The 57,671-nt window shown below is 69.0% G+C and carries 47 protein-coding genes (1 of these 47 running past the window's edge); 11 read left to right on the top strand and 36 right to left on the bottom strand.

What is annotated here, in order from left to right; all coding sequences use genetic code 11:
* The 4 genes from queD to D7X99_RS15730 form a co-directional block, all read right to left on the bottom strand.
* Positions 1-57, bottom strand: partial view of a 6-carboxytetrahydropterin synthase QueD gene (gene queD, locus D7X99_RS15745; protein WP_121778531.1) — the 5' portion only. 342 nt of this gene lie to the left of the window's left edge; only the first 57 of its 399 coding nucleotides appear in the window; it begins with the start codon at positions 55-57; its stop codon lies off the left edge, out of view.
* A 143-nt stretch (positions 58-200) separates the two neighbouring features.
* A complete protein-coding gene (locus D7X99_RS15740) occupies positions 201-743 on the bottom strand; it encodes a hypothetical protein (protein WP_147476162.1) in 543 nt (180 codons plus the stop codon).
* A 165-nt stretch (positions 744-908) separates the two neighbouring features.
* On the bottom strand, positions 909-1,910 hold the full coding sequence (locus D7X99_RS15735; RefSeq protein ID WP_121778529.1) for a PHB depolymerase family esterase: 1,002 nt from the start codon (positions 1,908-1,910) through the stop codon (positions 909-911).
* Positions 1,911-1,926: 16 nt separating this feature from the next.
* Complete coding sequence (locus D7X99_RS15730) at positions 1,927-2,742, bottom strand: alpha/beta fold hydrolase (protein ID WP_121778528.1); 816 nt, start codon at positions 2,740-2,742, stop codon at positions 1,927-1,929.
* 96 nt (positions 2,743-2,838) lie between these two features.
* Here D7X99_RS15730 and D7X99_RS15725 point away from each other — a divergent pair, with 96 nt between their 5' ends.
* From D7X99_RS15725 to D7X99_RS15715, 3 genes are all read left to right on the top strand, one after another.
* Positions 2,839-3,483 (top strand): TetR/AcrR family transcriptional regulator, encoded by a 645-nt coding sequence (locus D7X99_RS15725; protein WP_121778527.1) that lies wholly within the window; start codon positions 2,839-2,841, stop codon positions 3,481-3,483.
* 162 nt (positions 3,484-3,645) lie between these two features.
* Positions 3,646-4,434 (top strand): hypothetical protein, encoded by a 789-nt coding sequence (locus tag D7X99_RS15720; protein WP_121778558.1) that lies wholly within the window; start codon positions 3,646-3,648, stop codon positions 4,432-4,434.
* The gene (locus D7X99_RS15715; RefSeq protein WP_121778526.1) at positions 4,431-6,677 is read left to right on the top strand and encodes a hypothetical protein; all 2,247 of its coding nucleotides are present in this window, start codon (positions 4,431-4,433) and stop codon (positions 6,675-6,677) included. The genes D7X99_RS15720 and D7X99_RS15715 overlap by 4 nt, the downstream gene beginning before the upstream one ends.
* A 12-nt stretch (positions 6,678-6,689) precedes the next feature.
* Here the strand turns inward: D7X99_RS15715 and D7X99_RS15710 are convergent, their stop codons facing one another.
* From D7X99_RS15710 to D7X99_RS15695, 4 genes are all read right to left on the bottom strand, one after another.
* The gene (locus D7X99_RS15710; RefSeq protein WP_121778525.1) at positions 6,690-7,937 is read right to left on the bottom strand and encodes a hypothetical protein; all 1,248 of its coding nucleotides are present in this window, start codon (positions 7,935-7,937) and stop codon (positions 6,690-6,692) included.
* Between the two features lie 25 nt (positions 7,938-7,962).
* Positions 7,963-8,346: a hypothetical protein gene (locus tag D7X99_RS15705; RefSeq protein WP_121778524.1), complete on the bottom strand. Its 384-nt coding sequence runs from the start codon at positions 8,344-8,346 to the stop codon at positions 7,963-7,965.
* Positions 8,347-8,544: 198 nt separating this feature from the next.
* Entirely contained in the window at positions 8,545-9,033 is a 489-nt protein-coding gene (locus tag D7X99_RS15700) for a (2Fe-2S)-binding protein (protein ID WP_121778523.1), read from the bottom strand.
* Between the two features lie 2 nt (positions 9,034-9,035).
* Positions 9,036-11,198: a xanthine dehydrogenase family protein molybdopterin-binding subunit gene (locus D7X99_RS15695; RefSeq protein WP_121778522.1), complete on the bottom strand. Its 2,163-nt coding sequence runs from the start codon at positions 11,196-11,198 to the stop codon at positions 9,036-9,038.
* A gap of 190 nt (positions 11,199-11,388) precedes the next feature.
* On the opposite strand from D7X99_RS15695, the gene D7X99_RS15685 reads away from it, so the two are divergent.
* Entirely contained in the window at positions 11,389-14,004 is a 2,616-nt protein-coding gene (locus D7X99_RS15685) for a carboxypeptidase regulatory-like domain-containing protein (protein ID WP_158627018.1), read from the top strand.
* A 6-nt stretch (positions 14,005-14,010) separates the two neighbouring features.
* Here the strand turns inward: D7X99_RS15685 and D7X99_RS15680 are convergent, their stop codons facing one another.
* From D7X99_RS15680 to D7X99_RS15610, 15 genes are all read right to left on the bottom strand, one after another.
* Positions 14,011-14,709, bottom strand: a complete 699-nt coding sequence (locus D7X99_RS15680) for a S8/S53 family peptidase (protein ID WP_121778519.1) — start codon at positions 14,707-14,709, stop codon at positions 14,011-14,013.
* Complete coding sequence (locus tag D7X99_RS15675) at positions 14,706-14,996, bottom strand: hypothetical protein (RefSeq protein ID WP_120576775.1); 291 nt, start codon at positions 14,994-14,996, stop codon at positions 14,706-14,708. Before D7X99_RS15675 ends, D7X99_RS15680 begins: the two co-directional genes overlap by 4 nt.
* Positions 14,997-15,022: 26 nt before the next feature.
* A complete protein-coding gene (locus D7X99_RS15670) occupies positions 15,023-16,807 on the bottom strand; it encodes a peptidase domain-containing ABC transporter (protein WP_158624400.1) in 1,785 nt (594 codons plus the stop codon).
* Between the two features lie 17 nt (positions 16,808-16,824).
* The gene (locus D7X99_RS15665; RefSeq protein WP_121778518.1) at positions 16,825-19,809 is read right to left on the bottom strand and encodes a DUF1611 domain-containing protein; all 2,985 of its coding nucleotides are present in this window, start codon (positions 19,807-19,809) and stop codon (positions 16,825-16,827) included.
* Between the two features lie 51 nt (positions 19,810-19,860).
* Positions 19,861-20,079, bottom strand: a complete 219-nt coding sequence (locus D7X99_RS15660) for a hypothetical protein (protein ID WP_014394285.1) — start codon at positions 20,077-20,079, stop codon at positions 19,861-19,863.
* A gap of 55 nt (positions 20,080-20,134) precedes the next feature.
* Positions 20,135-20,356, bottom strand: a complete 222-nt coding sequence (locus D7X99_RS15655) for a hypothetical protein (RefSeq protein ID WP_121778517.1) — start codon at positions 20,354-20,356, stop codon at positions 20,135-20,137.
* Positions 20,357-20,457: 101 nt separating this feature from the next.
* Positions 20,458-21,015, bottom strand: a complete 558-nt coding sequence (locus tag D7X99_RS15650; protein WP_121778516.1) for a hypothetical protein — start codon at positions 21,013-21,015, stop codon at positions 20,458-20,460.
* Entirely contained in the window at positions 21,012-21,926 is a 915-nt protein-coding gene (locus D7X99_RS15645) for a class I SAM-dependent methyltransferase (protein WP_121778515.1), read from the bottom strand. The genes D7X99_RS15650 and D7X99_RS15645 overlap by 4 nt, the downstream gene beginning before the upstream one ends.
* Positions 21,927-21,993: 67 nt before the next feature.
* The gene (locus D7X99_RS15640) at positions 21,994-23,379 is read right to left on the bottom strand and encodes a hypothetical protein (RefSeq protein WP_233613423.1); all 1,386 of its coding nucleotides are present in this window, start codon (positions 23,377-23,379) and stop codon (positions 21,994-21,996) included.
* A gap of 332 nt (positions 23,380-23,711) precedes the next feature.
* Positions 23,712-25,139 carry a hypothetical protein gene (locus tag D7X99_RS15635; RefSeq protein ID WP_171805211.1) on the bottom strand — a complete coding sequence of 476 codons (1,428 nt, stop codon included), beginning with the start codon at positions 25,137-25,139 and terminating at the stop codon, positions 23,712-23,714.
* Positions 25,140-25,338: 199 nt separating this feature from the next.
* Positions 25,339-26,109: a hypothetical protein gene (locus tag D7X99_RS15630; protein ID WP_121778512.1), complete on the bottom strand. Its 771-nt coding sequence runs from the start codon at positions 26,107-26,109 to the stop codon at positions 25,339-25,341.
* Positions 26,110-26,142: 33 nt separating this feature from the next.
* Entirely contained in the window at positions 26,143-27,267 is a 1,125-nt protein-coding gene (locus D7X99_RS15625; protein ID WP_121778511.1) for an ABC transporter permease, read from the bottom strand.
* A gap of 2 nt (positions 27,268-27,269) precedes the next feature.
* A complete protein-coding gene (rbbA, locus tag D7X99_RS15620; protein WP_121778510.1) occupies positions 27,270-30,035 on the bottom strand; it encodes a ribosome-associated ATPase/putative transporter RbbA in 2,766 nt (921 codons plus the stop codon).
* 24 nt (positions 30,036-30,059) lie between these two features.
* Complete coding sequence (locus D7X99_RS15615) at positions 30,060-31,070, bottom strand: HlyD family secretion protein (RefSeq protein ID WP_121778509.1); 1,011 nt, start codon at positions 31,068-31,070, stop codon at positions 30,060-30,062.
* A 10-nt stretch (positions 31,071-31,080) separates the two neighbouring features.
* Positions 31,081-32,655, bottom strand: coding sequence for an efflux transporter outer membrane subunit (locus tag D7X99_RS15610; RefSeq protein ID WP_233613421.1), 1,575 nt, complete (start codon positions 32,653-32,655; stop codon positions 31,081-31,083).
* Positions 32,656-32,878: 223 nt separating this feature from the next.
* Between D7X99_RS15610 and ppk2 the strand changes: the two genes are divergently transcribed.
* Positions 32,879-33,679 (top strand): polyphosphate kinase 2, encoded by an 801-nt coding sequence (ppk2, locus tag D7X99_RS15605; RefSeq protein ID WP_121778557.1) that lies wholly within the window; start codon positions 32,879-32,881, stop codon positions 33,677-33,679.
* Positions 33,680-33,728: 49 nt separating this feature from the next.
* On the opposite strand, the gene D7X99_RS15600 is transcribed toward ppk2, so the two are convergent.
* The 8 genes from D7X99_RS15600 to D7X99_RS15565 form a co-directional block, all read right to left on the bottom strand.
* On the bottom strand, positions 33,729-35,798 hold the full coding sequence (locus tag D7X99_RS15600) for a PQQ-dependent sugar dehydrogenase (protein WP_121778507.1): 2,070 nt from the start codon (positions 35,796-35,798) through the stop codon (positions 33,729-33,731).
* A gap of 110 nt (positions 35,799-35,908) precedes the next feature.
* A complete protein-coding gene (locus D7X99_RS15595; protein WP_121778506.1) occupies positions 35,909-37,576 on the bottom strand; it encodes a serine hydrolase in 1,668 nt (555 codons plus the stop codon).
* Between the two features lie 178 nt (positions 37,577-37,754).
* A complete protein-coding gene (locus D7X99_RS15590) occupies positions 37,755-41,054 on the bottom strand; it encodes an Ig-like domain-containing protein (protein WP_147476161.1) in 3,300 nt (1,099 codons plus the stop codon).
* A gap of 99 nt (positions 41,055-41,153) precedes the next feature.
* Positions 41,154-42,095, bottom strand: a complete 942-nt coding sequence (locus D7X99_RS15585; RefSeq protein ID WP_121778504.1) for a DUF808 domain-containing protein — start codon at positions 42,093-42,095, stop codon at positions 41,154-41,156.
* Between the two features lie 88 nt (positions 42,096-42,183).
* On the bottom strand, positions 42,184-45,246 hold the full coding sequence (locus tag D7X99_RS15580; protein ID WP_121778503.1) for an ATP-binding protein: 3,063 nt from the start codon (positions 45,244-45,246) through the stop codon (positions 42,184-42,186).
* Positions 45,247-45,356: 110 nt separating this feature from the next.
* Entirely contained in the window at positions 45,357-45,761 is a 405-nt protein-coding gene (locus D7X99_RS15575; protein WP_121778502.1) for a DoxX family protein, read from the bottom strand.
* A 100-nt stretch (positions 45,762-45,861) separates the two neighbouring features.
* Complete coding sequence (locus D7X99_RS15570) at positions 45,862-46,698, bottom strand: hypothetical protein (RefSeq protein WP_147476160.1); 837 nt, start codon at positions 46,696-46,698, stop codon at positions 45,862-45,864.
* Positions 46,699-46,850: 152 nt separating this feature from the next.
* Positions 46,851-47,906 (bottom strand): Gfo/Idh/MocA family protein, encoded by a 1,056-nt coding sequence (locus D7X99_RS15565; protein ID WP_233613419.1) that lies wholly within the window; start codon positions 47,904-47,906, stop codon positions 46,851-46,853.
* A 55-nt stretch (positions 47,907-47,961) separates the two neighbouring features.
* Between D7X99_RS15565 and rnhA the strand changes: the two genes are divergently transcribed.
* The gene (gene rnhA, locus D7X99_RS15560) at positions 47,962-48,429 is read left to right on the top strand and encodes a ribonuclease HI (protein WP_121753537.1); all 468 of its coding nucleotides are present in this window, start codon (positions 47,962-47,964) and stop codon (positions 48,427-48,429) included.
* Positions 48,430-48,486: 57 nt separating this feature from the next.
* Here rnhA and D7X99_RS15555 read toward each other — a convergent pair whose 3' ends face one another.
* Entirely contained in the window at positions 48,487-49,386 is a 900-nt protein-coding gene (locus tag D7X99_RS15555; protein WP_121753536.1) for an aspartyl/asparaginyl beta-hydroxylase domain-containing protein, read from the bottom strand.
* A 525-nt stretch (positions 49,387-49,911) separates the two neighbouring features.
* Here D7X99_RS15555 and D7X99_RS15545 point away from each other — a divergent pair.
* Positions 49,912-50,118, top strand: coding sequence for a hypothetical protein (locus D7X99_RS15545; RefSeq protein ID WP_121753534.1), 207 nt, complete (start codon positions 49,912-49,914; stop codon positions 50,116-50,118).
* A gap of 179 nt (positions 50,119-50,297) precedes the next feature.
* On the opposite strand, the gene D7X99_RS15540 is transcribed toward D7X99_RS15545, so the two are convergent.
* The gene (locus D7X99_RS15540; RefSeq protein WP_121778500.1) at positions 50,298-51,761 is read right to left on the bottom strand and encodes a PLP-dependent aminotransferase family protein; all 1,464 of its coding nucleotides are present in this window, start codon (positions 51,759-51,761) and stop codon (positions 50,298-50,300) included.
* Positions 51,762-51,826: 65 nt separating this feature from the next.
* On the opposite strand from D7X99_RS15540, the gene D7X99_RS15535 reads away from it, so the two are divergent.
* Entirely contained in the window at positions 51,827-52,324 is a 498-nt protein-coding gene (locus D7X99_RS15535; protein ID WP_121778499.1) for a cupin domain-containing protein, read from the top strand.
* Positions 52,321-53,205 (top strand): dihydrodipicolinate synthase family protein, encoded by an 885-nt coding sequence (locus tag D7X99_RS15530; RefSeq protein WP_121753531.1) that lies wholly within the window; start codon positions 52,321-52,323, stop codon positions 53,203-53,205. The genes D7X99_RS15535 and D7X99_RS15530 overlap by 4 nt, the downstream gene beginning before the upstream one ends.
* A 66-nt stretch (positions 53,206-53,271) precedes the next feature.
* On the opposite strand, the gene D7X99_RS15525 is transcribed toward D7X99_RS15530, so the two are convergent.
* From D7X99_RS15525 to D7X99_RS15515, 3 genes are all read right to left on the bottom strand, one after another.
* Positions 53,272-53,835: a redoxin domain-containing protein gene (locus tag D7X99_RS15525; protein ID WP_121778498.1), complete on the bottom strand. Its 564-nt coding sequence runs from the start codon at positions 53,833-53,835 to the stop codon at positions 53,272-53,274.
* Positions 53,835-54,422 (bottom strand): protoglobin domain-containing protein, encoded by a 588-nt coding sequence (locus D7X99_RS15520; RefSeq protein ID WP_121778497.1) that lies wholly within the window; start codon positions 54,420-54,422, stop codon positions 53,835-53,837. The genes D7X99_RS15525 and D7X99_RS15520 overlap by 1 nt, the downstream gene beginning before the upstream one ends.
* Positions 54,423-54,517: 95 nt before the next feature.
* Positions 54,518-55,177, bottom strand: coding sequence for a MarR family winged helix-turn-helix transcriptional regulator (locus D7X99_RS15515; RefSeq protein WP_120596494.1), 660 nt, complete (start codon positions 55,175-55,177; stop codon positions 54,518-54,520).
* Positions 55,178-55,270: 93 nt separating this feature from the next.
* On the opposite strand from D7X99_RS15515, the gene D7X99_RS15510 reads away from it, so the two are divergent.
* Positions 55,271-56,755: a hypothetical protein gene (locus tag D7X99_RS15510; RefSeq protein ID WP_121753528.1), complete on the top strand. Its 1,485-nt coding sequence runs from the start codon at positions 55,271-55,273 to the stop codon at positions 56,753-56,755.
* Positions 56,756-56,882: 127 nt separating this feature from the next.
* On the top strand, positions 56,883-57,284 hold the full coding sequence (locus tag D7X99_RS15505; RefSeq protein ID WP_121753545.1) for a hypothetical protein: 402 nt from the start codon (positions 56,883-56,885) through the stop codon (positions 57,282-57,284).
* The last annotated feature ends 387 nt before the right edge of the window (positions 57,285-57,671 follow it).

Raw genomic sequence — 57,671 nt, 5'->3', positions numbered from 1 at the left:
GAACTCCTTCGAGATTTCAGTGACGAGGGTGGGCTTGTTCACGGATACGGCCTCCATTCCGGCGGCCTTGTATCCGCGTTCCCCCCTTGCGTCCACGGCTCGTCTCAGGGGGCGGGCAGTCAGACGCCGAGTGCGGCTCCCAGCCGTGCGAGCACATTGCATGGCTGCTGGCCCCAGGGGCCCATGTCGAGTGGGAGCGGTTACCTGCGGGCGGCGCGCGGCTGCGCGAGGGGCGCGCGCTGTTCCCGGCGGATGGGGAGCCGGAGGAGCTGGGCGTAGCGTGCGAGCCGGTCCTCGAAGCGCCGGGCATCGCGGCCCCAGTGCACGACAACATTGCGCTCCGGGTTCTTCCGGTGCGTCAGCGCGATGCCGTACTCGTCCTGCGCGCCAATCCAGTCCGGGTGGTGGCGCCGCTCGCAGTCGAGGCCGGCGTATTGGGCCAGGGGCTCGCTCCAGGTGAAGGCGCTCAGGGCCCCGCCACCGTGCAGCGACACCTCCGAGGCCGTCACCACCACCTCCAGGCGGGTCGTCAGGCACCGCACGATGAGCGTCCCGGTCACGAACAGGCCCAGGACGCCCACCAGCGGCAGCATCCATTGCTCGCGCAGCAGGGCCAGGGACAGGCCCTGGTCCAGTGCGTAGGCGACGGGGAGCACGACCAGCAGCACCAGCCCGAGCAGCGGCCACACGACCTGGCCGAGCAGCGGACGCGTGCGGAAGCGCAGGGGAAGGTCACCCCCCATGTCCATCTTCTGTGGAACCGGTGAAAGCACTTCGAAGAAGGACATGGGGCCGGCGTCTCGGGCGTACGGGCGATGGATGCCTTTGACCCAAGCTCAACATGTCGGCGGATGGGCTGTCCACGTCTTCCCGGGTAGTCCGGGAGCCGCCGGACGGACCGCGCCCCTTCAGCGGGAGTGCTGTTTGAAGAAGTCCCACATGATGGTGGTTCCGTCGGGACCCGCAGGGTCCGCGAACGGGAAGGCGCCGTCACCGCCAGGCCATGCGTGACCCATGCCCTGGATTTCGATGTGCTGCACCAGGAGCACGCCGTTGGAGACGTAGTCCCTCACGGTGTACTTGCGGCCTCCCGGTGAAACAGCGGACGTCACCCGGGCGGGGGTGTTGGACACGCTGTTGTTGTTGGAGCCGTCGTCACCGTAGTCATTCGTCTGGACGAACTGGCGTGCGGTCTGCTGGCCGTTGACGGGATTGACGACGTTGTCGGACGTGCCGTGCACCACGAGCACCGGCACCGTCCGGCGCGGCTTGCCCGAGCACGCCCACGCGTCATAGCCCCGGTCATCCGGCGAATAGATGCTGCCGAACGTCATGGCATAGAGGCTGCCGGACGCCGTGGTGGCCGCCTTGTACATGGCGCCCGCGCCCACCATGCCCGCGGTGAACACATCCGAGTAGCAGGCCATCAGGACGCTGGTCATCACCGCGCCCGCGGAGACGCCGCCCAGGTAGACGCGGCGCGAGTCCACCGCGTAGTGGCTCTTCACCCAATCCACCATGCCGACGATGATCGACGGCTCGCCAATGCCTCGCTCCTGGTTGGAGGAGAACATGAAGTTCCAGCATTGGGTGCCGTTCGCGAACATCGCCTGGTTGGGATAGAGCACCAGGAACTTCTCCGCGTCCGCCTTCGCGTTCAGCCTCGACAGGCCCGCGAACTGGTCCGGGTTCTGAAGACAGCCATGCAGCCCCACGACGAGCGGGAGCGGCTCGCCGGGCTGGTAGCCGGTGGGGACCCAGAGCTGGTAGCTCCGGGTGCCCCAGACGTTCGAATAGACGCCGTGGACCCACTCGCCCGCGCGGGCCTGCGTGGTTCCCAACACGGCGAACAGCGCGCACACCGCCACCGCCATGCGAGACATGGCCTGGACCTTCCGAGTCACCGACATGTGTCTGCCTCCTGCTTCAGCCAGGACGCGTCATGCGTCCGGGTGACTCGACTTCCCGGAGGAACCGCTCCACCGCGTCGGCGACCTGTCCGGGTTGATCCACGGGCGCGGCATGCCCGGAATCCGTCAGCACTTGGAGCCACGCGTCCTTGAGCTGGCCCACGTAGGCCTGCTTCGTGGACAGCGGCGTGTAGTCCCGTTCGGAGTGCAGCACGAGCACGGGACAGGCGATGTCCTTCAGCCGGTCCTGGACGCTCCAGCCGACGAGCCCCTTTGTCGCGCGCAGGTACACGTCCGGCGCGTTGGCGCCCAGCGACTCGATGGCCCGTTGGCGCAGGGCCTCCTGCTCCGGCTTGGGAAACAGCCTGGGGGCCACGCGCTTCGCCAGCCCGCGGGGACCCAGCAGGCGCAGCACCAGCAGTCGCGCCGCGAACTCCATCTTCCGGCGGAACGTGCGCGCGACCATGTCCGGCCCGCTGTTGACCACGGTCAGGCTGCGCACCAGGTCCGGCCGGTCCACCGCCAGCTGGAAGCCCATCATCCCGCCCATGGACAGGCCGACGACGTGCACCTGCTTCAGCCCCAGTCCGTCACACAGCGCGGCGATGTCCCGTGCGAAGAGGGCCACGCCATACGTGCCCGCCGGCTTGTCGCTCTGGCCGTGGCCCCGCGCGTCCGGCACCAGCACGCGGTGATGCCCGGACAGCCGGGGCGCCACCGCTGCCCAGTCGCTGCCGGACGAACCCAGCCCGTGGAGGAGCAGGATGGGCGCTCCCTCGCCGGACTCCTGGAGGTGCAGGGTGACGCCGTCGGGAAGGGAGAACGTGGGCATCGTCGGGTGAACGACCGTTCAGAGAGGGGTTGGACTACGCTTTCAGGGTCGGTGGAACCGTAGCTGAACGACCGTTCGTTTTTCAAGGTGGCTCCCATGGCGTCTTCCTCCCCGTCCCGTCTTCGTGCGCGCAAGGCGGTGCTTCCGGCCTCGGCGCTGGCTGACGGCACGCGTCGCCGCATCCTGGAGACGGCGCTCCAGCTCTTCGCGAGCCGGGGCTTCCATGACGCGTCCATCCGGGACCTGGCCAAGGAGCTGGAGCTGCGGCCCAGCGCGCTCTACGCGCACTTCCCCTCCAAGGAGCACGTGCTCGCGGAGCTGGTGCGGCTGGGGCACGAGGCGCACCACGAGGGCTTGCGCACGGCGCTGCTCGGCGCGGGGGCGAAGCCGGTGGAGCAGCTCCGGGCCCTGGTCCGGGCGCACACGCAGCTGCACGCGACCCATCCGCAGCTGGCCGTGGTGGTGAACGACGAAATCCATGCGCTGCCGCCGGAGCTGGCGGCGCCGTCCCTGGCGCTGCGGGAGCAGTCGTCGGCGCTGCTGATGGCGGTCATCGAACGGGGGCGCGCGCAGGGCGTGTTCTCCGTGCCGAACGCGGGCGTCGTCGCCGCGGCCATCTCCGCCATGGGGTTGCGGTTGCCCTACTGGTTCGAACCCACGCCCGCGCTGGACGTGGACGCGCTGGCGGACCTGCACGCGGAGCTGGCGCTGCGGATGCTGGGGGTCAAGGCGGGGAAGTGAGGCGGGCGGTGGGCGCGGCACCCGCTGCGTCGGAGTTCGCGCCACGACCGGGACGACCTGAGCCGTAGGCGCAAGCGCGCGTGGATGACCGGGTGGCGCGTGGGTTGCTATGTGTCGCAGTGTCGGCCGGGCAGGGTGCCCGGCCGTGGCTTCCTGGCCGCGATGCTCCCCGAACAGTCTCATTCGCACGCGGCACCCGGCCCACGGCGCGGCCTGCGGGCCACTGCTGTCCTCACGCTGCTGTGCCTGCCGCTGTCCGTGGCCATGCCGCCGGCGGTGTCTCCGCCGCCTCGGCTCGTCCTCTGGGCGTGGGAGCGGCCGGAGGACCTGCGCTTCCTGGAAGGCCGCGCGGTGGATGTCGCCTTCCTGCTCGCGACGCTCGACCTCTCCGACGAGGACGAGCACCTGGTGCCCCGCAGGCAGCCACTCCGGGCTCCGCCGGGCACCGCGCTGAAGGCCACCGTGCGGCTGCAGATGCTTCCGGAAAGCTCGCTCGCGCGCATCGGACCGGAGCGCCTGGAGTCGTTGGCCATGAGTCTGGATGCGCTCGTGCGCCGCCGCCCTGACGTGACGGCGCTGCAACTCGACTTCGATGCCCGTGCATCGGAATACGACGCCTACGTCGACCTGCTCCAGCGGCTGCGCGCGCGCCTGCCTCCGGGGATGCCGCTGTCCATCACGGGGCTCGCGTCGTGGTGTGTGCCCGGCAGCTGGATTGCCCGCGCGCCCGTGGACGAAGTGGTGCCGCAGCTCTTCCGCATGGGCCCGGACGGGCCGGTCTGGCGTGCACGGTTCGCGCGCGGCCTGCCCCTTCCGTGCTCGGGCAGCATGGGCCTGGCCATGGACGAGTGGCAGCCCGTGCCTCCCGGCGTTTCGACCCTCTATCTCTTCAACCCCCGGCCGTGGACGCCCGATGCATTCGCTCACGCCGTGGCGGAGACCCGACCATGAAGAACGCAAGAACAGTCCTGGGGCTCGTCGGCCTCGCGGTCCTGCTGCCTCCCGTCATCGCCGATGCCTGCGGGCCCGACTTCGGGGCCGAGCCCCGCTTCTCCGTCGTCGACAATCCCGACCGGCCCTTCAGCAACTACGCCGCCGGACGCCTGGGCATCCTCCGACGCACCTTCGACCCGCCATACCTCGCCTTCGCCTTTCGCTCGATGATGGGCATCCCCACCACGGCGGAGGAGCAGAAGCACCTGGTGGCGGGCTGGACGGACGCGGAGGGCCGCTATGGGCCCGACCCGAGCTGGGCCCGTGATCAATGGACCGCCGTCCGGCAGGAGGTCGTGCCCGCCAAGGACCTGCCGCAGGTGGACGCCAACCAGATGGTGTACGCCTCCAACGACGCCTACATCCACGGTGATGCCTTCCTGCATGCCGCGGTCACGGCCCGCGCGCTCGCGAAGGAATGGAAGCAGCGTCCGGCCCTGCTGAAGGAGTGGGTGGGCAACCAGGACAACGTCTTCAGCAAGGGCTGCACCCTGGCTGACCCGGGGCCGGGCATCGAGGAGTCACTGACGCCGCGCGAGAAGGCGCGCAGGCAGGCCGAGCGCGACTACCAGGCCGCGGCCATGCACCTGTACTGCGGGAAGTTCGACGCGGCGGCGGAGGCCTTCCAGAACATGGCCAGCACCGCGGACTCTCCCTACCGGGTCCTCGGCGCGTACCTCGTGGCGCGCACCCGCGTTCGCGAGGCGCTGTTCCTACAGCCGGACGACTACTACGAGGCGCGCAAGTTGGACGAGGCGTCACTCGCGCGCTTCGCCCGGGCGGAGGAGGCCATCCAGAAGGTGCTCGCGGATCCGAAGCTGCGCGAGGTGCACGGGCCCTCGCGGCGCCTGCTGGACCTGGTGCGTTGGCGACTGTCGCCGGACACCTGGCGGTGCGAGCTGTTCTCGCGGGTGCTGGAGAAGGGCACTGGCTCCGGGCTGGAGTCGGAGCTGGCCGGCCTCTCGCTGGGGTCTGATGCGGACGGCAACGCTGTCGCCTGTCCGGGGCTCAAGCCTCGCGCGGCGGAGCTCTCCGAGTGGCTCCGGCTCATGTCCACCCCCCTTCCCGAAGAGACCGGCGTTCCGGAGGCGCCGTGGCCTGCGAAGGCCTACGCAACCGCCGTGGCCCGCTGGAAGAAGTCCGGGAATCAGCCCTGGCTCGTGCTCGCGCTGCTATCGGCCCGCGCGGACTCGCCAGAGGTGCCCACGCTGCTCGCGGATGCGGAGAAGGTGCCGGTGGAGTCTCCCGCGGGCATGACGCTCGCGTGGCGCTCCGTGCAACTGCTGCGGGAGCGGGGACAGCTGGCGGAGGCCCGGGCGCGGCTGGACGCCATTCCCCTGGAGCAGGTGCGCGACCAGCTGTCCGCGGACAACGCCCTGCGCGAGGAACGGATGCACCTGGCGCATGACTGGGACGAGGCCCTGCGCAACGCGGCCCAGTTCCTGGTGGAGGAGTCCGTCCTGGCCCCCCAGCCGGACGGCAGTGCACCCATGGGACTCAGCGCCGCGCGGGCCACCTTCCTGGAGTCCCATGTCCCCACGCGTCGGCTGCGCGAGTGGGCCGCGCTTCCCACGCTGAGCCCCGAGCTGCGCCGGCAGCTGTCGTGGGCCGTGTTCGCCCGCGCCGCGGTGGTGGGGGATGACGCCATGCTCACGGCCCAGGCGACCACGCTCGCGGAGACGGAGCCCAAGGCCCGCGCGGAGCTGTTGGCCATCGTGGGGCGGCCCACTGCGGAGGAGCGTCAGTTCGACGCGCGGCTGCTGATCATGGGGCTGCCGGTCGTCTCCGCGAGGGTGGAGCCCGCCAGGGACCGTCTGGCCAACGTCTCCCCGAAGCTGGACCTCACCGAGGACCTGAGCTGGTACCGCAACGGCTGGTGCGTGCCGGGGCCGAAGAACCTGGAGGATCCGCTGAAGACGCCGCTCCCGTTCGCGAGCCCGGAGGAGCGGGCGGACGCCGCCGCGGAGTGGAAGGCCCTCAACGAGGCGGGCTCCTCCGTGGCCTTCTTCTCCCGCGTGGCGCTGGATTGGGCGAAGGCGCACCCGGAGGATCCGCGCTCGCCCATCGCGCTGTTCCGCGCGGTCCGCTCCAGCAAGCGGGGCTGTGGCCAGAACACGCCGGAGGCGAAGAAGGCCTTCGCGTACCTCCACAAGCACTACGGCAAGACGGAGTGGGCGCGCCGCGCGCCGTATGTCTACTGACGCGAGCGGGCCCTACTGCTTGGGCTTCACGACGCGGAGGATCTTCCGCCGGAAGATCTTGTCGCGCGCCTCGTCGGTCAGGCGCGTGGACTTCACCTGCAGGTAGATGGACGGATGGTCCGAGTAGTATTTGCCCTCGGACTTCAGGTGCCGGGAGCCGCTGGCGCCCATCAGGCCGAACATGCCGGGGCCGGACAGCTCCAGGAAATCCACGTCCGACTGGTAGTAGCCCATGTAGTGGGCGTTGCCGGCGGAGTTCGAATACTGCTGCTGGAAGAGCGGGATGGCCTCGCTGCTCTTGAGGGCCAGCATGTACGTGGGCTGCGTCTCCGGCTGGCCGTCGAAGTAGACGCCCCGGCTGCCCTGGGCCGTCTCCTGGAGGTCCATGTTGAAGTCGCCCACCATCACCTGGATGCCCTCGGACTTGCAGAAGGCCTGCAAGGCATTGCGCTCCACCATCCGCTCATGGGAACTGGAGCCGGTGAGCGACGCGCGCAGGTGCACCCCGGCCACCGTCACCGAATAGCCATACCGGTTCCCGAGCGTCACCTTGAGGATGTACTCGTCCTTGGCCTTCAGCTTCGTCTGGATGGACGACGTATTGCGCGTGAGCGTGGTGGCCTCCAGGTAGAAGCCGTCTTCCTTCACGTTGTCCAACTGCTCGTCGATGTCCTCTCGCAGGTAGAGGGCAATCTCGTTGACGTGCTTGATGCCCTTGATCGTCGCGTGGTCAATCAGGTGCTTGCGGACGTAGGCCATGCCCAGGCCCGGGACGTCGATGCGGTCCGGGAAGGGCGAGCCCGTGGGGTTCTCCGACAGGAAGATGAAGACGGGGTAGTGCTTGTAGCCGCGCAGGTTCCGCTCGATGCGCTTCTTGCGCCGGTCGCTCCACCGGGACGTGTCCGCCGCCTGGGGGCCGTTGCTCTCCAGCCAGGACTGGAGGTTGTCGTCATAGTCGGAGTCGCGGACGTGCATGTTGCGGATGAGGTCGCACTCCTGCTCCACGATGTCCGCGAGCTTCGCGGCGATGTCCGGCCCCTGCAGGAACTCGGTGGCGGCCATGCTGGGGACGAGCGGGTTCGCGAGGCTCTTTCCGTCCACCCGCGCCCCCGTGTCATCCAACGTCGCGCTCAGCCCCATCACACCCTTGGTGGTGTTGGCCTTGTAGAACTTCTTGGCCGCGTCGAAGGGGATGAACAGGATGGAGATGCGAGGAAGGGTCGCGGTGTCGATGCCCTCGTCGAATTCGCGCTTCGGCATGGAGTCCCCCTGCAGTGTGAGCGGGCTACTTCCAGGAGCAGCCCTTGATCTTCGTGCAGAACGCTTCGTTGGTGGCCTTCTCGCACGCGATGGCCACGCCGCCGCACATATTGGACCCAAACATGTAGGCACATCCAGGTTGGCTGCTGCAGTACATCTGGGAGAAGACGCCGCAGAAGTGCGCCTTGCCCGTACAGCGGCCGGCGCCCTGGGACTCGCCGCCGTCCTTCTCCGGTGTGGCGGCCGTGCCCGCGTCCTTGCCTTCGACCCCGGCGTCCGCCTTCGCGGAGGTGGAGGTGGAGGGCTTGGGCTTCTTCGCCGTGCCCGCCGCGTGCGCGGGAGCGCCCAGCAGGGTCGCCGCCATCGTGAGCGCCATGAAGAGACCGACACGCTGTCCGTACCGCGCCATGTTCTTGTCCTTTCGGTGTGGGACCGGCCCGACTTCCGCAATAACAGTCCACGAGAAGGGGACTCAGCGACGCGCAGCATGCCCGCCTGCCCGAGTGGGAGTCGAGCGGCCAGGCCCGCTTCAGCGGCGGGGGAGCAGCTCCCGCGCCATTTCGATGAAGGCCCGGAGCGGACGCGAGGCCCGCGCCGCGGTAGATGTTCAGCCCTGCCGGGGGCCCGCGCCGTTTCGCAGCAGCAGCGCCGCGCGGTGGATGGCGGCGCGGATGCGGACGTAGGTTCCGCAGCGGCAGACGTTGTCGCTCATGGCCGCGTCGATGTCCGCGTCGGACGGCTGGGGGTTCCTGCGCAGCAGTGCGACCGCGGCCATGATCTGCCCCGGCTGGCAGAAGCCGCACTGGGCCACGTCCTCGGCGATCCATGCCTCCTGCACGGGGTGCAGTCCGGATGCGTCCGCGAGTCCTTCGATGGTCTTCACCTCGCGGCCCGCGATGTCACCTACGGGGTGGAGGCAGGGGCGGAAGGCCGCGCCGTCCAGGTGGCTGGTGCACGCGCCGCAGACGCCCACGCCGCAGCCGTACTTGGGGCCCGTGACGCCCAGCACGTCGCGGAGCACCCACAGCAGGGGCAGGTCCGCAGGCGAGTCCACCGACACCGGTTGACCGTTGAGGAGGAAGGAATGGGCCGGCATGGTCAGGCTCCCTCGTCGAGGATGGGAAAGCGCGTGGGCATGGTGCCCGTCGCCCGTGCAATGGCGTTGGCAAGGGCCGCCGCCGCGCTGGGGTAGCCCAGCTCCCCCACACCGCCCACGCGGTCGTCGGAGCGCACGAGGTGCACTTGGATGGAGGCGGGGGCGTGCTTCATCCGCAGCCACCGGTAGTCCGCGAAGCTGCCCTCGCGCACGGCGCCCGCGTCGATGTGGAGCCCGGCGCTCAGCGTGGTGGACATGGCGTCCATCGCCGCGCCCTGGAGCTGGGCCTCGATGCCCTTCGGGTTGATGGCCAGGCCCACGTCCGCGGCGATGACCACGCGCAGCACGCGCGGCGTCCCGCTGGTCACGTCCACCTCGACGAGGTGGGCGATGGCGCTGTCCCACTCCTCCAGCACGGCGACGCCTTGCGCGACGCCAGGTGGCAGCGCGCGGCCCCAGGCGCCTTCGAGCACCACCCGCTCCAGCACGGCCTTGAGCCTGCGGGACGTGAGGCGGGAGCGCCGCAACTCCACGGGGTCTTTCTGGAGCTCGCGAGCCAGCTGATCGACGAAGATTTCGTTGGCCACGCCCACCTGGCTGGTGAAGACGGAGCGGAAGGACGCGGTGGGAATCGGGAGCGGCACTTCGGCCAGCTCCTGCGCCACCCAGCCGAACTGGTAGGGGACGTGCTGTGTCAGCGCGAAGAACACCGCGCTCGTGACATCCGGCAGGACCTGACCGACCAGGGAGGTGAGCAGGTCCCCGAAGCCGTGAGGGAACTCCACGGTGGGGATGGCGGCGCGGTGTTGCCAGCCGAGGATGGAGCCGCCGGGCCCCAGCGAGGCGAGGATGCGGTGGTGGCTCGCGGGCCGGTAGTGCCCGTGGCGCATCTCGTCGTTGCGGCTCCACATCAGCTTCACCGGGTGCCCGAGCGAGCGCGAGATGAGCGCGGCCTCCACGGCGGCTTCGGTGAAGAAGCGCCGGCCAAAGCCACCGCCAGCGCGGATGGGATGCACGGTGACCCGCTGCGGAGTGAGCGCCCATCCCAGTGCCGCGGCGACCTGGCTCCGCGCGAACTTCGGATCCTGGACGCCGGACCAGACCTCCGCGGTGTCCGCCGTCACACGCGCCACGCAGCTCTGCGTCTCCATGGGCGCGTGCGCGAGATACGGGAAGTCGAAGCGTCCCTCCACGACCCGGGTCGTGAGCAGCGGAGGTAGCGGCCGGGGCCCGATGGCGTCACGCAGCCGGGTCCGGATGTCGGCGTCGGAGAGATGGCTGGCCGGGCCAGCGGTCCAGGTGATCTGCAATGCATCGCGAGCGGCGAAGGCCTGGGAGTACGTCCGCGCCGCCACCGCGATGCCTGAAGGAATCTGCACCACGCCCACCACGCCAGGCAGGGCCCGGGCCGTGGAGGCATTGAAGGACTGGACCTTGCCGAGCAGCGTGGGAGGCCGCGCCACCACCGTGGGCACCGCGTCCGGGATGTCCAGGTCCAGGGTGAAGCGCGCCGCGCCGGTGACGATGTCCCGTGCGTCGACGCGTCCCGTGGGCTTACCGACCACGGTGTACTTGCTCGGAGGCTTCGGCAGCGGCAACACCTCCGGCAGCAGCACGCGAGCGGCGTCCTCCGCCAGCTCGCCGTAGCCGAGCCTGCGGCCGTCGGGGGCACGCACCTCGCCCTGCGCTGTGGTGAGCGTGAGGGCCAGTACGCGCCAGCGGTGCGCGGCGGCGGTGACCAGTCGTGCCCGGGCCTCCGCCGCGGCGGCGCGGAGCGGACCGGCCAGGTAGCGCATCGTCGAGGACAGCCCGGTGAGCTGGATGAGCCAGCGGGGATCCGCGTCGGCGGTGTGCACGTCCACGGCATCGAGGCCGATATCGAGTTCTTCGGCGACGAGCATGGAGACGGCGGTGGTGATGCCCTGGCCCATCTCCGTGCGGGGCAAGGTGGCGACGACGCGGCCGTCGGTCCTGACGGCGACGTAGAGATTGAGCGGTGTCTCTTCCGGAGCCGCCGAGGGCTCCGATGCCTCGGCGGAGGGGACGTCGAGCGCGAGCCGGGCCGCGATCATCAACGTGGGCGAGGCCACCAGCCACGTGAGGAACTTGCGGCGCTCGATGCCGGTGGGTGGAGGGGCTGCGTCCGTGGGCAGCGTGTCAGCCATGGAGAAAGTGTGGCACGCGGCCACGGGCGGACCCAACGACCTGGCAGGACCTGTGCGGCACCTGTCATGTGGCGCGCGGAAGCATCCGGGACACGACCCGGGGCATGGAGTCCGGGGCGGGACGCACGCGCCGCTTCGGGGGATACTGGTGGCCATGTGCCCCATGGAGACGGGGGCGAGGACGGCGGGCATGCGCAGGTGGCTCATCGGTGGAGTGGCGGTCCTGGTCGCGTGCGGCCTCGTGCTGTTCTGGGCGCTGCGTTCAGGAGGACCGGACGCCCCGGAGGGCAACGCGGAAGCCACACTGACGCGGAAGCGCTCCGCGAACCCTGTGCCCACGCCGGAGCGCTCCGCCCCCGTGGAGGGGCTCCCGGCGGCGCGGTCCCCGAGCGAAGCGGATGGCGTCCTGGACGTGGAGGTGCTGTCCGATGGAAAGCCTTCACTCGGAACCACCGTGCGGCTCTACGCAAGGGGGGCGCGGGCGTCCACCTGGACGCTGATGGGCTCTGGGGTCACGGATCCGCAAGGCCACGTCCGGCTTGCCTCCGGTCCCGGGCGCTATCTCGTGGCGGTGCGCGCTCCGGGCCGGACCCCTCTGCTGCATGACGTGTCCCGCCCGCTCGGTGAGTCGCGCACGGCGCTGCGGATCTCCCTGGAGCCCGCGCAATCACTCACGGGCCGCACGGTGGTGCGCGGAACGAATGAACCGTTACCGCTCGTGGAGATCGTCCTCACGGCTCACGCCCATGACCTGGAGACCTGGCAGCGCCCGGATGCTCCCGACGACGAGCGCGTCTATGCCACGAGCGACGAGCGGGGGAACTTCCGCATCGACGGACTCACCCCGGGCACCTACAAGCTGGAGGCCCGCGCCCCCGGCTACGCGCGCCTGGTGCTGGGCCGTCTGCTCATCCCCCCGGAAGGCCCGCTGACGCTGGCGCTCCGGCTGGCGAGCGTCATCGAGGGCTTCGTCGTGGACTCGAAGGGCCTGCCGGCCGCGGACGCCGAGGTGCGGGTCGGCGGCAGCGCCTCGCAGGTGGTGACGACGGGCGCGCAGGGCGGCTTCTCCGTGGAAGTGGAGCCCGGCTCCCATCTCCTGTCCGCGCGGCGCGGCGAGGAGTCCGGCGCGCTTGACCTGCCAGTGCTCTGCGCAGCGGGCAGCACCGTGCGCGACGTGCGCATCCAGCTGGGACCGGGCGCGGTGCTGGAGGGCCGCGTCGTCGAGGCGCTTTCGCGCAAGCCGGTGGAGGGAGCGCGCGTCGACGTCAGCCGCTCCGGCGGGGACGCGGACCCCGGCGTCGCCGTGTCGGACGCGGAGGGGCACTTCCTCGTGCGGGGGCTTGCCCCAGGCGGCTACGACGCGAAGGTCACGGCTTCGGGCTACTCGCCCACCATGCGCCAGGGCCTGACGGTCAGGCAGGGCGAACGCTTTCCCGTGGAACTTCAGCTCTCGGGCACCGGCGCGGTGGAGGGCCAGGTGCGAGACCGGAACGGAGCGCCGGTGGCCGCGGCCCGGATCTCCGGCGTCAGCGGCTGGAGCCGGGGAATGGGGTTGAGCTCCATCGAGGCCCGCACGAACGCGGACGGCCACTATCGGCTCGAGGGAATCGCCACGGGCATTCTGTCCCTCTCCGCGAGCCAGGATGGGACGACGGCGGGCATCCGCCAGACCGTCTCCGTGGAGGAGAACCGCACGGCCCGGGCGGACTTCACCCTGGATGGCACGGGGACCCTCGAGGGCAGGGTGCGCGCGGCCCGTGGAGACCTCTCGGCGGGTCAGCTGGAGGTGACGGCCATGGCGGACAGGCAGCCGGGGGCCACGGGGATGACCCTCGGCAGTGCCGCCGTGGGCGCGGACGGGGGCTTCCGGATGAACCTTCCCGCCGGCGCCTACACGGCCACGCTCGCGGCGCGCGGTCTTTTCGTTCAGGGCAAGCAGGTGCAGGTGCGCGTGGAGGCGGGACGGACGGCCCAGGTCGAGTTCATCTGGGAGGAGCCGCCCGAGGAGCGCGCGTACCGGGGTGTCGTCCTGGAGCCGGATGGCTCGCCGTCGCCCCACGCCGCCATCACCCTCACGGCCGCGGAAGGAAAGGGCGTCCCCCTGTCGATGACACCCACGGATGCGGAGGGGCGCTTCACCGTTTCCTTCCGACCGGGGTTCACCCACCCGGACCGCGCGCTGTTGGTCGCGCGCAATGGAGGACGATCGAGCGAGCCCGTGCCCATCACCCTCGAAAAGGAGGTGGTGGTGCGGCTGAGGCCTTCGGCCTTCCTTCGCGGCCGCGTGGTGCGCAAGGGAGAGCCCGTTCGCGGCTTCACCCTCTCGCTCCGGCTCCAGAAGGGCTACTTGCCCAACGGCGAAGGCCCCTTCGAGTTCTCCGGCGACCGCTTCGAGTTACGCGACGTCCCGCCCGACCCCGTGAAGCTGACTGCGCGCACGGTGGATGGCTCCATCGGCGAGACCACGGCTTCGCCCTCCACGGGCGCGGTGCTCGAAGTGGACATTCCGCTGGAGGCCTCCGGCACCGTTCGGGGCCGGGTGGTGGACGCGGCCACGAAGACGCCCGTCTCTGGCGCGTTCGTCTTCATCGAGGGGGAGGAGCCCTTGATGGAGCACATCTCCAACGCGGAGGGCCGCTTCTCCCTGGGCGGGGTGCGCGCGGGCGAACGCGTCCTCCTCATCCTGGGCGGCCCTTCGCAGGGGCGTCTGCGCCGGCCGTTGAAGATGAAGGACGGTGACGTGCTGGACCTGGGCGACGTGGCCATGGAGGTGACGCCGCCCCCCCAGGATGCATCCGCGCCGTGAGGTGCTTCAGCCGGGCTTGCGCCGCCAGCCCGGAGGCGGTCCCTCGCGCAGCACCTCGGCCACCGCCACCGCGCAGGCGAAGCTGGTCGTCATGGGCACCTGCATCCAGTGGCCGCCCATGTAGAGCTTCACCTCCCGCTCCTTCACGACGTGGTCCACCTTCACGTCCGCGCCCACGCGCTCCATGAGGGCGGGGTCGCCCACGGACACCACGGACTCAAGCTGCGCGGGCAGGGTGGGCATGCCGCCCGCGGAGGAGGCGATGATGGCGCCCCGTGCCGCCGCGCGGTCCGTGACCTCCCGCATGGACGCCTCCAGCGCGCGGTGGGTCGTGCCCAGGCTCAGGTTGAGCACGTCCACGCCCACCTCGTCGAGCATCCACCCCATCGCCTCCACGAGGCACAGCGAGTGTCCTCGGATGTTCTGGTCGAGGACGCGGGCGACGTAGACCTCCACGCCCGGCCAGGGACGGACCTGGTCGTAGAGGATGCTCAGGACGGCGGTGCCGTGCCCATGTGTGTCCTCCAGGTCCAGCGTGCCCGTGCCGTCCCGCCACGCCACCAGCTCCTCCCGTTCGTAGGCGCGCGCCTCCAGCACCTGCGCGTCCAGGTCGAGCGAGAAGGTGGCCGCTCCCGCGAGGTGCATCGCGTGCTCGCGCAGGAAGGCCACCTCCACGCCGCTGTCGATGATGCCCACCTTCTTCACGGCGAGGTGCCTCCCTGCCGCGAAGGGCTCCAGAGCTTCAGCTGCCGGAACACATAGGTGCCCAGCGACACGGACTCCGTGCGGGGCGGGACGGCGTCCGGAACGGACACGGTCAGGTGCACGAGCGAACCCGCGAGCACCATCCCCGCGCCCAGCACCAAAATGAGCAGCAACGTGAGCGTGCCAATGCGCCGCACGACGAAGAGGCCGGCGTGGTCCGGGTCCTCCAGGAGCGGCAGTCGCGAGGGCAGCGGCTGCGCGGTGGGGCGTGGGAGTTCGTTCGCCATGACCGGGACCTTTCCTTTCCGCCGCGTCAGGCGGCGTCCGCCTCGCCCATGCCCGCACGGAACAGCCGCTGATACGGCGCGCAGCGCGCGAGCAGCTCCGTGTGCGGCCCCTGGCCCACCAGCCGGCCTCCCGCGAGCATCCACACCTCGTCGGCCAGGGGCGCGTTGGCCAGCCGGTGCGTGATGAACACCACCGTCTGTCCGCGCTCCCGGGCCCGCGCGAGCAGCGCCCGCACGATGGCGGACTCCGTCTCCACGTCGAGCTGCGAGGTGGCTTCGTCCAACAACAGCACGGGCGCGTCGCGCAAGACCGCCCGGGCCAGCGCCAGCCGCTGCCGCTGTCCGCCGGAGAGGCTCGCGCCCGCCTCGGCCACCGGCGTGTCGAAGCCCTGCGGCAGCGCGGCGAGGACGGACTCCAGCGCGCACAGCCGCACGGCCTGCCGCAGGTCCTCCTCGCTCACGGCGGGGAGCCCCAGGGTGAGGTTGTCGCGCACGGTGCCGTGGTACAGCTCCACGTCCTGCCACACCACCGCGAGCTGCCGGCGCAGGTCGGACAGCTCCAGCGTCCGCGCGTCCTTCCCGTCGAACAGCACGCGCCCCCGGCCCGGCTCCTCCAGCCGCGTCAGCATCCGCGCGAGCGTCGTCTTCCCGGAGCCGCTGGAGCCGACGATGGTCACCACCGCGCCGGGCCGGATGCGCGCGCTCACCTCGCGCAGCACGTCCTGTCCGGGCAGGTAGCCGAAGGACACGTCCTCCAGCTCCACCCCGCCAGAGAGCCGCTGGGTCAGCGGAGCCGGCGGCGTCAGCGAGCGGGCCGGGTCCTGCTCCGGCGCCTCGTGCAGGTACTCGAAGAAGCGGCGCAGGTGGACCCCTCGCTGCTGCAGGCCGGTGACGAAGCCGATGGCCTCGATGACCGGCCCGCGCAGGTACGCGGCATAGGCCACGAAGGCCACGAAGCCGCCCAGCGTCAGCTTCCCCTGGATGATGAGCCGCCAGCCCAGCCAGGTGAACAGCGCCGTCTGTGCGGCCTCGACCGTGCGCTCGAACAGCCGCATCAGCCCCTCCACTCCGTGGGCCCGCAGGTGCGCCCGCAGCACGGACCGCATCAGCCCCGCCGCGCGCTGGTAGATGAACGGCTCCAGCGCCAGCACCTTCGTCGTGCGGCTCTGCCGCAGCGTCTCCACCTGGAGCGCCTGGAGGGCGCCGTGCACGCCCATCACCTCCTGCCAGGCCATCCCCATGGCGCGGCCGATGACGAGCGGCACCGCCACCACGAAGGGCAGCGTGGCCACGGCCGCCAGCGCCAGCTCCCAGTGCAGCGACGCCAGGGTGAAGGGGATGACGACCAGGAAGGTGAGCTGCGAGAAGACGAGCCGGATCAACCCCAGCACCAGGGCCATGCCCGCCTTCGCGTCGTCGAAGCGGCTGGTGAGCTCACCCACCTGACGCCGGGAGAAGAAGCGGTCCGGCAGGTGCTGCAGGTGGTTGAAGAGGTAGAGCGTGGCGGAGCTCTCCAGCTTCACCGTGAGGTACGCGGAGTAGTAGCCGAACAGGGACTCCACGAGCGCCGCCGCCACCGACGCGGCGAGGATGCTCAGCACCAGCACGTGCAGAAGCCCCAGGTCCCGAGGGGACGACACGTGGTCGAACAACAGCCGCGTGAGGAAGGGCGGAATGAGCAAGAGCCCGGTGATGACCGGGCCCAGGAGCGCGCTCCTCAAGAGCGAGCCCCACGCGGGACGCAAGAGCCGCAGCAGCGCGGCGAGATAGCGCGCCGACTGCCGCAGCCCGGGGGCCCCTTCTTCCTGCATCGCGCCGCCCGCTTCCATCACAGGTGCGTGAGCACGCTCCGCGCCAGTGCGTCCACTTCCTCCGGAATGGCGTGGACGCGCAGGCCGGTGTGCTGCTCCATCTTCCGCCGCGCCTCCTCCAGCACCTCGTCCCGGACGCCCAGGAACCACGTCTCCGTCCAGCGGCTGCCCAAAAGCTTGCGCCCGCCCATCATCGCCAGGCCCACCACCGTGCAGGGCACGTTGTGCTCGCGGGCCAGCGACTCCAGATATTCGCGCGTCGCGATGACGTCTTCCGGCTTCGTATCCACCGCCACGGTCAGCACCACCAGGCGCGGCAGGAACGTCTCGTAGATGAGCGTGGAGGCGTTGGCCCGTTTGTCCATGCTCGCCGGCACGTAGAGCAGGCCGTTCTGCCCGCCGGTGATGACCAGGTCGCAGTCGTTCGCGAGCTCCTGCATGATCCGCCGCTCGAACGCCAGCCGCTGCGGGGGCTCCACACGCAGCACGCGCGAGTAGCCCGTGTCGGAGCCCAGCAGGATGCCCGTGGGCTCCGTGGCGTGGTGGCGCACGCGCACGTGCTTCGCCAGCGCCTCGCGCAGGTAGACCTGCGTGGTGAACTTGCCCTGCACCGTGTCCGTGCCGAAGACGCCCAGCAGGTTGCGCGGCCCGTAGTCCTCTGGGCCCGGCTTCGCGAGCGCGTCCTGCTCCGGCACGGCTACGCGGAAGAAGAGGTGGGGGTCCGGCTCCAGCCCGTCGAAGAGGTCGTAATAGAGGATGTCGTCGTACAGCGACACCACGGGCAGCCGCCTGCGCGTGGCCACCTCCAGCAGCGCGCGGACGTGCGGGACCTCCGTCTCGAAGTTGAGCGAGCAGGTGAAGACCACCGCGTCGAAGTCATGGCTCGCGATGGCCGCGGGGTCGTTCACCACGGGCACGGACAGCTCACCCGCCTGGATGTACGTGCCCGCGTCGCTGAGCGTCACCGTGTCGTCGAAGACGACGCACGCCGGGGCCGGGCTCCGGTCGCGGAAGCGCAAGAGCGCGTAGCCCTCTTTGTTGTACTTGAAGACGGCGGTCCGCTTGCCCGCGAGCACCTCCATCACCTGCGCGCGCGTGTACATGTGGCGGCTGCGCAGCGTGGGGTTCATCTTGAGGGGCAGCCGCTGGTCGCCCTCCCAGATCTCACCCAGCTTCTGGTACAGCACCTCCGGGTCGTACTTGGGATAGGTGCGGGTGTCCGGCGCGATGAGCAGCGGCACGCCGTAGTCCGGCATCTGGAAGACGTGCTCGCGCTCGGAGCCCTCCACGCGCAGCGCGTAGCGGCCCTGCGGGTGCAAGAGGAAGTACTGGAACGCGACGCGCAGGCCCGCGACCTCCAGCACCTCCGCGTCCAGCGTCAGCTCCCGGCGCGCTCCGGTGTTCACGCCCTCCAGCGACAGCCGGCGCAGCAGGAACGGCGGCTGCTCCTGCCCGTCGGCCTTGCTCACCTGGATGAGCACGCACTTGAAGGGGTCCACCGGGAAGGACGTGAGCAGCTCGGAGGAGAAGTCCTTCAGCCGCGACACGACATCCGCGTAGCGCGCGAGGAACAGCGCCCTCGCCCGGTCCCGCTGCGTCGGATCCGGAATCATGAAGAGCAGGTCGCTGCCGCTGAAGACCTCGAAGCGGCGCCACGTCTCGCGCGTCTCCGCGTCCACCGGCTCCGGCAGCTGCGCTTCCACCAGCTTGATGATCGCGTACATCCACGCGTTGCCCGGCGTCAGCCAGTGCTCGCTGTAGAAGTCGCGCCCCCACGTCGAATAGTAGAGCCGGGGCAGCGACGGCGGCGTGGGCGGCGGCGTGGCGGCCTGGATTTCGACGGGCGCGGCGGGCTGCATGACGCCCTCCAGCCACTCGATGCCTTCGTGCCACCAGTGGCCGAACAGCTCCGTGTCGAACGCGAGCACGAACGTCTGCCCGTCCTGGACGAGCGAGCGGCGCGAGTCCAACAGCTCCCAGAACTCGCGCACGTGCTGCTTCACCTGGGTGCGGGCTGCGTCCACGTCGTAGAGCGCCTTCTGGCCCAGGTCGACCTTCTGCCCCGTCACCGCCTGGTACTTGAGGCCCGTCCACATGTGCCCCCGCTTGTTCGCGGGCACGGGCACGCCCATCTCCTCGAAGTATTCAGGCCGCACGTCGAAGCCCACGTCCCGGAAGAACTCGCGGTACACCGGGTGCGCGGGGAACGTGGACTCGGGCGACTTCCACAGGTACAGCCCGATGCGGTAGTCGTGGACCATCACCTCCAGGTCCTCGTGGCGAAACACGCCGCTGGGGTCCTGGGCCTGGGACGCGCCAATGCCCGTCAGGCTGAGCGCGGTGCGGCGGATGCCATGGCGCGTGAGCACGCGCTCCAGCCCCGGCTGGAAGGCGCACTCGGGCAGCCAGAGGCCGTCCGGCTCGCGGCCGAAGAGGTCCTGGAAGGACTCCACGCCCCGCGCCACCAGCCGGTCCGCGACGGCGGGCTGGAAGAAGGGCAGGAAGTTGTGCTGCGGCGTGGACGTCCACAGCTGCACGTTGGACGCCCGCGAGCGCCCCAGCGAGGCGAACACGTCCCGCAGGCTGTGCTGGCGCAGGAACGCGAGGCTGTCCTCCACGCGGCGCAGGTACATGCCCGCGGTGCGGTGGACCTTCGCGAGCGACTCGTCCGATAGGGATTGGGGGAACTTCTCGTAGCGGTTGTAGAGCTCCAACCGCGACGTGCGCTCCAGCTCGCGCGTGGCGATGCGCTTCAGCAGCTGGAGGTAGCCGGTGTAGCGCTCCTCGCAGGCGACGAGCTGCTCGAAGAGGCACGGGGTGAAGGACATCACCAGCGTGCCGGCGAAGCGCTGGGAGTCCCAGCGCTCCAACATCCGGAACAGCGGGATGTACGTCTCCGTCAGCGCTTCGAAGAGCCAGTTCTCCGGCTCATCGAAGAGGGACCCCTCGCCCAACACCTGCGGCATGTGGGTGTTGAGGATCAGGGTGAGGCGCGTGTTCATGAGGGGACCGCGAGACGGGGGGAAGCGGGGGAAGCACAGCGAACCGCGAGGCTAGGCGCCGCCGCCGCAGTCCTCGGAGGGGGACGTCGCGCCGTCCTCGGAACACAGCCGGTGGGCCGAGTTGTAGAGGTCCTGCCAGACCGTTCCCGGTCCCGATGCGACGAGCGTGTACGTGGTGCTGGAGAAGTTCGACGTGGCGAAGCCCTGGACGTCCGGGCCTCCGTTGACCTGCTCCAGCAGCTCCGAGACATCCTTGCGCGTGAATCGCATCGGGGACCTCCGTGTGGCGGGTTGGAACGGCGGAAGGGAAGGCGAGGGCCGCGGGCTAATAGCAGCCGAACGTGGAGCGGTCCTCGGCGGTGACGGTGCCGCCGTCCTCGCAGGTCCACTGGTAGGTCCAGTAGTTCTGCCAGACAGCGCCGCCGCCGAAGGAGGGGACCAGGTTCCAGGTGGAGCCGGCGAAGTTGGAGGTGCCGAAGCCCTGGACATCCGGGCTGCCCTGCACCGCGTTCAACAGGTCACTGACGTTCTTGCGCGTGTACCGCATGGTGAGGACTCCGGGTGATGAGGGGAGATCAGCGGAGCCCTGAATCCTAGGAAGAGACCGGGGAGCGGGCAAGGCAGGGCAGGGCAGGGTCCCCGGAAGTGTCAGGAAGCACGTGTGACTTTGTGTTTCACGGTCTCTCCGGACCCACCGACAGGAATCCGGGGCCGCATGCCGGCGTTCAGCCAGGGTTCGAGCGTGAGCTGGACGCCGCACGCCGCGACGGTGACGAGCGCGGCGGTGAGCCCCGGAGCCTTCCACGCTCCGGCGACGGCCGCCGTGGCGATGACCCAGGGGCGGAGCAGCGTGAACGGCCCCAGGACCACCACGCTCGCGAGCGTCCGCACGTCGGCCTCCGCGGCGGCCCAGACGCCCATGCCCATCAGCGTCAGGGTCGCGTACGGCAGGAGCACCCAGAGGATCGCCTGCGCGCAGACGAGCAGCTGGGGGAACAGGCCCGATGAGAACAGGCAGGCCCCGGCGATGCCGGCACCCACCAGCGCGGTCGTGAAGAGTCCCCGCCCCATCCCCCGGCGGATGGCGGCCCGGTAGTAGTCGGCCTTGAAGATGCGGGCATCGCGGCCCGCAGCCACCCGGAAGCCGCAGAACGCGGCGTCGGTGATGGCGAGCAGCGCGAGCAGCACCGGCAGGACGGCGTTCATGAAGTGGAACCCAGCCGTGAGCGCAGCGGGCCCAGGTGGCGCTGGAGCGGTTCCCACAGCTCCGCGCGCGTTCCCACCGTGGCGGTCATGGGCCGGAGCATGGCGCCGAGGAGGTTGCGGGCCCCATCCAGGGACGCGCAGGTGAACCCCGTGGCCGACCGGGCCGCCGACAGCAGCGTCTCCGTGGGATGGGCGCGCCGCGCGGAGACCACGCCATCGTGGCGCGCGAGCGGCTCCCGCATGCGGGCCTGGTGGAACATCCACGAGCCCCAGGGCGAGAGCACCGAGTGCTGGATGTCGTAGTGCACGAACGCGTGCCCCTGCCGCTGGCCGGCGAAGAACGCGTTCAGGTCGTTCCCGCGAAAGTGATGCAGGACGCCCGTGGAGATGAAGATGTGTCCGGGCTGCTCCACCTGGAACGCGTTCGCGACCCGGAGCTCGCATGAGAGGGATTCCTCTTCCGCGAGCCGCCGGGCGTTCTCAATCAGCGTCACATTCATGTCACAGCCGATGATTTCAACGTCGCGTCCCAGCCGCCCATGCGCCGCGAGCGAGCGGACGGCGTAGCCGAGCCCGCAGCCGACATCGACGATGCGCAGCGGAGGCTTCACGCCGGAGTCGCGCAGCGCCTGCAACAGGGGCAGCAGCACGCAGCGGATGCGGTCCGCCTGAAGGAACTCCTCGCTCAGCCGCTGCAGCTCGATGTGGGAGCGCAGGAGGGCCAGGCTGCAGGCCTCGAAGTCGAGCGTGTCGTTGGACGCGGGAAGCCGCTGCACGAACCGCGCGGCGGACCGCTGCCCGTTGGCCATCAGCCGCGCCACGACGGATTCGCGCGACACCGGCCGGGGCTGGAGCGTCGCGACGTCGTAGTCGACGATGAGGTCGGAGATTTCGAGCAGGTCGGAGGGCATTCCAGCGCGTGTGCGCCGGAGTGTACCGCAACGCCGGGGCGGCTCGGCGCCCCGGCGTCGTCCCTGCCTACTCCCTCGCTCCGGTCAGTCCTGGTGGGCAGCTGAATTTGGCCGGCACGGACCACAGCTGGCCTTCTTCGGCGTCATCGAGGGCGGTGAAGAAGATGCGATGGCCCACGCGGGTGAACGAGCCCGGAAAGTGGATGTCCGCCAGCCGGCCCTGCGTCGCCACGGAGCCCCGGGTGAAGTAGGGGAAGACGGGCCCGATGGGGTCCGGTGCGCCGCCGAACAGGACCTGGCCCGTGCCGGTGGCGAACAGCGGGTAGCGGTACCCGTACTCCACATTGGGATTGTCGAAGAGCTGGCGGGTCCCCGCGGCCGTTCCATTCGTCGCCCACAGCGAGACGTCCCTGGACACGGGGGCGTCGCTTCCAATGCTCATGAAGAAGTAGATGTCGCTGCCGGAGACCACGGCTGTCCGCACGGCGGGATACGCGTACTCGTCGGAGCTGTAGGGGTTGGGCAGGGTGGTGATCCCCGTCTTGCCACCGCCGCTCAGGGAGAGCCGGTCGATGCGAAGCCGCTTCGTCACCGGGTTGTCCACGGACGTCAGATAGACATACGCCCCCAGCGTCCCGAGCAGGTTCACCCGCCTGCCGAAGGCTTCCAGGCGAACGGTTCCCGCGGCGGTGCCATTCGTCTTCCACACCTCGAAGTCGGGGCCGTCCTCCAGGATGAACAACGGCTGCTCACCCGGGCGGCTCACGTCCGTGAGGTAGGTGGGCCCCGCGTCCAGCCGCTTGACGGAGGTGGTCCCGGCCCGCGTGCCGTCGGTGCGCCACAGCGTGGTGCCCGTGTCCTCGGAGATGAAGAAGAGCAACGCGTTGCCGACCTTCAATGTGTCGTTGCCCAGGTCCGGGGTGCTGGTGAAGCTCCGCACCCGCAGCGTGCCGGCGGCCGTTCCGTCGGACCGCCACAGCTCCGGCCCGGCCCTTCCTCCCGGCAGTGGCACCCAGCGGAAGAACACCAGGCGGCCATTGAGCTCCGTGGCGTTGGTCATCACGGAGCCTTCCGATCCGGGCGTGATGTCCTTGACCAGCCGGGTCCCACCCGCCGTCCCGTCACTGCTCCAGAGCTCCATGCCGGTGGTGTCGGTGCGGGTCTGGAAGAAGAGCGTGTTGCCCACCGCGACGAGGTTCTGGGGTTGATAGACGCCCGGCGGCCCCGGAAACGCCTTCAGCGGGACGGTTCCCGCCTCCGTGCCGTCGCTGCGCCACAGGAACGAACCGGTGTCGAAGGCGGAGGTGACGAAGTAGAGCGTCCCCTGGACGTTCGTGAGCTCCCCCATGAAGCCCGCGGAACCCGGGGGCGTGATGGCCGCCACCCGGGCCGCCACCCCAGGAGGGCACGCCTGGGCGGTCACCTCGCGGGAGTCGTCCTCCACCGTGGCCACGGGGAGGGCCTCCGCTGGCGAAGGACCAGGCCCACCCGACAGCTCATCTCCCTGCAATCCCCCACAGCCCACCCCTGCCAGACACAACCACAGCAGGGTACCCCAATTCCTTGCATGCATGTCCACACCTCCCGGTCCACGACGCGCGGAGGGTGGGTTGCGAGGCTTTGCCTTCCAAGGGGCACCCCAAGGAGGTAGGAGTGTCGCGAGACCGGGTCGCGAGCTGGCGGACCGCCGTCGAGGCGAAGCCGCTGTACGGGGCCGTCCAGCGAGTGATTGCCGGAGTGTACCTCAACGCCGGGGCTGCTCCTGCGCCCCGGCGTCGTCCCTGCCTACTCCCTCGGGCCGGTCAGCCCTGGCGGGCAGCTGAAGGTGGCCGGCACGGACCACAGCTGGCCCTCGTCGGCGCCGTTGACGGCGGTGAAGAAGATGCGATTGCCCACGCGAGTGAACGAGTCCGGAAAGTGGATGTCCGCCAGCCGGCCCTGCGTCGCCACGGAGCCCCGGGTGAAGTAGGGGAAGGCGGGACTGCTCTGCTCCGGCGTGCCGCCGAACAGGACCTGGCCCGTGCCGGTGGCGAACACAGGAGAGTGGTCCTCGTAGTCCGGGCCAGGGCTGTCGAAGAGCTTGCGGGTCCCCGCGGCTGTCCCATTCGTCGCCCACAGCGACACCTCCAATGGCCCAGGGTGGTCGGCTTCGATGGCCATGGTGAAGTAGATGTCGATGCCGGAGATCACCGCCGTCTGGAGTACGGGATACGCGAGTTCGCCGGGCGCGTACGGGTTGGGCAGGGTGATGACCTTCGTCTTGCCACCGCCGTTCAACGAGAGCCGATCAATGCGCAGCCGGGCCGGGTCTGAATTCTCCACGGACGTCAGATAGACATTCGCGCCCAGCGTCCCGAGCAGGTTCACCCGCCTGCCGAAGGCTTCCAGGCGAACGGTTCCCGCGGCGGTGCCATTCGTCTTCCACACCTCGAAGTCGGGGCCGTCCTCCAGGATGAACAACGGCTGCTCACCCGGGCGGCTCACGTCCGTGAGGTAGGTGGGCCCCGCGTCCAGCCGCTTGACGGAGGTGGTCCCGGCCAGCGTGCCATCGGTGCGCCACAGCGTGGTGCCCGTGTCCTCGGAGAACACGAAGAGCAACGCGTTGCCGACCTTCAAGGTGTCATTGCCCAGGTCCAGGGTGCTGGTGAAGCTCCGCACCCGCAGCGTGCCGGCGGCCGTTCCGTCGGACCGCCACAGCTCCGGCCTGGCCCCACCTCCCGGCAGCGGCACCCAGCGGAAGAACACCAGGCGGCCATTGAGCTCCGTGGCATGGGTCAGCCCGGAGCCTTCCGAGCCGGGAGTGATGTCCTTGACCAGCCGGGTCCCACCCGCCGTTCCGTCACTGCTCCAGAGCTCCATGCCGGTGGTGTCGGTGCGGGTCTGGAAGAAGAGCGTGTTGCCCACCGCGACGAGGCTCTGGGGCTGATAGACGCCGGGGGGGCCCGGAAACGCCTTCAGCAGGACGGTTCCCATCTCCGTGCCGTCGCTGCGCCACAGGAACGAACCGGTGGCGAAGGCGGAGGTGACGAAGTAGAGCGTCCCCTGGACGTTCGTGAGCTCCCCCATGAAGCCCGAGAACCCTGGGGGCGTGATGGCCGCCACCCGGGCCGCCACCCCGGGGGGACACGCCTGGGCCGTCACCTCGCGGGAGTCGTCCTCCACCGTGGCCACGGGGACGGCCTCCGCCAGCGGGGCCCCGGGCTCCCCTGCCACGTCATCTCCCTGCAATCCCCCACAGCCCACCCCTGCCAGACCCAACCACAGCAGGGCACTCCAATTAATTACATGCATCGCCTCTCCTTCCCGGTTCACAGCGGACGGAGGTTGGGTTGCGAGGCTTTGCCTTCCAAGAGGCATCCCAAGGAGGTAGGAGTGTTTTGAGTATTTTGATCGTTTTTCTTGGGTTCAACTCCTACCGGGGCCGAGGCAGCCCGATGAGGTAGGTGATGCTCATTCCATTCACCCGATGAACGCCGTGGTGCCACTTGTACCCGTCGTTATCGAGGCCCTCCGTCAGCTCCTCGAGGTCTTCCGGTGTGTAGGTCCGCAGCGATGACACCACCCCATCCCAGAGGATGAGCAGGGGGATGATGGGCACCAGGTAGGTGAGGACCAGCCGCCACCAGCTCCTGGGACGGATGAGCAGGGTGAAGCCCCACACCAGGGGCACGATGAGCAGGATTTGGAAGAGGACGTACAGCAGTGAGCGCTGCGTGAGCTCGAAGGCCGCGATGGGGACGCCGCGCGCGGCGGCGTCCGCGAGGAGGGCCTTCGCCTGCTTCGGGCGGAAGTGGTGCAATCCCTCGAACAGGGTGCGCAACCCGGTGAGCTCCTCCGGGATGTGCATGACGTCGACCGGAGTGTCGCGGTACCGCGCGCCCTCGGGCAGCTCCGGCACCGGGGTGGGGTGGAGGTCGGTGAGCACCACCTCGGCCTCACTGTGCACACGGCGCAGCGCCGGGAGCAGGGTGCGCCAGGGTCCTCCCGTTCCCGAGCACAGGTCGATGATGCGGTTCGTGCCGGACATGCGCAGCAGATCCGCCAGCTGGGGGGCCACGGAGTCATAGGGGCGCGTCTTGTCGAGCACGACGTGCAGGTAGTCGACCTCGCCACGGCGCAGCGGCGCGGGTAGCCACGACTGGTCGAGGAACTCGAAGAGGTGGAGTCGGGGGAGCAGTCTCATCGACCGGAGGATAGATCCTCCGCGCGCCCGGCCCTACTTGCTCACCGCGATGGACTTCCGGAACAGCGCCAGGCTGTAGACGAAGAAGCCCACGCCCACCGCGCTCACCATCAGGAACTGGCGCCAGACGGCCCACAGCCCTCCTCCGCGGTAGATGATGACCTGCGAGAAGCTGACGAAGTGCCGGGCTGGCAGGAGGTACGTGACGTATTGCAGCCACTTCGGCTGGCTCTCCACGGGCGTGCTCCCGCCGGAAAGCAGCATGAGCACCAGGACCACCAGGATGATGAGCAGCGCGAACTGCGCCATCGAGCGGGAGATGGTCCCCAGGAAGATGCCGAGCGCCGTGGCGAAGAACAGGTAGAGCACGACGCCCACGAACCACAGCATCACCGAGCCGGCGAACGGCACCTTCAGCACCAGGTGCACGACCAGGAACAGCGAAGCCCCGGTCGCGACGAGAATGACCAGTCCGTTGGCCCAGACCTTCGCCATGGCGATCTCGAACGAGGTCAGCGGCATCACGAGCAGGTGCTCCAGCGTCCCGTGCTCGCGTTCCCGGATGACCGCGGCGCCCGTGAGGACGACCGTCAGCAGGGTGATTTGATTGATGATGGCCACCACGCTCTTGAACCAGGACGACACCCCGTTGGGGTTGAAGAGCTTGCGGACGATGAGGTTGACGGGCTTCGGTCCCGTCTCCGCCGTGCGCTTGAGGAACGAGGAGATGCGGTCGTTGAGGATGTTCTTGATGTAGCCGGAGCCGATGCCCGCCTGCTGCATGGCGGTCGCGTCGATGTTCAACTGGACGTCCGGGTTGCGCCCCGCGCGCAGGTCGTGCTCGAAGCGGGGCGGAATCACCACGACGAACATGAACCGGCCCCGGTCCATGTCCGGCTGGATGGCGTCCTCGGTGATGACCTCCGGCGACTTGAAGCGGGGCGGATAGAACGCGTTGAGCAGCTCCTTGGACAACGCGGACCCGTCCTCGTCGACAAAGGCAATCGAGGCGTTGTTCACCTCGCTGGAGGTCCCCGTGGCCTGGACGTAGATGGCCAGGGTGAACGCATAGACGACGAACACGATCAGCACCGCGTCGCTGAGCAGGCTTCGGATCTCCTTGAGCCCGAGCCACAGGATGTTCAGCAGCGAGTTCACTGCTATTTCTCCTGCTTTCTCAGGCCGAGGACGCTGATGGCCAGAAGGAGGGGGACGCACACGGCCAGGAAGGCGACGTCCCGCAGGATGAGGCCCGCGCCCAATCCCTTGGTGAAGGCGCCCAGGCTGGCGTGCATGTAATAGGTGGCCGGCCAGATGGAGCCGACGACCTTGGCCCCACCCTGGAGCGTGGAGACCGGCTGCAACAGGCCGGAGAACTGGATGGTCGGCACGATGGTCAGGATGGCCGTGACGAAGACGGCCGCGACCTGGCTGCCGGTGAAGGTGGATGTCACCATCCCAATGCCTGTCGTCGCCATGACGTAGAACAGGGCGCAGACCACCAACATCAGGAAGCTGCCCTTCATGGGGACTCCGAAGACGACCAGCGCCAGCGCGGTCAGGATGAAGAAGTTGGCCATGCCGATGACCACGTAGGGCAGCTGCTTTCCAAGCAGGTACTCCAGCCGCCCCGTGGGCGTGACATAGAAGTTGATGATGGACCCCAGCTCCTTCTCACGCACGATGCTGACCGTCATGAGGATGGCCGGGATGAGCAGCAACAGCAGCGCCGGGACGCTCGGCACGATGGAGTAGATGCTCTTGAAGGTGGGGTTGTAGAGGTAGCGCTCTTCGATGTTGGCCGTGGACTTCTGCGCGCTGGCGGAGTGGAAGCCGCTCGCGGGATCCCGGAGCATCCGGTTGTGGACCCCCTGGACGTATTGCTCCACGGTGTCGCCACGGAAGGTCATGGCGCCGTCCACCTGCGCCAGCACCTCGGGGCCGGAGCCCCGGCGGAGGTTCAGACCGAAGCGGGGCGGAATCTCCATCACCACCGAGACGTCGTCTGACTGGAGCCGGCGGAGCGCCTCGTCCGCGGACGGGGCGGGCGGGGTCGGGGCGAAGTAGGGCTTCGCCGCGCTGAACTGTTCCAGGTACGCGCGGCTCTCGGGCGACTGGTCGAGGTCCAGCGCGGCATAGCGGATGTTCTCGACGTCGGTCGTGATGCCGAAGCCGAAGACGAGCATCAACACCGCCGAACCGATGAAGGCGAACGCCAGCCGGACCTTGTCGCGCAGAATCTGACTGGTCTCGTTGGAGGCATACGCGAGCATCCGGCCCAGACGCAGCCGGAGTCCGGCCCGGTCCGCCCGTGGCGCGGCCGTGGGCTGGGGTGGGGCGGCTTCGGGCGTGGGGGCGGGAGTCGCGTCCTTGCCCTCGGCGCGAGCCTTCTCGGCGATGGCGTCTTCCATGTAGCCGATGAAGGCGGTCTCCAGGCTGTCCGCGTTCCGGGCTTCGATGAGCTTCTGGGGGCTGTCCGCCGCCAGCACCTTGCCCGCGTTCATGAGGGAGATGCGGTCGCAGCGCATCCCCTCGTTCATGAAGTGCGTGGTCACGAAGATGGTGACGCCCTGCTTGCGAGACAGGTCGATCAACAGCTCCCAGAAGCTGTCCCGGGCGACCGGATCCACTCCCGACGTGGGCTCGTCCAGGATGAGGATCTGCGGCCCGTGCAGCACGGCGACGGCCAGCGAGAGCCGCTGGCGCAGGCCCATGGGCAGGTCTCCGGCCAACGCCTCCAGGTGCGCGCCCAGTCCGAACCGCTCGACCAGCTCGTCGATGCGCGCCTTCGCCTTGTCTGGAGGCAGGTGGTAGAGCCGGGCGTGCAGGACCAGGTTCTGCTGAACGCTCAGCTCGCCGTAGAGCGAGAACGCCTGCGTCATGTAGCCCAGGTTCTTGCGCACCTCCATGCTGCCTGCGTCCACGGAGCTGCCGAAGAGCTTCGCCGTCCCCTCCGTGGGAGGCAGCAGGCCGGTCAGCATCTTCATGGTCGTGGACTTGCCGCAGCCGTTGGAGCCCAGGAAGCCGAAGATCTCACCGCGCTCGATGGACAGGGTGACGTGGTCGACGGCGGTGAAGGTCCCGAAGCGGCGGGTCAGTCCGTGGGCCTCGATGGCCAGCTCCGCCTTGCCCGGGGGACGGGGCGGGATGGTGATCTCCTTGTGGCCCCTGCGCTTCTCCTCGGGCAGCAGCGCGATGAAGCACTTCTCCAGGTCCTGGGTGCCTGTGCGCTCCATCAGCTCCGCGGGAGTCCCCGTCGCCAGCACGCGGCCCGCGTCCATGGCCACGATCCAATCCCACTGCTGCGCCTCGTCCATGTACGCAGTGGAGATGATGACGCTCATGCCGGGGCGCCCGGCGCGGATCTCATCGATGAGGCTCCAGAACTGCCGCCGTGAGAGCGGGTCCACGCCGGTGGTGGGCTCGTCGAGGATGAGCAGGTCCGGGTCGTGCACCAGCGCGCCGCACAGCCCCACCTTCTGCTTCATGCCGCCGGAGAGCTTGCCGGCGGGGCGCTCCGCGAACTTTCCCAACCCGGTGGCCGCGAGCAGCTCCGGGACGCGCACCTTGCGCTCCTCGGGGGACAGCCCGAAGAGCCGGGCCATGAAGTCCACGTTGTCGTAGACGCTGAGCTCCAGGTAGAGGTTCTTGCCCAGGCCCTGCGGCATGTACGCGATGCGCGGCCCCACTTCGCGCCGGTGCCGGGCGTCCGCGATGTCCCCGTCCAGAACCCTCACGCGCCCCTGCTGCATCTTCTTGGCGCCCGCCACCAGGGCCATCAGCGTGGATTTACCCACGCCGTCAGGCCCCACGATTCCCACCCGGATGCCGCTGGGGACGTCGAGCGAGATGCCGTCGAGCGCGACGGCCTTGCCGTAGCGGTGGGTCACGTCCTGGATGGAGACCACGAGCCGGCTGGAGACCATGCCTGGGCCCTCTCTTGTCGCCGGCTAGTGGGGTTCGGATTCCGCGGTGACGACGTTTTGCAGCCGGGAAGGCCACGCAGCGGCAGGGTCCACCTTGACGTAGCCGACGCCGCGAATGCCGGTCTTGATGCGCTCGACGTAGCGGCTGGCCAGCTCGCGGGGGACCTGGAGCTTCAGGCGGAACACCAGCTTCTCCCGCTCGCTCTTCGTCTCCACCTGCTTGGGGGTGAACTGCGCTTCCGGTGACACGAAGGACACATAGCCGGGGATGGAGCGGTCGGGCTCGAAGTCGACGGTGAGGCGCGCCTCGGAGCCAATCTTCACGCGGGCGGCCTCGCTCGCGGGCAGGAAGATCTCCATGAAGACGTCCTCCAGGTTCACGAGCGTCAGCGCCGGTCCGCCGGGCGACAGCACCTCGCCGGGCTCGGCGAGGCGGTAGAGGACGCGGCCCGTCACCGGAGACTTGAGCGTCGCGTCGGCGATGCGCGTTTGAATCGTCGCCGCGTTGGCTCGCGCCACTTCGATCTCCTCCCGCGAGGTCTTCAGCGTGGCCTCTGCTTCCGCCAGGCTGGCCCGGGCGGTCTCCAGCTGGCTCGCCCGAACGTCCACGTCCCGCTGCGAGCCGGCGCCTTGCGACACCAGCCTCCGGGAGCGCTCGGCCTCGATGGTGGCGAGCTCGATTTCACTCTTCGTTTTGACGATGCCCGCCTCGGCCACCGCCAGCTTCTCCTGCGTGGCAGCGACGTTCGCGTTGGCCTCCGCCAGGCTGGACTCCAGCGTGGTGGTGTCCAGGTGCACCAGCACCTGCCCTGGCTTGACGAGGTCGCCTTCGTTGACGAGGACCTCCTTCACCCGCAGGGGCTCCTTCGCGGAGACATCCGCCAGCTTCGACTCGATGCGGCCGTTGCCCGAGACGATTCCCTCCGGCAGCGCGGACTTCTTCCCCTTCCAATACTTGAAGCCGATGAACGCGATGATCGCGAGGGCGACCAGCCCAATGACCCACTTGTATTTCCCTTTCGGCTTCCAGGGCATGGCGGACTCTCTATGGCTTGACGGGTTGCGAGACCGTCTTGGTTTCTTGCGTCCGCGGCTTGGACAGCATGTCGCCCCAGTGGGTCCGCTGCTCCATCTCCGCCTGCATCGGCTCTGGCACGATGGGCTGGTCGCGGCGGACCTCCCAGCCTCCGCCCAGCGCCTTGTAGAGGGCGACCAGGTTCGTGGCGATGGAGGAGCTCGTCTGGGCCAGGTTGTTCTGCTGTTCCAGGAGCGACCGTTGCGCGTCCAGCACGCGCTGATAATCCACGGCGCCTTCGCGGTACTGCACCAACGCGAGCTCCACCGACCGCTGCGCGGACTTCACCGCGGCCTGCTGGAAGGTCATGGCCTGCTGGGCGTGGATGAACCCCGTCAGGGCGTCCGCCACCTCCTGGGCCGCCTTGAGCACCGTGTGGCGGTAGTTGACGAGCAATTGCTGGAACCGCGCGTCCTCGACCCGCACCCCGTTCTTCAGGCGGCCGTAGTTCAGGAAGGGAAAGACGATCCGGGGGCCCACGGAATAGAAGAGGCTGCCCAGGGAGAAGAGATTGCCGGAGGCCGCGGCACTGGTGCTCGCCTGGAGCCCGATGCTCCCGAAGAGGGAGAAGCTCGGATAGAGCTCCGCCTCCGCGACGCCAATCCGGGCGCACTGCGCGGCGGCGGACAGCTCCGCGCTGCGGACATCCGGGCGCCGCCGCAGGATTTCAGCCGGCATGCCGACGGCCACCGTCGCGGGCGCAATGGGAATATGCTTGGGGCCCGCCAGCAGCGCCTCCACCTCGCCCGTGGGCTGGCCCAGGAGCGTGCTCATGGCGTTGCGAGCCTGCTCCAGCCCGGCTTCCAGCTGGGGGATGGTGGCCCGGGTGCTCTCCAGCAGGGTCGAGGCCTGCGTCACATCCAGCTCCGAGGTGACGCCGTTGCTGAAGCGCGACTCGGCGATCCGGTAACCCTCCTCCTGGATCCGCACGTTCTCCCGCGCCTGTTCGATGAGCACCTCGTACGTGCGGACCAGGACATAGGTGCGCGCGACCTCCGCGGTGAGCGAGACGACCGAGGACTGGTAGTCCGCCACCGACGCGAGCAGGCCCGCGGCCCCCGCCTCCACGCCCCGCCGGTACTTGCCCCAGAAGTCCACCTCCCACAGCGCGTCGAAGCCCAGCTGGTACTCCAGGAAGTGACGGTCGATGGAGCCCAGGTTCTGCAAGTTGATGGGGTTGGCCGCGGCGGAGTTCTCACTGCGCCCCACCGCGGCGCCGCTGGCGGAGAGGGCCTGGACCTGCGGATACTGCCGGCCGGTGAGGATGGCCAGCTGGGCGCGCGCCTCGACGATTCGCAGCCCCGAAATCTGCAGCGGCAGGTTCTGCCTGGCGGCGAGCTCGACGAGCCGGTCCAGCGAGGGATCGCCAAACGACTTCCACCATTGGGTGTCGACCGCGCCCTGTGTCGACAGGCGCGGGTCGCCCTGGGTGCGCCACTCCTTCGCGACCGCGGCCTCGGGCTTCTTGAAGTCGGGGCCGACCGCGCACCCGGCGAGGATGCTGAGCAGGGAGACGGTGCTGACGAAGGATTTCATCCCCTGCATGGCGTTGGCCGTCCCCCGCATCCGCTACACCTCGATGGGTGGGCAGAGTCCGCACGGGGTGAAGCGCGCGGAAGTACGAGCCGTGCGAATGCCCCAGGGGGCAGTGTTCAATGTCCGCCGGCCCATACCAGACACCGACCCGGGGACGGCGTGGCTGTCATCCGCACGCACCGTGCGCACGTCTGACATTGCGCGTGCCGGGGGGCCGCACAACCCTATGTCCATGGCACAGGACACCCCCAAAGAGCCCTTGAAGCGCAAGGCCTATACCCAGGAACTCCGCAAGCTCCAGTCCCAGCTCTGCCAGCTTCAGGAGTGGGTCAAGCACGCGCAGATGCGTGTCATCGTGGTGTTCGAAGGCAGGGACGCGGCGGGGAAGGGCGGAACGATTCGCGCCATCACCGAACGGGTGAGTCCCCGGGTGTTTCGCGTGGTGGCCCTCCCGGCGCCTTCGAGCCGGGAGAAGTCCCAGATGTACCTTCAGCGGTACGTGCCGCATTTCCCCGCGGCAGGCGAGATCGTGATCTTCGACCGCAGTTGGTACAACCGGGCCGGCGTCGAGCCCGTGATGGGCTTCTGCACTCCCGAAGAGCACGAGCGCTTCCTGATGGGCTGCCCCGTGTTCGAGCAGTACATGGTCGACAGCGGAATCCTCCTGCTGAAGATCTGGCTGGAGGTCGGCAAGGAGGAGCAGGCGCGGCGGTTCGCGGCGCGGATCGACGACCCCCTGCGGCAGTGGAAGCTCAGCCCCATGGACATCAAGTCCTGGAAGCGCTGGTACGACTACTCCAAGGCGAGGGACCAGATGCTGGCCGCGACGGACACGCCCTTCGCGCCCTGGCACATCCTGCGGTCCGACAATAAAAAGAAGGCGCGGCTCAACTGCATCCGCTTCCTGCTGGAGAAGATTCCGTACGAGAAGGTGAAGCGCGCCAAGGTGAAGCTGCCCCCCCGCTCCAAGCATGGCGCGTACGACGACGGCGCTTCGCTCAAGGGGCGGAACTTCATCCCCGAGCGGTACTGAGCGCCGTGACGAGCTGTGCCCTCGTCACGGCGCGGCGCTGCCCTGCTCGCTACTGACCCAGCACGACGCGGAAGATCCGCTCGTTGCTGTTGTCGGGGATGCTGTCCTTGTCACCCTGGTTGGTGGTGGTCATCCAGAGGTTGCCGTCCGGAGTCGGCTCCACGGTGCGCAGCCGGCCGTAGGTGCCGACGAAGAACTGCTGCACGTTGGTCAGGCTGGTGCCGCTGATGACCTCGCGGTAGAGGCGCGTGCCGCGGGCGCAGGCCACGTAGAGGACGTCGCGCACCACCGCGATGCCGGAGCACGAACCGTCCGCCGTGGAGTAGGTCTGCTTCGGCGCGATGTACCCGGCCGTCGCGCAGCCCGAACCGCCCTGGGACACCGTGCCCTCGCAGTTGGGCCAGCCGTAGTTGCCGCCCTTCTGGATGAGGTTGGTCTCGTCCATCACGGAGTTGCCGAACTCCTGCTCCCACAGCCGGCCCTGCGAGTCGAACGCCAGGCCCTGCGGGTTGCGGTGGCCGTAGCTCCACACGTAGTTGCCGAAGGGGTTGTCGGACGGGACGGTGCCGTCCGCGTTGAGGCGCAGCACCTTGCCGGCCAGGTTGTTGATGTCCTGCGCGTAGGCGCCGTTCTGGGCATCACCCGTGGACGCGTAGAGCTTCCCGTCCGGGCCAAAGCGCAGCCGCCCGCCGTTGTGGAACTTGTTGCGGCCAATGCCCTGGAGCAGCACCTGGAGCGACGCGGTGTTGAGGGCGCCGTTCTCATACCGCAGCCGCACGATGCGGTTGTCGGTGGGGGAGGTGTGCATCACGTACAGCCAGCGGTCGGTGGAGAAGTTGGGGGAAAGTGCCAGCCCCATCAGGCCGCCCTCGCCGTCGGTGCTCTGCACGTTGGGGATGGTGCCCACGGACGTCTTCTGTCCCGTCGCCGGGTCCAGGCGAACGACGTTCTGCGCGTCGCGGCGGCCGTAGAGCACCGTGCCGTCCGGCAGGTTCACCAGGCCCCACGGGATGTCCGTGTCGGTGGCGACCTGGATGACGGAGCAGACGGCGTTCGCGCAGGCCTGACCGGTGGTGACCGTCACGGACGCGCTCTGGGCGGACGCGTTGGCCTGGGCGTCGCGGGCGAGCACGGCATAGGTGTAGGCCGTGTTCGCGGACAGGCCGCTGTCGACGAAGGACGTCCCGGGCGGAGAGCCCGCCACGGTGCCAATCTTCACGCCGCCCCGGAACACGTCATACGCGCTCACGCCCACGTTGTCGGTGGACGCGGTCCAGTTCACCGTCACGCTGGTGCCGGACGCGGCGGCGGTGACGCCAGTCGGGATGCTGGGAGCCTGCGTGTCCGCCTGGCACTGCGGCGGGGTGATGGAGAGCGTGGCGCTGCCCTGGGAGACATTGCCCACCGCGTCTCGCGCATTCACATACAGGCCCCAGGTCACGCCGGGGACCACGGTCAGCCCGGTGGACACCGTGGCGCCGGAGACGGACTTCATCAGCTGGCCGTCATGGTAGACGTCGTAGAAGGCGACGCCCTGGTTGTCCGTGGACGGCGTCCACGACAGCGTGGCCGAGTTGCACGTCACGTTGGACAGCGCGAGCCCCGTGGGCACGGTGGGCGCCTGGGTGTCGGCCGGCAGCGACCACTGCTGGTTCGTCTGGGCGTTGCAGGTCCAGACGATGACCTTCGAGCTGTTGGCGGTGGCCTGACCGGACACGTCCAGGCACAGCGAGGTCGCCGTGTGGATCACCGCGCCGGCGGTGTTGCGGACCCACCGCTGATTCGCCGTCCCATTGCAGGCGGCGATGACGGCCCGGGCACCGGAGCTGGAGGTCTCCGGCTGGACGCACCACGAGCCACCGAACGCGCGCAGCTCGCCTTCCGGCGTGAAGAGGAACCGCTGGTTGTCCTGGCTGTGGCAGTCATAGATGTGCAGCTCCTGCCCCGCGGTCTGGCTGTTCCCCGCCACGTCGAGGCAGCGGCCGGACTGCGTGCTGATGAGCCGAGAGCCGGCGACCACCGCGGCGGTCTGTGTCTGGAGTTCGGGGCCTTCCTCCGGCTTTTCTCCACAAGCAGTGACGGTGACCAGGACTCCGGCCAGTAGGTGACGAACATTCATTGAGGCGCTCCTTGGCATTCCGCCTCTTTCACGGAATCCATGAAAGGCCTCAAGTGAACTCTCTGGCACGCGTCGGCCGATGTTGAGCGGCTATCAACACGCCCCCAGGTTCAATTGCCTGCCGTCGAAGCCGCCCTCACCGCCTCCGCTCTCTCAAGCCGCTCCGCGCGGAACCGGCGCAGGCGGCGGCTGCTGATGGTCAACCCGTTGATTCCGCCGGAGGCCGCCCGCGTGAACGTGACCGTGCCGAGCGACCCGACGAAATGGTCCCCGCCGACCGCATCCAGCACCACCTCGTCCCGGCGAGGCCAGCGGATGGCCAGCTTCCCGTCCACGACGCGCACCGTGTAGGTCATGTCGACCTCCTCGCTGCGGTACTGCCCCGCGAACGTCGCCAACGCCGTGGGCTCCGGCGCGGTCACGCGGATGAAGGGTCTCGTCGTCGGCCAGAAGTCCCGGATGCTCAGCTCGCGTGGGCCCGAGAAGCGCCAGACATGCGTCGACTCGCCTGGACGGAACGCGCCATCGCCCATGGGCACGAAGGGCTTGGGCACGCCCACCTGGCGCAGCGCTCCGTCCTTGAACTCCAGGCGCACCACTTCATCCGTCAGGGGGCTCCAGTAGTCGCCGGCCAGTGCCGACAGCTCCGTCTCCGCCACCTTCATGGGGGGCGGCACTTCGTCCTTCATGTGCGCCCCCAGGTACACGTCGGCGACCTTCCGTGCGAGCTCACCCGCGTCGATGTTGCCGCTGTTGCAGAGCGTGACGATGGCGACCCGCTGCGCAGGAAAGAGGAGGGACTCCGTGCGGTAGCCGCCGTCCATGCCGTCGTGGCTCACCATGTCCAGGCCGCGATACCCCGCCAACCGCAGGCCGCCGCCGTAGCCTGTCGCGGTGCCGTCGTTCAATTTGCCGGAGGTCCGCACCAATTCGATCAGCGCCTGCCCACCGACGCGTGCGTCGAGCAGGTTCTGCTGCCACTTCAGCAGGTCGCCAATCGTGGAGAAGAGGTTGCTCGCGCCATGATGGTCGGAATTGGAGACGCTGAGGCGCCAGCCACCGCCGTCGCGGGAGGTGTAGCCCCAGGCGCGCCGGGAAAAGAGCTCGGTGTGGTCCTCGCGGAAGCGGGTGTCGGTCATGCCGAGCGGCTTGAAGATGCGCTCGTCGGTGAAGGCTCGCAGCGGCTGACCGGAGACGCGCTTCACCACGAGCGCCAGCAACGTGTAGGCGGCATTGCCATACAGGACCTCCGCGCCCGGTTCGAAGTTCACGCCGCGTTGCCGGCCCAGCGCCCAGAGGATGTCTGCTTCGGTAGAGACATCATCACCGCGCCAGCCCGCCAGGCTCAGCAACTGTCCCTGCTCACGCAGCCCGTTGGTGTGATGCATCAGGTGCGCGAGCGTGATGGTTTTTCCATACACGGGCAGCTCCGGCACGTGCTTGCGGATGTCGTCGTCCAGCGAGAGCTTGCCCTCCTGCGCCAGCATCCCAATCGAGAAGGCAGTGAACTGCTTGGAGATGGAGGCGATGGAGAAGACCGAACGCGGCGTGACCGGGACGTCGTGCTCCAGGTCCGCCGTGCCGTAGCCTCGCGCGTAGTCCAGCGCTCCGTCGCGTGAGATGCCCACGGCGCAGCCGGGCTGGGTCTTGTTGTTCCACTGCGAGAAGAGGGCATCCACCTGCTTGTGGCGGTCCTTGGGCAGGGGGTTCGCGGCCAGGGCCGGGGCGCACGTGAGCGCGGCGAACAAGAACGACGACATGAGCAGCTTGCGTGGCATGGAGCGCTTCCAGGGCAAGAGGTGACCGGGGGCACCCTGCCTTCGCTGCCGCCACGCTGGGGGAGTGTTCAGCCGGTGGGGACGGGCCCGCGGCGAACGGGCACCTCCGTGCGGCGAACGGGCCGTCTGTCAGCGCGGCCGGGGAGCATGCCCATTCATGCTCCCCGGCCGTGTCAGCTCACAAGTGGCAGGTCCGGTATTGCGCCCCGGTGGAGGCGGTATTCACCGCGCAATACAGCAACTTGCTGGACGTGTTTCCCCACTTGTCCTTGGCGGTGACCGAGAACGGCAGGTCCGTCTGGACGGAGGCGGTGCCCGGGATGGTCCACTGCACGGACCAGGGGGCCTGAGTCAGCGTGACGTTGAAGCCGGGGATCAGGCCTCCCGTGATGTTGACGGACTGGATGCCGCGAGGGTCGCTCACGGGCTCCGCGGAGACGAGGTACGAGCGGCCCGCGCCATAGACCGTGAGGTTGAGGGTGGGCCCCGTGTTGTCCGCCGTCACCGTGCGCGTCTCCGGCGAGCTGGAGACTCCGTTGATGTCCGTGCATTGGAACAGCAGCGAGTAATCACCGTCCGCGCGGCCCGTGGTGTCGACCACGAACTCATAGGGCGCGGTGGTGTCCGTCTGGGTGACGACGCCCCCCTCGCGCAGCTCCACGTGGTGCACGCCCTCCGTGTCCGTGCACTGCACGGTGAACTTCGGCTTCTTCGGCTGGGTGTCGTCCCGGGTGATGCCTGTGATGACCGGCGGGGTGAGGTCCTTGATGAACGCTGTCTGGAAGTTCGCCGTGTTGCCGCACGCATCGCGGACGATTGCCTGGAACGTGTGCGTCCCCGCAGCCATCGATTCCCCGAACTCCAGCACGTAGGACGGCGTCGTGGGCTGCGCCACCAGCGTCCCGTCCACATACAGCGCATACGGATACTCAACGCCACAGCCATCCGTCGCGCTGACCATCAGCCGCACCAGCGAGCCTGGCTGTGTCTTGGCGAAGCTCACCGCCGGGGGCGTGGTGTCGAGCGGGGCTGCCCTGGACGTGGTGCCCTTGTTGCCGAAGGCATCCGTCACCTCCACGGTGATGTTGTGGGCCAGCGGATCCAGGGGCGTGTAGCTGGCCTGGTACGTCGTGGCTTCGTTCGTCCGCGTGGCGAAAACAAGTCCGTCCACCTTGAAGTCCACCCGTGCCACCGCGGAGATGTCCGTCACGGAGACATTCACCTGGAACGGCGACTCGGTCCCCGCCGCCACCGTCATCGTCACGATGGGCGGCGTGTTGTCCACCTTCAAGGCGGCATGCTGGACGGCGGCGTTCATGTACGTGTCGTAAACCCGGATGAACACGTCATGGGTTCCATCCGTCCAGGTGGAGGTGTCCAGCTCCTGCTCGTACGGCGGCACGAAGATGCCGTACATGAACTGTCCGTCGGCGCCGAAGTCCACGGAGAGGATTCCGGAGGGGTCGCTCGGGGTGACGGAGTAGCGGGGCTGCTTCGGCGAACCGGAGCGGAGGAAGGAGAAGGTGGGCGCCTGCTTGTCCATCGCGACCGTCACCGTCTTCGTGGCCAGGTTCCCCCAGAAGTCCCATGCCTGCAGTTGGATGGAGTGATTGCCATGGGCCAGCGCGGCGCCCGGCAGGACCTGCGTGAACGTCCATCCGGACAGCGTCTTGATCTGCGCGCCGCCGTCCACCACCAGCCGCGGCGCGGTGGTGTACTGGTCCGGCACTTCGGCGTCGGTGATGGTGCCGGTGCATTCGATGTCCTGGTTCACCTGCCGGCAGCTCAGCGTCGTCTGCGGAGGCACCGAGTCCGGCGCGTAGCCGACGTTGACGGCCGCGAACGCGCGCGCCACGGTCTTCATCCGGTTGCCGTTCAGCACGCCGTCCCGCGCGGTCGCCGCCGCGAGCGCCGCCTGGCGGGCCTGCAGGTAGTCCGAATCCAACGGCATCAACTGAACCGCCTGCCCCCAGATGCGCAGCGCTTCCGCGGGCCCCAGGCCGCTGAACCCTTCGGGGACGAGCCAGCAGTGCCACGGGCTCGTGGTCTGCGCGCTGCATCCATAAGCCAGCAGCAGGAACATCCGGCTCAGGGGGCCCCCGGAGTAGTGCTCGTCCGCCTGTCCGATGGAGTCGAACCACTCCGGATACTGGGGCGCCAGGAGGCTGCGGGACGTGGTGCCCGTCTCCTCGCCCATGGTGAGGTTCGAAGGCTTCACCACCACCCCATCGATGTTCGTCGACGTCGACGACGTCCGCTTCGCGTCGCGCAGCAGCTCGGTGACGAAACCGAAGATGTCCCCCGTGCCCTCGTTCAGCCCGGCCCGCTCCGAATGCTCCGTTGGGACATTCGAGGGGTCGCCCGCCAGCTCCCGGCCGAAGAAGTCATGGGCCATCTCGTGGGCCACGATGTCGGTGGTCGTGAGCGAGGTCTTGGAGTTTTCGCTGAGAGAGCGGTAGCCGAACCGGAGCGTCGGATTGCGCAGTCCGGGGAAATAGAAGGCGTTCTCGGCGTTGGCGTGCACCTGGACGTCGAAGGGTGTGCCGTCCCCCGTCGGGCCCGCGCGCCCCAGGAAGGTCACGTAGACGGACCACGCCAGTCCCACGGCGTGGTAGGCGTCCACCGCCGCGGTCTCCCCGTTGGTTCCGAGCGTGCCTCCTCCGCTGTAGCGGAGCCCGTCACCCAGGATCAGGTCCGGGGTGTAATAGAGCTGCCAGGTGCCGCCCCGCCCCTGCGGGACAAAGGCGTAATAGTCATTGTTGTACACGTCCCGCAGCCGGGTGGCTCCCCCCATGGTTTCGGAGAACACGGACAGGTTGACCGCTCCCGCGAAGTAACCCGTGCCGCGGGCCTTCTTGAACGTCCCCTGCACGCCCGTGTGTTCGAGCGGATCCAGGCGCAGCACCTCTCCGGTGCGTGCATCCACCTGCGCGCTCCAGCGCCTCGACACGTCCCCGTCCGCGCCGAGCTTGAGCAGGTAGATGAGCCGCAGGCCCGTCACCACCCGCTCGAAGTCCTCGGCGTTCCGGGGACCGGCGAAGCGCGGGGCGGCCGCGTCCTTCCGAAGCTGGCGCGCCTCCGTGGGCAGGAGCACGAGCTGCGCGGACTCCACCTTCGCGGAGGCGTCCTTCAGGGCCGCGAGCGCGGCGTCCCGGGCCTGGGCCTCGGTGAGCCGGGCCTTCGTCTCCACTGCACCCGTGGGCTGGAACCGGGCGTTGGAGAAGAAGGTCTGGCCCAGCGCTGACTTCGCTTCCAGGCCCCAGACCGGCACGCCCCGGAAGTGGAGCGTCTGCCGCACGCCCTTCGCATCCGGTATCAGTGAGACATCCCGGAGGTCGAAGCCGCGCTCCGCGACCAGTTGCTCGGCCTGCGTCCGGGCCTGGGCCTGCGCGGGCTCCGGAGCGTCTTCCGACGATGTGGGACCACAACTGAGACACAACAAGACAAGGCTGCCCCGCAGCCAGGAACGCATTTGCATGGAACTCCCCCTCTGCTGGACTCGTGAAGACATCCAACACCTGTGATTGCATGAATTGCTGCTTTCATGCAATCCCACCCATGGCGAGGGGGGACCTGGCTACTTCTTGGCGCCGCGACCCTTGAACACCTTCTGCCCCAGGGTGAAGAGCACCACCAGCAGGGCGCCGGCGCCCAGTCCCACCGCGGCGTTGAGCAGCATGGGGGTGAGCCCGCCCAGGACGCTGCCCACGCCCGGGACGCGCCCGGCCCACGCGGTGAGGGACTCCTCCGCGTGGTGCAGGCCGGAGATGCCGTGCACGAGGATGCCGCCGCCCACCAGGAACATGGCCGCGGTGCCCGCCACGGAGAGGAACTTCATCAGCCACGGCGCCGCGCGGAGGATTCCCCTGCCCAGGCCCTGCGCGAAGCCACTGCCCTTGCGGCTGAGGTACAGGCCCGCGTCGTCCAGCTTCACGATGCCCGCCACCAGCCCGTATACGCCCACCGTCATGATGAGGGCAATGCCCACCATCACCGAGACGCGGGTGGCGAAGTCCGCCGTCGCCACGGTGCCCAGCGTGATGGCGATGATCTCCGCGGAGAGGATGAAGTCCGTGCGCACCGCGCCCTTGATCTTGTCCTTCTCCAGGGCCACCCGGTCCAGGTTCGGGTCCTCCAGCGTCTTGCGCAGCTCGGCGTTGTGCGCCTCGTCCTCTTCCTTGCCGTGCAGGAGCTTGTGCGCCAGCTTCTCCGCGCCCTCGAAGCAGAGGAAGGCGCCGCCCACCATCAGGAGCGGCGTCACCAGCCAGGGCGCCAGCGCGCTGATGGCCAGCGCGGCGGGCACCAGGATGGCCTTGTTGACCAGCGAGCCCTTCGCCACCGCCCACACCACGGGCAGCTCGCGGTCCGCGTTCACGCCCGTCACCTGCTGCGCGTTGAGCGCCAGGTCGTCGCCCAGCACCCCCGCCGTCTTCTTCGCCGCCACCTTCGTCAGGATGGAGACGTCATCCAGGATGGTGGCGATGTCGTCGATGAGCGCAATCAGGCTGCTGCCTGCCATGGATGTCTTCCGGGCTGGGGGGGGGGACGTCACCCTGCTGCAGCGCGGATTAGCACAGCTGGACGAACCGTGCTCCAGCGACGGCGGGTCACCCTCCCGGGTTCAGCTCCCACGGCAACACCGCGGTGAAGGTGGCGCCGCCGCCCTTCGTGGGCTCCAGGTGGATGCTCCCTCCGTGGGCCTCCGCGATGTGGCGGGCCATCCACAGCCCCAGCCCGAAGCCGCCGTGGTGCTGGGTAGGGACGGCGCGCTCGAAGCGCCCGAAGACGCGCTCCTGGTCCTCCGGCCCGATGCCCGCGCCATGGTCCCGCACCGCCAGGCTCACCCGGCCCTCCGCGCGCGCCACGGTGACCTCCACGGGCTTGCCCGCCCCGAACTTGAGGGCGTTGTCCAGGAGGCTGTCGAGCAGCTGCTCCAGCCTCGCGCCGTCATAGCTCCCCACCACCGGCAGGGGCGCCTCCAGGGTGAGGGCGCAGTCCGCGCGCAGGGCCTTCTCCCGCGACCGCGCCACGACCGTGGCCGCGAGCTCCGCCAGGTCGACCTCCCGACGTGAGAGGTCCAGCGGTCCGGTGACGAACTCCGACACGTCGACCAGCTGCTCCACCAGTCGCGCCAGGCGCTGGAGGTGCTTCTGCGTCGTCCGCGCCTTGAGCCGCGTGGCTTCCGGGTTCGCGTCCGGAGCCTCGCTGTCCAGGCCTCGCACCAGGGACTGGATGCTGAGCGACAGGGCGCTCACGGGCGTGCGCAGCTCGTGGCTGGCGAGCCGCAGGAAGTCGTCCCGCGTCCGCACGGACTCGCGCAGCGAATCCTTCTCCACCTCGTTGCGGACCACCTCCCGGCGCACGCGAGCCATGTCCAGCTGGGTGCGCACCCGCACCAGCAGCTCGCGCGCGGAGAAGGGCTTCACCAGGTAGTCATCCGCGCCACTTCGCAGGCCCTCCACCGTGGCCTCGTCGCCCGCCCGCGCGGACAGCAGGATGATGGGGATGGCGCGCGTGCGTTCGTCGGCGCGCAGCTCCCGCACCAGGCCAAAGCCATCCAGCACCGGCATCATCACGTCGGAGAGGATGAGGTCCGGTGGCCGGACGCGCGCCTGCTCCAGCGCCTCCTGCCCGTTCCTGGCGGCCTCCACGTGCGGGAAGACGTGCTTGAGCAGACCCGTGACGTAGGCGCGCAGGTCGGCGTTGTCGTCCACCAGGAGGATGCGGGACCGCGCAAGCTCCGCGGAGACCTCTGGCGAGAGCGACGCGGCCGCGGGTGGCGCCTCGATGTCCGTGACGCTGACGTCCGTGGACCAGCGGCGCGCCTCCTCCACGAAGGGGATGGCGCCCGTGGGGACCGGCCCTGGCCGGAAGGTGCGCTCGACGCGCTCCGAGGGCAGGTGCTCCGTCCCCCGCGGCAGCCGCAGGGTGAAGGTGGTGCCCCCTCCCAGCTGGCTCGTCACAGCGACGCTGCCCCCGTGCAGTTTCATCAGCTCCTGCACCAGCGCGAGTCCGATGCCCGTCCCCTCGTGGCTGCGGCCCTGGGTGACCCGGACGCGGTAGAAGCGCTCGAAGACGCGCGGGAGCTCTTCCTCGGGGATGCCCACCCCCGTGTCCTCCACGCGAAGGACGGCCTGCGCGTCCTCCCACTGAAGGCTCACGCGGATCTCCCCGTGGTAGGTGTATTTCACCGCGTTGGAGATGAGGTTGAGGACAACCTTCTCCCACATCTCCGGGTCGACGTAGAGAGGCTCGGGCAGGGGCGGACAGTCCACCACCAGCCGCAGGCCCGCGCTCTCCACCGCGGACTGGAAGGCGCTCGCGAGGTTCGTGGTGAAGACAGACAGGTCCACGGGCACGTAGCGGGCCTGGGCCCGTCCCGCCTCCATCCGGGAGAAGTCGAGCAGGGTGTTGACCATCTTGTAGAGCCGCAAGGCATTGCGGCGCACCAGCTCCAGCGGCTCTCCCTCCAACGACTTCGGCGTCCTCTCCAGCGCGTCCTCGATGGGGCCGAGGATGAGCGTGAGCGGTGTCCGGAACTCGTGGCTGACATTGCTGAAGAACGCTGTCTTGGCCGCGTCCAGCCGGGACAGCTCCTCCGCCCGCTGCTTCTCCTGCTCATAGGCGCGGGCGCTGGCGATGCTGGCGCTGAGCTGCCGCGCCAGCAGCTGCAGGAAGCCGCGGTACTCGTCGTCCAGCGCGCGCAGGGGGCTCAGGCCGGCCACGAGCACCGCCGTGGTCTCCGTCTCCACGCCCATGGACACCGGGAGGACGAGCGCTCGCGTCGTGGGCTCGGGCCAGGGCCCACCGGGAAGGGGCCCGAAGCGCTGGAGCAGGTCCTCGAGCAGGACCTCCTGCCCGAACCGCGTGACGCTCGCGAGCGGCCAGGAGGACGTGTCGTCCAGCGCCAACGCGGCGGGCGCGGCGATCCCCTCACGGTCCAGGCCCGCGCAGCTGACCAGACGTGCCTGCTCCGCCTTGACGACGTAGAGCAGCGAGAAGGGCACGTCGTACGCCGCCTGCGACAGCACCTCCTCCAGCGAACGGAAGATGTCCTCGACCTTCTTGTCCAGGGCCATCCGGATGGACAGCTCCCGGAGGATTCCCAACCGGCGGTCACCCACCACCTGCCGGGTCGTCTCGCTCGCGATGGCGAAGAGGCCGGCGATTTCTCCCGACTCGCCGATGGTCGGATTGTAGGACCAGGTGAAGTAGGACTCCTCCCGCAGGCCACCGGGGCGGCGCGCGAAGTTGACGTTCCCATCCTCGATGTAGATGGGCTCGCCCGTGTCCTGGGCGCGCTGCATCAGAGGCCCCAGCTGCGCCCACTCCTCGACGAGCGCCTCGCTTCCGCGCGCGCCCAGCGTCTGGGGATGCTTCGCCCCCAGGATGGGCCGGAACGGGTCGTTGTAGAGCATGCGCAGCTCGGGACCCCAGAAGAGGATGATGGGGTAGGGCGAGCGCAGCATGGTGCTGACGGAGGTCCGCAGGGACTGGGGCCAGTGCTCGAGCGGGCCGAGCGAATTGCTGGACCAGTCATGGGCCCGCATCAGGGCGCCCATCTCTCCGCCGTGCTGGATGAAGGCCTCCTCCCGGCCCTCGCGGTGAGGGGTGTCCTTCACCTCGGAGTCGCTGGGAGCTGGCGCGCGCGAGTAGGTCGAGGAGCTCATCGAGCGCGTTCGTTATCACACGGCTCCGTGGCCGGGCGGAGCGTGTGGGAGGAAGGTTGGCCCCTCGACGCAATCCCTGGAGGGCGAGCAGCCAGCCATCCCGTGGGCGGCTACGTGCGGGAATTTCCCCGGCGGGCGGCGTCGACGCTCCAGATGCCGGATCCGTGCGCGGCGATGTAGAAGAAAACGAAGCAGTAGATTGCCGCGAGCTCGCCCTTGTTCAGGAGGGGGTTGAGATTGCCCCCGTTGGGGATGACGTGCCCCAGGAAGAAGGCGAACGCCATGGTGCCGCTGGAGATGAACGCCGCGGGCCCGGCGAACAGCCCGAGCGCCACGAGCAGGCCACCCAGGAACTCGATGCCCCCCGCGCCGTAGACGATGAAGGGCGGCGCCCCGGCGGGCATTCCGCCGAACATGCCGAAGACCTTCTGCATGCCGTGCAGCATGAACATCAGCCCCGCGGCGATGCGGAGCAGTGCGTAGATGCGTTCAGCGTGGGGCCGCAGGAATCCCATGGTGTTCTCCGAGCGTGTGCCGGGGGATGGAAGGTCCCGGCACGCGCCCGTGAACCATAATGGCGGGCCCGTGTCCACGCCGCTCACGGGCCCGGGAACCTCACTTGCTGCTCTGGACCACGGTCTCGTCGACGATGGTGAGCGCGTCCACCGAGCCCGTCATCCCGATGTGCGTGAAGGCGCTGTAGGGATAGGCGCCGTCATCGAGCTGCTCCACGAACTCGATTTCATCGCCCATCACCTGCTTGCCGTCCTCCAGGGTCACCGTGAACGGGCCTTCCTGGAAGCGCACGCGCCAGATGCAGGCACCCACGCGGCCCACGCCCGTGGTCACGCCGAACCCCTCCACGCCGAAGTACAGGTCCGGGTGACGCTGGCGGTCCATGTAGTCCCAGAGTTCCACGCTGCTCCACCGCCACCAGTTGTGCGGAAGCATCATGGCCGTCGGCTCGCCCTGGTAGCGCACGTTGATGGTGTAGGCGGAGCCGCCGGGGCTCCCCGTGAACGTGGGAAGCAGCCGCATCCCTGCTTCGGGGTTGCTCGGATCCGGGGCCAGCGACAGCGTGCTGATGACCTGGTCCTGGTTCCGGCCGAAGTACCGCACGCCTTCGCTGCTGGCGCCGAAATCCACGATGGACCGCTGCCGCCAGCTCTCGGCGCGACCCATGAGCCCCACGACGCCGTCCTGTTCCAGCTTGTTCAAGCCGGTGACCACCAGGCCCTTGTCGGTGGACTCCACCTTCGCGTCGCCCGTGGCGCAGTGGGTGATGCCCTCGAAGCGCTGCACACAGTTCCTCGAGGCCGCCGTGAGCTCCTGCGACTTGGAGGCGGCAACGGACTCCTCCTGCGTGGGCTCTCCCTGGCAGCCCGCGAACACTCCCATCAACGTGGCCGTCAGCAGCCGGCCCATGAACATGCCTGCGCGCGTCATTGACATCCATTCCTCCTCGGGGTGGACAGCGGAGGCCAGATGTCTGCAATGGACAGACCACGGTGCCCAACCGAGACAGTCACTCGGATGGCAATGATTGCCGTGCGGAGGCTGTGACTGTTCAGGTCACAGGAAAGCTTGTTTTGTGGCGTTTGCGGTTATTTCCGACGCGCCCCGTCACGATTGACGCCGAGCTGGTTTCGCGCCGCGTCGATGGTTTCGAGCAACGCGATGCTGCGTTCGAGCGGATGCAGCGGTGACTCGGTGAGGCCTTCGGCGATGTGCAGCGCGACCGCGGCCGCCTGCCAGGCGAGCCCCTCGCTGCCGTGGATGCCAGATGGGTCGGTCCAGCGCAGCCGCTGGTCCGACCTGGCGGCCTTCAGCGTGAAGCCGCCGGGGGTGAAGAAGCGCGAGTCGATCTGGAGGCGCGCGTGCGTCCCCGCGATGACGGCCTCCTGGGGTGTCTCCGCGAAGAGGGTGGTGTGCAGCAGTGCCTGCGCGCCCGTGGGGTATGTGAGGACGAGGGCCGCCTGTCCGTCCACGCCTGTCTGGGTGAGGGTGCCCGTGGCGTGGATGTGCGGCGGTGGGCCGAGCACGAGGTGCGCGAGCCAGATGGGATAGATGCCGATGTCCAGCAGCGCGCCACCGCCGAGCGCGGGGTTGAAGACGCGGCCTTCGGGGTCGAAGTCGAAGCAGCCTCCGAAGTCCGCCATGACGAGCCGGATGTCGCCGAGCACGCCGTCGTGCAGCAGCCGTTCGATGAGCAGGGTTTGCGGGAGGAAGCGCGACCACAGGGCCTCCATGGCGAAGACGCCCGCGGCGCGAGCGGCCCGGGCGATGTCGCGGGCCTCGGCGGCGTCGAGCGCGAGCGGCTTCTCCACGAGGACATGCTTGCCGGCGGCGATGGCGAGCAATGCCTGTCGCCTGTGTTCGCTGTGGGGAGACGCGACGTAGACGATGTCGACGTCGGGGTCGGCGACGAGCTGCTCGTAGGACTCGTGGACGCGAGGGACGCCGTACTGCGCGGCGAAGCGCCCGGCGCGCTCGGGGTCACGCGAGGCCACCGCGTGGACGCGCTGGTCGGTGTGCCGGTGCAGGGCCCAGACGAAGCCCCCGGCAATCCTGCCCGGCGCGAGCACGCCCCAGCGCAGCACGCGCCCTCCGCGCAAGGGGATGGGTTCGACATGGGGGAGGGTGGAGGGGAAGGCGCTCACGGACCAGACTCTAGCCGCGGGACGCCGGAGGCGGATGGAGTAGGGTGCGCGTCCGATGTCGCTCCCGCTCGTGCATATCTACTGCGATGGCGCCTGTTCGCCGAACCCCGGCCTGGGAGGGTGGGGCGCCATCCTCATCGCGACCGAACGCCAGGGCTACCGCAAGGAGCTCCAGGGCTCGGAGGCGGACTCCACCAACAACCGGATGGAGTTGACCGCGGCGCTCGTCGCGCTGAAGGCCCTGAAGATGCCGTGCCGCGTCCAGGTGTTCACCGACTCGAAGTACGTGTGCAACGCCTTCGCGGAGAAGTGGCTGGACACGTGGCAGGGCAATGGCTGGCGCACGTCGGGCAAGAAGGCCGTGTCCAACGCGGACCTGTGGCGCGAGCTGCTGGAAGCCGTTCGCGCTCATGAGGTGACGTGGCACTGGGTGCGGGGCCACTCGGATGACGTGGAGAACAACCGCGCGGATGCGCTGGCCGTGGCGGCCCGGCTGGAGCTGGCGGCCCGGCTCGGACGGTAGGGGGCTGGCTCCTCTGCCCATGGAGCCCTGGCCCTCGAAGACCTCCGAGTGGGGGCGCTACCCGCGCCAGAAGCGGCGCACCTGGGCGTCCGTGCGCTCCTGTTCAGCGAAGCGGACGAGGAGAGGCTCGGACAGGGTCTCCGGCACGCGCAGCTGGGCGAGCAGCGCGCGGACCTCGAACTTGCGCGTGAGGCCGAGCAGGGCCTCGCGCTCGGGCTGGGTGAGGCCGGGGTGCCAGCAGTCCGCGATGAGCACCACGCGGCGCTCGGTGCCCCGGTTCCAGGTCTCGTGCTCGAAGGAGTCGTGGAAGGTGAGCACGCGGCCCGGCTGCCAGTGCCGCGATTCCGAGCCCACGCGGATGCCGCAGCCCTCCGGCACCCTGAGCCCCAGGTGCAGCCGCATCCGGAAGCCGTCCCACGAGCAGTGCGGCGTCAGCGTGGTGCCGGGCGCGTGCGAGGAGAACAGCACGTCCGCCAGCGGGAAGTCGGTGCACTCGCCGTCCAGCGACCGCACCGCGGCCGCCGTCTCCTCCATGGCGAGCTGGGGCCAGAAGAGACGGTCGGTGCGCTCGCCGCCGAAGTAGATGGGGTGCACGGACCAGTGGCCCGTGCCGACGATGCCGGAGTCGTAGTGCAGCAGGTCCGCGTTCTCCAGCCGCTCCATGTCTCGCGTCACCGCCGCCAGGCAGCCCTCCAGCGCCTTCGCGGCCGGAGGCGGCGGGTCGCGCCACGGGTGCTCATCCAGTCCGGGGAACGGCGGGAAGATGGTGGGGGACTGTTCAGGCCTGGCGGGGGGCGCGGGCACCTGGCCCATGAGCATGCGCAGGTAGTGCTTCAGCCGCTCCAGCTCCGGCCCCGCGCCCAGGACCGCGTCGACGTAGCCGCCCTGCCGGGCCAGGTCGACGATGCGTTGGCGCACCTGCGCGGTGATTTCCTGGGGCGATGTCTGCGCGACCATGGTGCGTTGCCTCCGATGGAGAGGCGCAAGCCATAGCCCGGCGGCGAATGCAGCGTCCAGGGGTGTGGCGCTGCCCCTTGCGCGGATGACCCGGTCTCCCTCGGCAACGCCATGGGAATTATTTCGGACACGGGCGTGACAGCAGGGCAACGCCCACGCATTTTGAGAGGTTTTACACCATGAGGCGACTGTCCCTGTTCGCGGCACTGACCCTCCTGTTGACGACCCCGGCCTGCGGTCCCGCCGATGAGATGGATTCCGAAACCGGGTTTGAGACCGAGCAGGTGGAGCAGGCGGCGACGCAATCCGCGGGCTCCACGTCGGAGGAGTTTCCGCCCATCCACTGCGGCAACCGGATGGTGGCCTTCTCGCTGGGGTGTACGGGCACCGGCTGCGACAACGTGTCCATGAACTGCCGGGACATTCCCTCCAACGCCGGGTATGGCAGCAAGAGCTGGACGCGGTCGTTCTCCGAGGAGACCACGACGCCGACCCTCTTGTCCCTCGGGGTACTGGGCGACGGGCGTGTCCTGCACGGGAAGCTTCTGCGACAACGTCTCACTGGAGTGTACGAACATCACCGGACGCACCGCGACGGACTGCTACTGGTCCAGCTGGATCTCCGACGAGACCGCCCCCTTCCAGGCCCCCGAGGAGTACTTCATCCGGGGCGCGAAGTGCCGGGGCTGGTATTGCGATGACATCAGCCTCTACTACTGCAAGATGGGCTGAGTGACGGCGGACCCATTCCAACGCCACCTCGCGAGCGGACAGACCGTGCTCCTTCAAGTCCGAAGGGGCGCTGTCTTCAAGACAGAGCCGGCGGGGCGATGAGTCATGCATCGGCCTCCAGACTTTTCAGGCCTGAAGCTCGCTCGTCCTCTCCCCGATGAACCGGCCTCCCTGCTTCCTCATGGGGGAACGCAATGCGAGAGGGCATCGCAGATCCACGACAGCTCGTTCGTGTCGTGGGCGGCGAAACCGAAGCGAATGGCGGCGAGCCGGCCCTTGGGGAGGTACGTCGAACCCGATGCAATGAGGAGCCGCGCATCCCGCGCCCTCGCGGCCAAGGACTCCGAGCTTCCCTGCCGCAGCCGCAGCCAGAGGGCCAACCCTCCGGTGGGGACGGAGTACGTGAAGGCCGCTCGCAGTGCGGGACTCCTGGAGAGCTGCTCCAGGAGGTGATCCCGCCGCTCCTTGTAGACACGGCGCGCGCGCCTCGCGTGCTGTTGCAGCGTGCCGTCTTCGAACAGCTCCGCGATGGCGCGCTCGAGCACCGGGTCGCCCTGCCGCTCGAGCACCGCGCGTGTCTCCCCGAGCTTGCGAATGCACCCAGGTGAAGCGACGAGGTATCCCAGCCGGATCGCCGGTGCGAGCAGCTTCGAGAGCGACGCGATGTAGACGACACGCCGTGAGCCCGCGGTGGCCTGGAGCGGCAGCAGGGGATTGCCCTCGAAGTGGTATTCGTAGTCGTAGTCGTCTTCGATCACGGTGAAGTCGAAGCGCTCGGCCAGATGGAGCAGGTGCATGCGCCGCTCCGGCGCCATGGCGACCGCCGTGGGGTACTGATGATGCGGGGTCACGTAGACCGCCTTCAGCCGTCCTCCCAGCGCCCGTGCTTTTTCCTCCAGGAGGTCTGTCTTCAGGCCGCCGGTATCGACGGGGATGTGGACGACCTCTGCTCCCGCGAATTCAAAGGCGCGCCACGCGGGCGCGTACCCCGGCACCTCCGCCGCGACCACGTCCCCGCGTGTGAGCAGCGACAGCGCGTAGAGCCCGAGCGCACCCTGGCTTCCCCGCGTCACGAACACTTCAGCACGGGTCGTGGAGAGCCCGCGTGCCTGATTGACGAAGCCGGAGAGCACCTCGCGAAGCTCGGGTGCGCCCGCGGCGTCGGAGTACCCTGACGCGGTCCGGCTGAACGCGCGAAGGGCCCGACGGTATGCGCGCGCCAGCTCCTCCAGGGGCGCGAGCCGTGAGTCGGGCAGCCCATCCGTGATGGACACGAGCGAGGCCTCGCCGCGGACCGGGCTTGCCGTGCGCGGTGGGCGCACTTCAGTGTCGGCGACCGCCAGCGAAGGGAGGAGGGCGGCGACGCGCGTCCCCGATGCGGGCAGGGTCTCCAGCCAACCTTGCGCGACGAGCTCCTCGACGGCGGCCACCACCACCTTGCGGTTCACCGCGAGCTGGGCCGCGAGCGTGCGACTCCCCGGCAACATGGAGCCTGGAGGGAGCCGTCCGCGCTGGATCTCCTGAACGAGGGCGCGAACGAGCTGCGTCTGCTGCGAGACCTTCCCGTCCCGCTCCAGGACCAGGTCGAACCGCCAGGGCCGGCGAACTGGACCCCTGGGTATCTCTGTTCTGGAGCCTCTCACGGGTCCATCCCGTCGCTAGAACGACAGTCGCCGCAATGACTCGCAGCGACCCACGGGAGCCCAGAATGACCGAGAAATTCCACTCCGCTGACTTCGATAAAACACCGCCTCGCCCCCGGGTGGTCATGCCGGACCGGCTCGCTCATCCCGCCGTGGAGAGCGCCGGACAGCACGGGGACTACTCGAAGGCCCGGAAGCACTCGGTGTTCTTCGTCGACCTGCCCTCCCATGCGCTCAGCATGACCATTGGCTGGCTCGAGCCCGGCCAGTCCTCCAACCGCCATCGTCATACCTACGAAACCATCCTGTTCGTCCTCGAAGGCGAGGGCTACTCCTACGTCGGGGGCAAGCGGATTGACTGGAAGGTGGGAGACGCCCTCTACGTCCCCGTCTGGGCGTGGCACAACCACGTGAACACCGGCAAGGGTCGCGCGCGCTACCTGGCGTGCGAGAACGCCCCCATGCTGCAGAACATGGGAGGCATTGCGCTGCGGGAAGAGGTCCCGGAGCGCGGAGACCAGCTCTTCGACAAGAGCCACGAAGCGGAAGGAGGGGCGCGATGAAGCTCCAGGGCATCGTCGCGTATCCCATCACGCCGTTCACGGGTGGGCGTGTGGATGAAGTCCTCCTGGGGCGCATCGTCGACGACATGGTGAAGGCAGGCGTCCATGCCATTGCCCCGCTGGGGAGCACCGGTGTGTTGCCATACCTGTCCGACGAGGAGCGGGAGCAGGTGGCGGAGGTGGTCATCCAGCGGGTGGCGGGACGGGTGCCCACGCTCGTCGGCGTCTCGAGCCTCACCACCGAGCGGACCGTTCACCACGCGAAGTCCGCGGAGAAGGCCGGCGCCAGCGCGGTGATGATCCTCCCCATGAGCTACTGGAAGCTCAGTGACGCTGAAATCGTCAGCCACTTCGACACGGTGGCCAAGGCCATCTCTATTCCCATCGCCGTGTACAACAACCCCGCGACAGGCGGGCTGGACCTCAGCCCCGACCTCATCGCCCGGCTGCTCCGGATTCCCAACGTCACGATGGTCAAGGAGAGCACCGGCGACGTGAATCGGATGCACCGCCTGGTCCAGCTCTGCGGTGAGGACGTGGCCTTCTACAACGGGAGCAACCCGCTGGCGCTGGCGGCGTTCGTGGCCGGAGCGAGTGGCTGGTGCACGGCGGCTCCCCATGTCATTCCTCATCTCAACGTCGAGCTCTACGACGCCGTTCGCCGGGGGGACCTGGAGGCTGCTCGGCGGAGCTTCTACCGGCAGCTTCCGTTCCTGCAGTTCATCGTGGCGCACGGCCTCCCGCGCGCCATCTCCGCGGCGCTCGAGCTGATGGGGACCCCTGTCGGTCCGCTCCGGGCTCCGTTGCAACCGCTCGGCGCTGACCGTGTCGCCGAGCTTCGCCGGATCCTCGTGGACCTCGCGGTCCTCCCAGCCACCTGAGCCTTTGCGAACCGTCATCCTCGCCACGGGTGTCCTGCTCGCGGCGAGGAGGCTGGCCAGCGGCGGTCAGTCCGGCGCGGCTTCCGCGGGCACGGCGCAGCCGGTGTCGTCACAAGTCCCCGGTGTTGCAGGCCGCTGCACACCGGACACGGGAGCCGCCTGGGCCTCAAGCAGCAGGGTCTGCAGTTCGGCGCCCAGGAGCAGGTCGTCGTGCACCCCGAAGACCTGCCGGCGAAGCCGTCCCTGCGCGTCGATGAGGACCGTCGTCGGCGTTCCCTGCATGGCGTACGCCCTCATGGTGCGTGGGATGGGGTCGCCGCCTTCGCCCGGTGCGTCCACGCCCACCGGGAACTTCACCCGGTACTCGTGGAGGAACGCCCGCAGGGACTCGAGCTTCATGGCTTCGTGGTGCTCGAAGACCGTGTGCAGCCCGACCACGACGAGCGGCGCGCCCGCGAAGAGTTCAGCGACGCGCTGTGCCTGCGGAATGCCCCGGGCAACGCAGCCCGGGCAGAGCATCTGGAAGGCGTGGAGGAGGATGACCTTGCCGCGGAGTCGCTCCAGGGTGAGCGGCTCTGGCGTATTGAGCCAGTCGGTGGTCCGCCAGGCCGGTGCGGGACGCGGCGTCATCAGAAGTCCCCGTCCTTGACGTAGGGGTGGGCCCAGAGCGTCACCTGCAACAGGCAGGACTTCACCCACGCCGCATGCATCTTCTCGACGTCCTCCGCGGAGTGTCCCTGCTCGGCCAGGAAGGGGCGCAGGGTGAAGGTCACCGGGAAGATGAGCGCGAACAGGTTCCGGAAGGGCACGAGGTCCGTCGAAGGGGCTCCGTCGGTCTTGTTCTTCCGGGCCCGGTGGTGGCGCAGGCCAATCTCGTGTTGGTAGTCGAGCCAGGCCTGGTCATACCCGGCGCTCGACGTATCGAGGATCCACTGGGCGAAGCGCTTGCGGACGGAGGTGAGGTAGTCGCCCAGGGGCTTGCCGTCCGTCTTGCCGCTGAACGAGGAGAGCAGGTGCGGCTGACTCCCGACAAACCCATACCAGACGTCGAGGATGGCCTCGGTCCGCCCCTTCACGATGTCATGCGACATGCGGAGGGCCTTCACGTCCTCATCGCCGAACAGGACGCTGGCCTTCATCTGTTCGAAGTCGTTGAGGGATACCGGCGAGCGCGAAACGGACGCGGTGCCGTGTGTATAGCCGGGGATGTTGCTCATGATGCCTTCTCCTTCAGGGAGCAGAGCTCCGCCGTTGCCGTCGGCCGGAGTGGCCGCGGAAAGCCGTGTTCATTCGTGTCTGAGACGCAGGGACGTCAGCCGCGACGCATGAACTGCTCCCAGACCTCGCGTCGCGCGGACTCCGCCGCGAGCTCGTGTTCCGGGCAGTCGAGGCGCAGTTGCTCACTCGACAGGGGCGCGTCCACGAAGGCGCAGTGATGCGGAGACGCGCCAGGGCGCACGTTCGGACGGAAGTGCGTACAGGTCACGCACATGCCGGTGACCGGGACGAGCGCTTGCTCCTGAAGCATCCGGATCATCTTCACGATGCCGGCGAAGAACGCGCGCTGTTCCTCCGGGGAGAGGTCCGCGACCGCGTCCGCCATGAACTCCGGCCACGACCGCGCGCGGGCCCCGAGTGATGCGCCCGTGGCCGTGGGGGTCAGGAGGCTGGCGCGCGGGTGCCTCGGGTCCGCGGAGCGGGTCACGAGCGCCTTCTCGACGAGGACGCGGACGGAGTCGCTGATGGTGGGAAGCGTCACGCCGAGGCGCTCGCTCAACTCCTTGCCGGTGAGCGGACCGTTCGCGACCAGCGTGGCGAGAATCTGCCCCTGCGTGGCGGACAGGCCCGCTCCATTCGCCTGCTGCCACGACTGCTGCTTCATCGCGAGCCCGATCTTGTGGAGCCCTGTCGCGATGCGCGCGGAGATGGGTTCGCTGTTCTCGTCGAAGTATCCCGGTCGCTTCCCAGTCATGCATTTGATCTAAGTTAGGACTCCTAAGTTGTCAAGGCGACCGGGCGGAGCGTTCGTGTCCTTCCCGTGGGCGTGTGGCAGAGTCCCCCCGCTTTGCATCCCTTCGTGTTCACCCGCCGGTTCCGGGCCTGGCACCTCGTGCTCGGAGCCTTGTTCATCTACACCGTGGTCTGCGTCTGGAGCGCCTTCCGGGGTGGGGTGTTCGCGTTCCACGACCTGGCGCTCCTGAACGACCTGTTCTCGAACGCGGTGCACCGGGGCCGGCCCTTCTGGGTGACGGACGGGGACTTCAACCACCTCACGGTGCACTTCACCCCGACGCTGCTGTTGCTCACGCCGCTGTTCCTGCTCAGCGACTCGCAGTTCCTGTTCATCCTGTTGGGGCTGGTGGCGCTGTACGCGGCGGTCGCGCTCCAGGTCTGGTTCTTCGAGCGCATGGTCGAGGAGCAGGAGCTGCTCCCCGCCGCCTGGAGGCCATGGGCCTCCGTCGCCTTCACGCTGTACCTGGCGCTCAATCCGTTCGTGAAGACGGTCGCGCTCTCCGCGCACTTCGAGGTGTTCTTCCAGCTGGGCTCCACGGCGGTGCTCGTGATGCTCCTGCGAGGAGTGCGGATGCGGTGGATCGTGCCCACGGCGCTGCTTGCGTTGGGCGTGCGTCCGGATGGAGGCCTGTTCCTCGCGTTCCAGTCAGCGGCCTTGTTGCTGCTGCCGGCCGTGGCCCGTCCGCCGCGTGCGATGCTCACGCGCAGGGCGCTCGGGGTGTCCGCGTTGGCGTTCGGCTACCTCGCGATTTGTGTCGCGGTGGTGCTGCCGGCGCTCGGGACGCCTTCGGGGACGCGGTTCTGGTCGCACTACGGCAGCACGTGGGGGCAGGTTGCCTTCACCGCGCTGGGCGATCCCGGCAGGGTGGTGCACGACGTGTCTACCAGCGGGCTGGTGGTCTTCCAGCGGAGCTTCTGGTGGCTCCAACTGCTCTCGCCCGCGGCCACTCTCGTCAGCACGATTCCGGGCACCTTCTTCTTCATGGCGGATGCGCCGGACAAGCGCCTCCTCTGGTTCTACAACTCCGCCTTCCTGCTGCCCGGGTTGGGCGTGTGCGCGGCGGCTGGCTTCGGGTGGCTCGCGGAGGCGTGGAAGGGCGTGCTCGCGCGTGGGCGGGTCCCTGCCTGGACCGCGACGATGCCCGTGCTGCTGCTCGCCGTGCTCGCGATTCTCCAGGTCGCGCGGTTCGACCGGACCATCGGGTCTCCGCCGCTGCGTCCCATGCCTCCGGTGGATGGAGACTTCCGCCAGGCGTTCGCGCGCCAGGTCCAGACGTGTGCCTCCTGGCGCGCGGTGGCCACGGACTTCCGCTCCATCGTCTTCGTGCCCAACGGCTACGACCGCTTCCTCCTGCATCACTATGAGCGGGCGCAGGTCGTGCTTGTTCCTCCGCACGTGGACACGCTCCTCCTGGGGGCGGAATCACGGGAGGCGTTGCTCGACAGGCTCCAAGGGGATTCCCGGTTCGAAGAGGTGGCGGACCCGGGCCCGGTCCGCGTCTTCGTGCGGAAGGATGCACGCGGCTGCGGTTCGTAATGCGGTTCGTGGAAAGGTGATGATGGGGGCCATGACGCTCCGGACCGAGCTCGCCTTCAGTTCCTCCCGCCTCCGAATCAGGGGCGGTGGACGAAGGGGGCGCATCCGAGGTCCAATCACGGCCGTCATGACCCCAGACGAAGTGCAGAGAACCTTGGCGGACTCGGAGCTGGTGCCGTGCGCGGAGTTGTCACTCGCGGACGCCCGGAGGATGGTGGAGGGCTTCCTGGACGCGGACGTCCCCGCCCTCGTCCACCGTGAGGCGTGCGGCAAGGTCGGCTGTTCTCCGAAGTTCCAGGTTCTGGTGCGGCCCGAGGATGGGCCCCGGGTGGCCGCCCTGCTCCAGCAGGGATGGCTGGAGACGGTGCGCCGCGAGGGTCTGATGCCAGAGGGTGCGGCTCCCCGCCTGATGCCCTCCGCCCCGTCAGAAGCCACCGAGGAAGAGGGAGAGCCTCCCTGCCCGGCCTGCGGAACGGCCGCCGCTCTGGTGGCGGGCGCCTGCAGCGACTGCGGCCTCCAACTCGAGTAGGCGTCAGACGGGCTCAGGCGTGTGCTGGGGGCGGGATTCGAACCCGCAACCAGGGCGATGGGAAACCTGAGAGATCCCCTCATTTCGGCAAGCTGATCGCCAGCCGCCTGCCTGACAGGCCCATGCGAGGCGGAGTGGTGGGGGACAGGAAGAGAAGCCATGCTGGGACGCAAGGTGGCCATCAACGAAGAGCAGGTGCTGAGGTTCCTGGGGTGCTGTCGCTGGCGCACGCGACGTTGGGCGGGGTGCACGCCGCGTCCCTGTCGGTGCACGCGATTGGCCAGGCGCTGGCGTGGGCGCGAGGCGGGGTGCAGAAGCACGGCATCAAGCAGGTGGACCGGCTGCTGTCCAACGAGGCGGTGGACGTGTGGAAGCTGGCGGCTTCGT

Origin of the sequence: Corallococcus sp. AB032C (genome assembly GCF_003668935.1) — a bacterium.
In the GTDB taxonomy this organism is placed as follows: Bacteria; Myxococcota; Myxococcia; order Myxococcales; family Myxococcaceae; genus Corallococcus; species Corallococcus exiguus.
The sequence above is the reverse complement of the archived record's forward strand: the minus strand, read 5'-3'. Positions and strand labels throughout refer to the sequence as shown.

What these genes read in the sequence shown, in the direction of transcription:
- D7X99_RS15740 (WP_147476162.1), bottom strand. Translation starts at nt 743, where the DNA reads ATGGGGGGTGACCTTCCCCTGCGCTTCCGCACGCGTCCGCTGCTCGGC.
- D7X99_RS15735 (WP_121778529.1), bottom strand. Translation starts at nt 1,910, where the DNA reads ATGTCGGTGACTCGGAAGGTCCAGGCCATGTCTCGCATGGCGGTGGCG.
- D7X99_RS15730 (WP_121778528.1), bottom strand. Translation starts at nt 2,742, where the DNA reads ATGCCCACGTTCTCCCTTCCCGACGGCGTCACCCTGCACCTCCAGGAG.
- D7X99_RS15725 (WP_121778527.1), top strand. Translation starts at nt 2,839, where the DNA reads ATGGCGTCTTCCTCCCCGTCCCGTCTTCGTGCGCGCAAGGCGGTGCTT.
- D7X99_RS15720 (WP_121778558.1), top strand. Translation starts at nt 3,646, where the DNA reads ATGCTCCCCGAACAGTCTCATTCGCACGCGGCACCCGGCCCACGGCGC.
- D7X99_RS15715 (WP_121778526.1), top strand. Translation starts at nt 4,431, where the DNA reads ATGAAGAACGCAAGAACAGTCCTGGGGCTCGTCGGCCTCGCGGTCCTG.
- D7X99_RS15710 (WP_121778525.1), bottom strand. Translation starts at nt 7,937, where the DNA reads ATGCCGAAGCGCGAATTCGACGAGGGCATCGACACCGCGACCCTTCCT.
- D7X99_RS15705 (WP_121778524.1), bottom strand. Translation starts at nt 8,346, where the DNA reads ATGGCGCGGTACGGACAGCGTGTCGGTCTCTTCATGGCGCTCACGATG.
- D7X99_RS15700 (WP_121778523.1), bottom strand. Translation starts at nt 9,033, where the DNA reads ATGCCGGCCCATTCCTTCCTCCTCAACGGTCAACCGGTGTCGGTGGAC.
- D7X99_RS15695 (WP_121778522.1), bottom strand. Translation starts at nt 11,198, where the DNA reads ATGGCTGACACGCTGCCCACGGACGCAGCCCCTCCACCCACCGGCATC.
- D7X99_RS15685 (WP_158627018.1), top strand. Translation starts at nt 11,389, where the DNA reads ATGCGCAGGTGGCTCATCGGTGGAGTGGCGGTCCTGGTCGCGTGCGGC.
- D7X99_RS15675 (WP_120576775.1), bottom strand. Translation starts at nt 14,996, where the DNA reads ATGGCGAACGAACTCCCACGCCCCACCGCGCAGCCGCTGCCCTCGCGA.
- D7X99_RS15670 (WP_158624400.1), bottom strand. Translation starts at nt 16,807, where the DNA reads ATGCAGGAAGAAGGGGCCCCCGGGCTGCGGCAGTCGGCGCGCTATCTC.
- D7X99_RS15665 (WP_121778518.1), bottom strand. Translation starts at nt 19,809, where the DNA reads ATGAACACGCGCCTCACCCTGATCCTCAACACCCACATGCCGCAGGTG.
- D7X99_RS15660 (WP_014394285.1), bottom strand. Translation starts at nt 20,079, where the DNA reads ATGCGATTCACGCGCAAGGATGTCTCGGAGCTGCTGGAGCAGGTCAAC.
- D7X99_RS15655 (WP_121778517.1), bottom strand. Translation starts at nt 20,356, where the DNA reads ATGCGGTACACGCGCAAGAACGTCAGTGACCTGTTGAACGCGGTGCAG.
- D7X99_RS15650 (WP_121778516.1), bottom strand. Translation starts at nt 21,015, where the DNA reads ATGAACGCCGTCCTGCCGGTGCTGCTCGCGCTGCTCGCCATCACCGAC.
- D7X99_RS15645 (WP_121778515.1), bottom strand. Translation starts at nt 21,926, where the DNA reads ATGCCCTCCGACCTGCTCGAAATCTCCGACCTCATCGTCGACTACGAC.
- D7X99_RS15630 (WP_121778512.1), bottom strand. Translation starts at nt 26,109, where the DNA reads ATGAGACTGCTCCCCCGACTCCACCTCTTCGAGTTCCTCGACCAGTCG.
- rbbA (WP_121778510.1), bottom strand. Translation starts at nt 30,035, where the DNA reads ATGGTCTCCAGCCGGCTCGTGGTCTCCATCCAGGACGTGACCCACCGC.
- D7X99_RS15615 (WP_121778509.1), bottom strand. Translation starts at nt 31,070, where the DNA reads ATGCCCTGGAAGCCGAAAGGGAAATACAAGTGGGTCATTGGGCTGGTC.
- D7X99_RS15610 (WP_233613421.1), bottom strand. Translation starts at nt 32,655, where the DNA reads ATGCAGGGGATGAAATCCTTCGTCAGCACCGTCTCCCTGCTCAGCATC.
- ppk2 (WP_121778557.1), top strand. Translation starts at nt 32,879, where the DNA reads ATGGCACAGGACACCCCCAAAGAGCCCTTGAAGCGCAAGGCCTATACC.
- D7X99_RS15600 (WP_121778507.1), bottom strand. Translation starts at nt 35,798, where the DNA reads ATGAATGTTCGTCACCTACTGGCCGGAGTCCTGGTCACCGTCACTGCT.
- D7X99_RS15595 (WP_121778506.1), bottom strand. Translation starts at nt 37,576, where the DNA reads ATGCCACGCAAGCTGCTCATGTCGTCGTTCTTGTTCGCCGCGCTCACG.
- D7X99_RS15590 (WP_147476161.1), bottom strand. Translation starts at nt 41,054, where the DNA reads ATGCAAATGCGTTCCTGGCTGCGGGGCAGCCTTGTCTTGTTGTGTCTC.
- D7X99_RS15585 (WP_121778504.1), bottom strand. Translation starts at nt 42,095, where the DNA reads ATGGCAGGCAGCAGCCTGATTGCGCTCATCGACGACATCGCCACCATC.
- D7X99_RS15580 (WP_121778503.1), bottom strand. Translation starts at nt 45,246, where the DNA reads ATGAGCTCCTCGACCTACTCGCGCGCGCCAGCTCCCAGCGACTCCGAG.
- D7X99_RS15575 (WP_121778502.1), bottom strand. Translation starts at nt 45,761, where the DNA reads ATGGGATTCCTGCGGCCCCACGCTGAACGCATCTACGCACTGCTCCGC.
- D7X99_RS15570 (WP_147476160.1), bottom strand. Translation starts at nt 46,698, where the DNA reads ATGTCAATGACGCGCGCAGGCATGTTCATGGGCCGGCTGCTGACGGCC.
- rnhA (WP_121753537.1), top strand. Translation starts at nt 47,962, where the DNA reads ATGTCGCTCCCGCTCGTGCATATCTACTGCGATGGCGCCTGTTCGCCG.
- D7X99_RS15555 (WP_121753536.1), bottom strand. Translation starts at nt 49,386, where the DNA reads ATGGTCGCGCAGACATCGCCCCAGGAAATCACCGCGCAGGTGCGCCAA.
- D7X99_RS15535 (WP_121778499.1), top strand. Translation starts at nt 51,827, where the DNA reads ATGACCGAGAAATTCCACTCCGCTGACTTCGATAAAACACCGCCTCGC.
- D7X99_RS15530 (WP_121753531.1), top strand. Translation starts at nt 52,321, where the DNA reads ATGAAGCTCCAGGGCATCGTCGCGTATCCCATCACGCCGTTCACGGGT.
- D7X99_RS15525 (WP_121778498.1), bottom strand. Translation starts at nt 53,835, where the DNA reads ATGACGCCGCGTCCCGCACCGGCCTGGCGGACCACCGACTGGCTCAAT.
- D7X99_RS15520 (WP_121778497.1), bottom strand. Translation starts at nt 54,422, where the DNA reads ATGAGCAACATCCCCGGCTATACACACGGCACCGCGTCCGTTTCGCGC.
- D7X99_RS15515 (WP_120596494.1), bottom strand. Translation starts at nt 55,177, where the DNA reads ATGACTGGGAAGCGACCGGGATACTTCGACGAGAACAGCGAACCCATC.
- D7X99_RS15505 (WP_121753545.1), top strand. Translation starts at nt 56,883, where the DNA reads ATGACCCCAGACGAAGTGCAGAGAACCTTGGCGGACTCGGAGCTGGTG.